Source organism: Streptomyces sp. NPDC006450 (assembly GCF_040612195.1).
In the GTDB taxonomy this organism is placed as follows: domain Bacteria; phylum Actinomycetota; class Actinomycetes; order Streptomycetales; family Streptomycetaceae; genus Streptomyces.
In genome coordinates, this window is the sequence record NZ_JBEXPT010000045.1 from 1 (window position 1) to 46399 (window position 46399).

Annotated in this window: 39 protein-coding genes and 1 tRNA gene; 14 read left to right on the top strand and 26 right to left on the bottom strand. The window is 71.3% G+C overall.

What is annotated here, in order from left to right; all coding sequences use genetic code 11:
- Nucleotides 1-55: 55 nt before the first annotated feature.
- Both ABZY57_RS16195 and ABZY57_RS16200 read right to left on the bottom strand, forming a co-directional pair.
- Nucleotides 56-2263: an MMPL family transporter gene (locus tag ABZY57_RS16195; RefSeq protein ID WP_356512303.1), complete on the bottom strand. Its 2208-nt coding sequence runs from the start codon at nucleotides 2261-2263 to the stop codon at nucleotides 56-58.
- A 144-nt stretch (nucleotides 2264-2407) separates the two neighbouring features.
- Nucleotides 2408-2998, bottom strand: coding sequence for a TetR/AcrR family transcriptional regulator (locus ABZY57_RS16200; RefSeq protein WP_356512305.1), 591 nt, complete (start codon nucleotides 2996-2998; stop codon nucleotides 2408-2410).
- A 209-nt stretch (nucleotides 2999-3207) separates the two neighbouring features.
- On the opposite strand from ABZY57_RS16200, the gene ABZY57_RS16205 reads away from it, so the two are divergent.
- A complete protein-coding gene (locus tag ABZY57_RS16205; RefSeq protein WP_356512307.1) occupies nucleotides 3208-6504 on the top strand; it encodes a S41 family peptidase in 3297 nt (1098 codons plus the stop codon).
- Nucleotides 6505-6618: 114 nt separating this feature from the next.
- Here the strand turns inward: ABZY57_RS16205 and ABZY57_RS16210 are convergent, their stop codons facing one another.
- The 4 genes from ABZY57_RS16210 to ABZY57_RS16225 form a co-directional block, all read right to left on the bottom strand.
- Nucleotides 6619-6762: a hypothetical protein gene (locus ABZY57_RS16210; protein WP_356512309.1), complete on the bottom strand. Its 144-nt coding sequence runs from the start codon at nucleotides 6760-6762 to the stop codon at nucleotides 6619-6621.
- Nucleotides 6763-6840: 78 nt separating this feature from the next.
- A complete protein-coding gene (locus ABZY57_RS16215; RefSeq protein ID WP_356512311.1) occupies nucleotides 6841-7725 on the bottom strand; it encodes an SDR family oxidoreductase in 885 nt (294 codons plus the stop codon).
- Nucleotides 7722-8693, bottom strand: coding sequence for an alpha/beta hydrolase (locus ABZY57_RS16220; protein WP_356512313.1), 972 nt, complete (start codon nucleotides 8691-8693; stop codon nucleotides 7722-7724). Before ABZY57_RS16220 ends, ABZY57_RS16215 begins: the two co-directional genes overlap by 4 nt.
- Nucleotides 8690-10240, bottom strand: a complete 1551-nt coding sequence (locus ABZY57_RS16225) for an NAD(P)/FAD-dependent oxidoreductase (protein WP_356512375.1) — start codon at nucleotides 10238-10240, stop codon at nucleotides 8690-8692. Before ABZY57_RS16225 ends, ABZY57_RS16220 begins: the two co-directional genes overlap by 4 nt.
- A gap of 220 nt (nucleotides 10241-10460) precedes the next feature.
- Between ABZY57_RS16225 and ABZY57_RS16230 the strand changes: the two genes are divergently transcribed.
- The gene (locus tag ABZY57_RS16230; protein ID WP_356512315.1) at nucleotides 10461-11162 is read left to right on the top strand and encodes a MerR family transcriptional regulator; all 702 of its coding nucleotides are present in this window, start codon (nucleotides 10461-10463) and stop codon (nucleotides 11160-11162) included.
- On the opposite strand, the gene ABZY57_RS16235 is transcribed toward ABZY57_RS16230, so the two are convergent.
- Nucleotides 11144-11947, bottom strand: a complete 804-nt coding sequence (locus ABZY57_RS16235; protein ID WP_356512317.1) for an exodeoxyribonuclease III — start codon at nucleotides 11945-11947, stop codon at nucleotides 11144-11146. The genes ABZY57_RS16230 and ABZY57_RS16235 overlap by 19 nt on opposite strands.
- Nucleotides 11948-11985: 38 nt before the next feature.
- On the opposite strand from ABZY57_RS16235, the gene ABZY57_RS16240 reads away from it, so the two are divergent.
- Nucleotides 11986-12486, top strand: coding sequence for a GNAT family N-acetyltransferase (locus tag ABZY57_RS16240; RefSeq protein ID WP_356512319.1), 501 nt, complete (start codon nucleotides 11986-11988; stop codon nucleotides 12484-12486).
- 142 nt (nucleotides 12487-12628) lie between these two features.
- On the opposite strand, the gene ABZY57_RS16245 is transcribed toward ABZY57_RS16240, so the two are convergent.
- The 7 genes from ABZY57_RS16245 to galU all read right to left on the bottom strand — a co-directional run bounded on the left by ABZY57_RS16245 (nucleotide 12629) and on the right by galU (nucleotide 18073).
- Nucleotides 12629-12702 (bottom strand) — tRNA-Ala (locus tag ABZY57_RS16245).
- Between the two features lie 78 nt (nucleotides 12703-12780).
- A complete protein-coding gene (gene glpR / locus ABZY57_RS16250; protein WP_356512321.1) occupies nucleotides 12781-13815 on the bottom strand; it encodes a gephyrin-like molybdotransferase receptor GlpR in 1035 nt (344 codons plus the stop codon).
- Nucleotides 13816-13972: 157 nt separating this feature from the next.
- A complete protein-coding gene (locus ABZY57_RS16255; protein ID WP_356512323.1) occupies nucleotides 13973-14593 on the bottom strand; it encodes a GNAT family protein in 621 nt (206 codons plus the stop codon).
- A gap of 17 nt (nucleotides 14594-14610) precedes the next feature.
- Nucleotides 14611-15135 carry a MogA/MoaB family molybdenum cofactor biosynthesis protein gene (locus tag ABZY57_RS16260; RefSeq protein ID WP_356512377.1) on the bottom strand — a complete coding sequence of 175 codons (525 nt, stop codon included), beginning with the start codon at nucleotides 15133-15135 and terminating at the stop codon, nucleotides 14611-14613.
- Nucleotides 15136-15197: 62 nt separating this feature from the next.
- Nucleotides 15198-15734: a cyclic pyranopterin monophosphate synthase MoaC gene (gene moaC, locus ABZY57_RS16265; protein WP_356512325.1), complete on the bottom strand. Its 537-nt coding sequence runs from the start codon at nucleotides 15732-15734 to the stop codon at nucleotides 15198-15200.
- Nucleotides 15735-15807: 73 nt separating this feature from the next.
- A complete protein-coding gene (glp, locus tag ABZY57_RS16270; protein ID WP_356512327.1) occupies nucleotides 15808-17166 on the bottom strand; it encodes a gephyrin-like molybdotransferase Glp in 1359 nt (452 codons plus the stop codon).
- Between the two features lie 4 nt (nucleotides 17167-17170).
- Entirely contained in the window at nucleotides 17171-18073 is a 903-nt protein-coding gene (galU, locus tag ABZY57_RS16275; RefSeq protein WP_356512329.1) for a UTP--glucose-1-phosphate uridylyltransferase GalU, read from the bottom strand.
- A 92-nt stretch (nucleotides 18074-18165) separates the two neighbouring features.
- Between galU and ABZY57_RS16280 the strand changes: the two genes are divergently transcribed.
- Nucleotides 18166-18777, top strand: a complete 612-nt coding sequence (locus ABZY57_RS16280) for a 5-formyltetrahydrofolate cyclo-ligase (protein ID WP_356512331.1) — start codon at nucleotides 18166-18168, stop codon at nucleotides 18775-18777.
- A 9-nt stretch (nucleotides 18778-18786) separates the two neighbouring features.
- On the opposite strand, the gene ABZY57_RS16285 is transcribed toward ABZY57_RS16280, so the two are convergent.
- The gene (locus ABZY57_RS16285) at nucleotides 18787-21630 is read right to left on the bottom strand and encodes a penicillin acylase family protein (RefSeq protein ID WP_356512333.1); all 2844 of its coding nucleotides are present in this window, start codon (nucleotides 21628-21630) and stop codon (nucleotides 18787-18789) included.
- Nucleotides 21631-22001: 371 nt separating this feature from the next.
- Between ABZY57_RS16285 and ABZY57_RS16290 the strand changes: the two genes are divergently transcribed.
- The 8 genes from ABZY57_RS16290 to mscL all read left to right on the top strand — a co-directional run bounded on the left by ABZY57_RS16290 (nucleotide 22002) and on the right by mscL (nucleotide 29346).
- Entirely contained in the window at nucleotides 22002-23540 is a 1539-nt protein-coding gene (locus ABZY57_RS16290) for a potassium/proton antiporter (RefSeq protein ID WP_356512335.1), read from the top strand.
- Nucleotides 23541-23904: 364 nt separating this feature from the next.
- Complete coding sequence (locus ABZY57_RS16295; RefSeq protein ID WP_356512337.1) at nucleotides 23905-25245, top strand: MFS transporter; 1341 nt, start codon at nucleotides 23905-23907, stop codon at nucleotides 25243-25245.
- A 67-nt stretch (nucleotides 25246-25312) separates the two neighbouring features.
- A complete protein-coding gene (locus ABZY57_RS16300; RefSeq protein WP_356512339.1) occupies nucleotides 25313-25633 on the top strand; it encodes an FmdB family zinc ribbon protein in 321 nt (106 codons plus the stop codon).
- Between the two features lie 98 nt (nucleotides 25634-25731).
- Entirely contained in the window at nucleotides 25732-26565 is an 834-nt protein-coding gene (locus ABZY57_RS16305; protein WP_356512340.1) for an S-methyl-5'-thioadenosine phosphorylase, read from the top strand.
- 106 nt (nucleotides 26566-26671) lie between these two features.
- Entirely contained in the window at nucleotides 26672-27229 is a 558-nt protein-coding gene (locus ABZY57_RS16310) for a carboxymuconolactone decarboxylase family protein (RefSeq protein ID WP_356512342.1), read from the top strand.
- Between the two features lie 16 nt (nucleotides 27230-27245).
- Nucleotides 27246-27989 carry an orotidine-5'-phosphate decarboxylase gene (gene pyrF, locus ABZY57_RS16315; protein ID WP_356512343.1) on the top strand — a complete coding sequence of 248 codons (744 nt, stop codon included), beginning with the start codon at nucleotides 27246-27248 and terminating at the stop codon, nucleotides 27987-27989.
- A gap of 139 nt (nucleotides 27990-28128) precedes the next feature.
- Entirely contained in the window at nucleotides 28129-28722 is a 594-nt protein-coding gene (locus ABZY57_RS16320) for a hypothetical protein (protein WP_356512345.1), read from the top strand.
- 123 nt (nucleotides 28723-28845) lie between these two features.
- Nucleotides 28846-29346: a large conductance mechanosensitive channel protein MscL gene (mscL, locus tag ABZY57_RS16325; RefSeq protein ID WP_356512347.1), complete on the top strand. Its 501-nt coding sequence runs from the start codon at nucleotides 28846-28848 to the stop codon at nucleotides 29344-29346.
- Nucleotides 29347-29359: 13 nt separating this feature from the next.
- On the opposite strand, the gene ABZY57_RS16330 is transcribed toward mscL, so the two are convergent.
- The 11 genes from ABZY57_RS16330 to nirB all read right to left on the bottom strand — a co-directional run bounded on the left by ABZY57_RS16330 (nucleotide 29360) and on the right by nirB (nucleotide 44159).
- Nucleotides 29360-29578, bottom strand: a complete 219-nt coding sequence (locus ABZY57_RS16330; protein WP_356512349.1) for a hypothetical protein — start codon at nucleotides 29576-29578, stop codon at nucleotides 29360-29362.
- A gap of 37 nt (nucleotides 29579-29615) precedes the next feature.
- Complete coding sequence (locus ABZY57_RS16335; protein WP_356512351.1) at nucleotides 29616-31043, bottom strand: NarK family nitrate/nitrite MFS transporter; 1428 nt, start codon at nucleotides 31041-31043, stop codon at nucleotides 29616-29618.
- A 2-nt stretch (nucleotides 31044-31045) separates the two neighbouring features.
- The gene (locus ABZY57_RS16340; protein ID WP_356512353.1) at nucleotides 31046-31414 is read right to left on the bottom strand and encodes a DUF6755 family protein; all 369 of its coding nucleotides are present in this window, start codon (nucleotides 31412-31414) and stop codon (nucleotides 31046-31048) included.
- The gene (locus tag ABZY57_RS16345; RefSeq protein ID WP_356512355.1) at nucleotides 31411-32094 is read right to left on the bottom strand and encodes a Rieske (2Fe-2S) protein; all 684 of its coding nucleotides are present in this window, start codon (nucleotides 32092-32094) and stop codon (nucleotides 31411-31413) included. Before ABZY57_RS16345 ends, ABZY57_RS16340 begins: the two co-directional genes overlap by 4 nt.
- A complete protein-coding gene (locus ABZY57_RS16350; protein WP_356512357.1) occupies nucleotides 32091-32690 on the bottom strand; it encodes a 4Fe-4S dicluster domain-containing protein in 600 nt (199 codons plus the stop codon). The genes ABZY57_RS16345 and ABZY57_RS16350 overlap by 4 nt, the downstream gene beginning before the upstream one ends.
- Before the next feature lie 6 nt (nucleotides 32691-32696).
- Entirely contained in the window at nucleotides 32697-35027 is a 2331-nt protein-coding gene (locus tag ABZY57_RS16355; RefSeq protein ID WP_356512359.1) for a molybdopterin oxidoreductase family protein, read from the bottom strand.
- Entirely contained in the window at nucleotides 35024-36118 is a 1095-nt protein-coding gene (locus ABZY57_RS16360) for an MFS transporter (RefSeq protein WP_356512361.1), read from the bottom strand. Before ABZY57_RS16360 ends, ABZY57_RS16355 begins: the two co-directional genes overlap by 4 nt.
- Nucleotides 36119-36210: 92 nt before the next feature.
- Nucleotides 36211-37038, bottom strand: a complete 828-nt coding sequence (gene pflA / locus ABZY57_RS16365; protein WP_356512363.1) for a pyruvate formate-lyase-activating protein — start codon at nucleotides 37036-37038, stop codon at nucleotides 36211-36213.
- Between the two features lie 109 nt (nucleotides 37039-37147).
- A complete protein-coding gene (gene pflB / locus ABZY57_RS16370) occupies nucleotides 37148-39418 on the bottom strand; it encodes a formate C-acetyltransferase (RefSeq protein WP_356512365.1) in 2271 nt (756 codons plus the stop codon).
- Nucleotides 39419-39796: 378 nt separating this feature from the next.
- Nucleotides 39797-41218 (bottom strand): NarK family nitrate/nitrite MFS transporter, encoded by a 1422-nt coding sequence (locus tag ABZY57_RS16375; protein ID WP_356512367.1) that lies wholly within the window; start codon nucleotides 41216-41218, stop codon nucleotides 39797-39799.
- A gap of 163 nt (nucleotides 41219-41381) precedes the next feature.
- Nucleotides 41382-44159: a nitrite reductase large subunit NirB gene (gene nirB, locus ABZY57_RS16380; RefSeq protein WP_356512369.1), complete on the bottom strand. Its 2778-nt coding sequence runs from the start codon at nucleotides 44157-44159 to the stop codon at nucleotides 41382-41384.
- 266 nt (nucleotides 44160-44425) lie between these two features.
- On the opposite strand from nirB, the gene ABZY57_RS16385 reads away from it, so the two are divergent.
- Both ABZY57_RS16385 and ABZY57_RS16390 read left to right on the top strand, forming a co-directional pair.
- Nucleotides 44426-45148, top strand: a complete 723-nt coding sequence (locus ABZY57_RS16385; RefSeq protein WP_356512371.1) for a CbiX/SirB N-terminal domain-containing protein — start codon at nucleotides 44426-44428, stop codon at nucleotides 45146-45148.
- 28 nt (nucleotides 45149-45176) lie between these two features.
- Entirely contained in the window at nucleotides 45177-46364 is a 1188-nt protein-coding gene (locus ABZY57_RS16390; RefSeq protein WP_356512373.1) for a low temperature requirement protein A, read from the top strand.
- The last annotated feature ends 35 nt before the right edge of the window (nucleotides 46365-46399 follow it).

The window sequence follows — 46399 nt, forward strand, 5'->3', positions numbered from 1 at the left end:
GGCCCCGCACCGAAAGGTGCGGGGCCGTTGCGCGTGCGTCACCGCCGATGGCGGGTCAGACGTTGGCCAGCTCGCGGTCCTTGTCGGGACCGGAGCCGTCCGAGGACTCCCCGAGGTGCTTGCGCAGGCTCTCGCCCTCCACGTCCACGTTCGGCAGGAGCCGGTCGAGCCACTTCGGCAGCCACCAGGCCTTGTGGCCGAGCAGGGCGAGGACGGCCGGGACGATGGTCATGCGGACGACGAAGGCGTCGAAGAAGACGGCGATGGCCAGGCCGAAGCCGATCATCTTCACCATCTGGTCGCTGGCGCCCATGAAGCCGGAGAACACCGCGATCATGATGACCGCCGCGGCCACGACCACCCGGGCGCTGTACTGGAACCCGGTGACGACGGCCTGGCCCGGCCGCTCCCCGTGGACGTACGCCTCACGCATGCGGGTGACCAGGAAGACCTCGTAGTCCATGGCCAGACCGAAGACCACGCCGACCATGAAGATCGGCATCATCGACATGATCGGGCCGGTCTGTTCCACCCCGAAGAGGGAGCCGAGCCAGCCCCACTGGAAGACCGCCACGACGGCGCCGAGTGCGGCGACCACCGAGAGCAGGAAGCCGAGGGCCGCCTTGAGCGGGACCAGGATCGAGCGGAAGACGAGCATCAGCAGCAGGAAGGCGAGGCCGACGACGAGTGCCAGGTAGGGCAGCAGCGCGTCGTTCATCTTCTGCGAGAAGTCGATGTTCATCGCGGTCGCGCCGGTGACGAACACCTTGCCGCTTTCGCTGCCGTCGCGAATCTCGTGGACCAGGTCCTCGGTCTGCACCGAGGACGGGCGGTCCTTCGGGACGACCGTGATGACGGCGGCGTCCTTGGCCTCGTTCTGGGTGGCCGGCATGACCGCGGCCACGCCGTCCAGGCCCTTGATCCGCTCGACCGTCCGGTCGGCGAGCGCCTTGTCCCCGTCCACGACCACCATCAGCGGGCCGTTGAAGCCGGGGCCGAAGCCCTCGGAGAGCATGTCGTACGCCTGGCGCTGGGTGGTGGACACCGGCTGGGCGCCGTCGTCCGGCAGGCCCATCTCCAGCTTGCTCGCCGGGATCGCGATGATGCCGAGGCCGATCACACCCGCGAGCAGCACCATGACGGGGCGGCGCAGGATGAAGCGGGCCCAGCGGGTGCCGCCGTTGGGCTTGGGCACGGCGCCTTCGGCGACCGGCTTGCCCTTGCCGAGGAAGCGGGACTTCGTACCGGCGGGCAGCACCTTCTTGCCCGCGAATCCGAGCATGGCCGGGACCAGCGTCAGGGCGACGAGGACGGCCAGGACCACGGTGCCTGCGGCGGCGAAGCCCATCTTGCTGAGCATCGGGATGTTGACGACGGCCAGGCCCACGAGGGCGATGACCACGGTCAGACCGGCGAACACCACGGCGGAACCCGCGGTTCCGACGGCACGGCCGGCGGCCTCGTCGCGCTCACGGCCCTCGGCGAGCTCCGCGCGGTAGCGGGAGACGATGAAGAGGGCGTAGTCGATGCCGACCGCGAGGCCGATCATCATCGCGAGGGTGGAGGTGGTGGTGCCGAGGTCCAGCACGTTGGCCAGCGCGGTGATGGAGGAGATGCCGATGCCCACGCCGATGAGGGCGGTCAGCAGCGGCAGGCCCGCGGCGATGAGCGAGCCGAAGGTGATGACGAGGACGATCGCGGCGATCGCGATGCCGATGATCTCGCCGGAGCCCGTCTCGGGAGCTGCCTGCAGGGCGTCGCCGCCGATCTGGACGTTCAGGCCGTCGGCCTTGGCGGCCGTGGTGGACTCCGTGAGGGCCTCACGGGTGGCGTCCGTCAGCTCCATGCCGCTGACCTTGTACTTGACGCTCACGTAGGCGGTGGAGCCGTCCTGGCTCACGGCCTGGGCCTCGTACGGGCTGGTGACCGAGGAGATCTGGTCCTTGCCCGGACCGTCCTTCAGCTCGCTGACGATCTTCTCGACCCGGGGCTTGACCGCCGCGGAGTCGACCTTCTCGCCGGCCGGGGCCTTGATCACGATGCGGGCGGTGGCGCCGTCGGCGGCCATCCCCGGGAAGCGCTGGTCCAGCAGGTCGAAGGCCTTCTGGGCCTCCGTGCCGGGTATGGAGAACGAGCCTGAGGTGGGTGTGGAGGCGGTTGCCGCGCCGAAGCCGGCGACGAACAGCAGCGCCACCCAGACGAGGGCGACGAATCGGCGGCGCCGGAAGGCGCCCCTGCCGAGGCGGTAAAGGAAGGTGGCCACGTCGGTGGTTCTCCCGTTCGGGTCGTGGGATGGATCAGGGCATGGAATGCCGTTCCGACGACGAGAGCGGCGTGTCAGGAGAGGCAGGGATCGAGCGCGGGGACAGCGCGGGCGGGCGGCTGCCGGGTGAGCAGCCGGGCAGGATCAGACGCCGAGGGCGGGGAAGACCACGGCGTCGATGAAGTCACCGAGGAAGGTCCGGTCGACGGACCGGTCCTCGATGAGCGGGAGGGCGATGAACGCCCCGATGAGCATGTGCGGCACGAAGGCCAGGGCCGGACAGTCCGGGGCGATCTCGCCCCGGTCCACCGCTCTTTGCAGCATCAGCTGCAGGCCGTTGATCTCCGGATCGACCAGCAGGTCCCGCAGCGCCTTGTGGAGCTCGGGGCTCTCGTGCACCGCGTGGGTCAGTCCCCGCATCAGTGCGGTGTCCTTCGCCATCTGGGCGTCGTCGGAGTTCTCGATCATGACACCGAAGTCCCCGCGGATGCTGCCCGTGTCGATCTCCCGGAGGGAGACCGGCTGAGTGCAGCGCAGTGCCTTCGCGACCAGCTCGGGCTTGCTCCCCCACTGGCGGTAGAGGGTGGCCTTGCTGGACTTCGTACGGGCGGCGACCGCATCCATGGTCAGCGCCTCGTAGCCGACCTCGCGCAGGAGGTCGAGGACCGCCCCGTGGAGTTCGGCTTCCCGCTCGGGGGTGATCCGGCTGCGGCGCGACATGACCTCTTCGACCATCTCGGCGTCTCCTCCCGACCTTTCCCATCCGAACGAAACCGTTTCGTACGGATAGACCATACCCCGCCCCCAAGCGAAACGAAACCGTTCCGTTTCGCTTGGGGAGTGGTGTCCGTCACGCCCCGGCCGACGCCCGCCGCGCCCGCGGGATGCCCCATGGATCACCTGTACGAGTTGCCAGCCCCCCTCTGCGCGGAAAGCATTGGGGGGTGAGTCACGACGCGGCGTACCTCCGGTTCCCCCATCTCCACGACGATCTGCTGTGCTTCGCCACCGAGGACGACCTCTGGGTGGCGCCCCTGGTCCCGCCCGGAGAGCCCGCCGGCCGGGCCTGGCGGATCACCGTCGACCGGACCCGGGTGGGCCATCCCCGGTTCTCCCCCGACGGCAAGCACATCGCCTTCACCACCTGGCGCAGCCTGGACCCCGAGATCCACCTCGCCCCCGTCGCGGGTGGCCCGGCGCGCCGCCTCAGCTACTGGGGCGCCACCGACACCCGGGTCTGCGGCTGGACCCCGCCCGACAAGGACGGCCGCAGCGACATCCTGGCCGTCTCCTCACACGGTCAGCCCTTCTCCTACTTCGCCTGGGCGTACACCCTCCCCACAGACGGCAGCCCCGGCGGCCGGCTCCCCTGGGGGCCCGTCTCCGACATCGCCGTCCACGACGAGGACCCCGACGGGGACGAGCCGGGCGAACGGCGCACGCTGCTCCTGACCGGCAAGCCCCCGCACGAGCCCGCCGCCTGGAAGCGCTACCGCGGCGGCGCCACCGGCCGGCTGTGGCTGCACGGCAAGCGGCTGCTGGAGGGCATCGAAGGCCACCTGGACTCGCCGATGTTCGTGGCCGGCCGGATCGCCTTCCTCTCCGACCACGAGGGCATCGGCAACCTCTACTCCTGCCTGCCCGACGGCACGGACCTGCGCCGGCACACCGACCACGAGGAGTTCTACGCCCGGCACGCCTCCAGCGACGGCTCCCGGATCGTCTACCAGTGCGCCGGCGACCTGTGGATCGTCGAGTCGCTCGCCCCGGAGGCCTCCCCGCGCAAGCTGGAGGTCCGCCTCGGCGGACCCCGCGCGGGCCGCCGTACCTACCAGGTCCCGGCCGCCAGCCACGTCGACTCCCTCTCCGTCGACGCCACCGGGCGGGCCAGCGCCGTCGTCGTGCGCGGCAGCCTGTACTGGCTCACGCACCGCGACGGGCCCGCCCGCACCATCGCCGACACCCCGGGCGTCCGGGTCCGCCTGCCCGAGATGCTCGGCAGCGGCGGGCAGGTGGCGTACGTGACCGACGCGGAGGGCGAGGACGCGATCGAGATCGCCTACCTCCCCCGCGCCTCGGGCGACCGCGAGCCGCGCCGGCTCGCCTCGGGCGCGCTGGGCCGCGTACTGGAGCTGCTCTCCGATCCGGACGGGGAGCGGCTCGCGATCGCCTCCAACGACGGGCGGCTGCTCCTGATCGACGCCACGGAGGAGTCCAACGGGGAGGCCAGCGAGCTGATCCGGTCCGACAACGGGCCCGTCACCGACCTCGCCTTCTCCCCCGACGGCTGCTGGCTGACCTGGTCGCACCCGGGCATCGGCCGCTCGCTGCGCCAGATCAAGATGGCCCGGATCTCCGGGCCCGGCGCGCCCACGATCGTGGACGTCACCAACGGCCGCTTCGAGGACGAGAATCCGGTCTTCACCCGGGACGGGCGCTACCTCGCCTTCCTGTCCTGGCGCGGTTTCGACCCGGTCTACGACGTCCACACCGGCGACCTGTCCTTCCCCCTGGGCTGCCGCCCGTACCTGGTGCCGCTGTCCTCGGCGACCCCCTCTCCCTTCGCCTTCTCCCCCGACGGGCGCCCGGCGGCGGGCGGCCTCGACCCCGTCGAGGGGGACTCGGAGTCCGGCGACGGCGCGGTCACCGTGGAGGTGGAGGGTCTGGAGAGCCGGGTGACGCCCTTCCCGGTATCGGCCTCCAAGTACTCGGCCCTCTACCCGGTGCACGGCGGCGGGCTGGTGTGGCTGCGCTGGCCCATCTCGGGCGCGCTCGGCGAGACCTTCGCCAACCCGGCCGACGTCAGCGGCAAGCCGACGCTGGAGTACTTCGACCTGACCAAGGCCCGCAAGACGGAACTGGGCTCCGGGCTGGACTGGTTCGCGGTCAGCGGCGACGGCACCCGGCTCGTGCTCAACGAGGACGGCGATCTGCGCGCGGTCCCGGCGACCGAGTCGGGGGACAGCGACTCCACCGTCTATCTGGACCTGCGGCGCATCCTGCACGAGGTGGACCCGGCCGCCGAGTGGCGCCAGGCCTACGAGGAGGCGGGCCGGCTCATCCGCGCCTACTTCTGGGAACCGAAGATGTGCGGGATCGACTGGGACGGGGTGCTGCGCCAGTACCGCTTCCTCGTCGAACGGGTCGCCTCCCCCGACGAGTTCGCCGACCTGATGCGCGAGGTCCTCGGCGAGCTCGGCACCTCGCACGCGTACGTGTCCCCGGCCCGCCGCAACGAAGGGCCCCCGCACTACCAGCGGGCCATCGGCCTGCTCGGCGCCAACCTCTTCCCCCGTGACGGGGCCTGGGTCGTCGGCCGCATCCTGCCCGGCGAGTCCTCCGACTCCAAGGCCCGCTCCCCGCTCGCGGGCACCGGCATCCGCGAGGGCGCGGTGCTCACCCACGTGGACGGCCGCCCGGTGGACCCGGTCACCGGCCCGTACCCGCTGCTGTCGGCGGCGGGCGGCACCACCGTGGAGCTCACCTTCGAGCCCGCCGAGGGACAGGGCCGCGCGCGCCGGGTCGCTGTCGTCCCGCTGATCGACGAACGGCCGCTGCGCTACCAGGACTGGGTGGCCAAACGCCGTGCGGTGGTCCGGGAGATCAGCGACGGAAAGTGCGGCTACCTGCACATCCCCGACATGGGCGGCTCGGGCTGGGCCCAGTTCAACCGCGACCTGCGCGCCGAGATGTCCAAGCCGGCCCTGCTCGTGGACGTACGCGGCAACGCCGGCGGGCACATCAGCGAGCTGGTCGTGGAGAAGCTGACCCGCTCGATCCTCGGCTGGGACCTGACCCGCAACGCGCAGCCCGTCTCCTACGCCTCCAACGCACCCCGGGGGCCGATCGTGGCCCTGGCCGACGAGGCGACCTCCTCCGACGGGGACATGATCACGGCCGCCTTCAAGCTGCTGGGTCTCGGCCCGGTCGTCGGCCAGCGCACCTGGGGCGGGGTGGTCGGCATGACCGGCCGGCACACCCTCGGCGACGGCACGGTGATCACGGTGCCGATGAACGCGGCCTGGTTCCCCGAGTACGGCTGGTCCGTGGAGAACCAGGGCGTGGAGCCCGACCTGCCGATCCTGCGCACCCCGCTCGACTGGGCGGAGGGGCGGCACGCGCAGCTCGACGACGCCGTCCACCTGGCACTGGAGTTGCTGGAACAGGACCCGGCCGCGGTCCCGCCCGGCTACACGGACGTACCGGACCGGCGCCGGCCGAAGCTCCCGCCGCGGGGGTGAGCGGGCGGGGCCGGCCGGCCCGCCCGCCCCCGGCGTGCGAAAGGGGTGCGCCCCGGAAACGGCGGGTCGCACCCCTCGGCGCGTGGTTCAGGTACCGCTACGTGCTACGCGGCGCTACTCCTCGAAGGTGTCGCGGGCCTTGTCCTCGGCCTGGTCGACGGCCTGCGAGGCGCGCTCGGACTCGTCCTGCTGGCCGGAGGCCTTCGCCTTCTCGGCGAGTTCCCTGGCCTTGTCCTGGAACTGGTCCCTGATACCCATGTGTCCTCACTCCTGGAGCGGTGTTCGGTAAGGGGAACCCGACCAGTCTCACTCAGGTGGACATTCCTCGCATTCCGGTCAGCTTCTCGGGCTGCGCTCCTGCTCGTCCGCGGCCCCGCCGGCCCCCACAAGTCCCTTGGAAACACTGGCCAGTCGCGGTTCGAACCTCTTCATCTCGCGCTGACCGACGGTCGAGATGATCCCGGGCAGGTACCCGCGGAACCCCTGCATGCCCCGGAGCCACCACTGCGCGTACACGTGCGCGGAGCGGCGCTCGATGCCCGCCACGATCCGGTCGACGGCCGGCCCGAGCGGGTACGTCCGGTTCGACGGCCACGGCAGCCGCTGGCGCAGTTCGCGCATGACCTCGTCCTGGTCGGCGCCGCGCACCATGTCGGTGTCGGTCCAGGAGAGGTAGCCGACGCCCACCTTGACCCCCTTGTAGCCGACTTCGGCGCTCAGGCAGTGTGCGAAGGCCTCGACCCCGGACTTGGAGGCGCAGTAGGCGGTCATCATCGGCGCCGGGGTGATCGCCGCGAGGGAGGCGATCTGCAGGAAGTAGCCGCGGCTCTCCATGAGCACGGGCAGGAAGGCGCGGGCGGTGACGGCGCCGCCGATGAGGTTGACCTCGATGACCCGGCGCCAGGCGTCGGGGTCGGAGTCCACGAAGGGACCGCCGGAGGCGACGCCCGCGTTGGCGACGACGATGTCCACCTTGCCGAAGCGCTGCTTGACCTCCTGCGCGACCCGGGCCATGGCCTCGTGGTCGGTGACGTCGGCGTACCAGTGGTCGCTGTCGGTGTGCAGCCGCTCGGAGACCTCCTTGAGGGCCTCGGGCTCCAGGCCCACGAGGGCCACCTTCGCGCCGCGGGCGGACAGTTTGCGTGCGAGCAGTTCACCGACCCCGCGCGCGGCCCCCGTGACGACGGCGACCTGACCTTCCAGACTCCTGCGAGCGCTCACGGGGTCTTCTCCTTCGCGGGGTGACTGACATCTGATCGGGCGGCATCGGAGCGGGCGGCATCGGAGCGGCTGACGTACGCCTCGGCGAGCTCGCGCAGGGCGGCGGTGACCGCCTCCGGGGCCTCGATCGGGCTCATGTGCCCCACCCCGGTCAGTTCCGTGAGGCCCACGCAGTTCGGCAGCGCGGCCGCCAGCCCCCGGGCGTGCACGATCGGTGTCAGCCGGTCGCTCTTGCCGCCGAGGACGGCGGTGGGCACGGTGAGCGCGGCCAGCTGCGCGTCCAGGTCCAGGGCGGCCAGCACACCGGACCACGCGTGCCGCACCGGGGTGGGGCAGGCGTGCACGATCCGCGCGCAGGCCTCGACCTTGTCGGGCGCGGAGCCGGGGCCCATCGTGGCGTACTTCAGCACCTTGCGGGCGACGGGCGTGACGGGCCCGAGCGGGGCCCGGGATCCGAGGACCGCCCCGGTGACACGGGTCCTCACGCGGCCGGCCCGCCAGGGCAGGACCTGCGCCTCCTCGACCAGCCGGCCGCTGCCGGTGCTGCACAGCAGCGCGGCCGCGGCGTGTTCGGCGAACTCCGGCCGGGCGGCGGCGGCCATGACCGTCATCCCGCCCATGGAGTGCCCCGCGATGACGGCCTTCTCGCCGGGGGCGAGGGTGGCCCCCAGGACGGCGACGAGGTCGTCGGCGAGGGCGGCGGTGCCGTAGCCGGAGCCGACGGGGCTGCGGCCGTGGCCCCGCTGGTCGTAGGCGATGACCCGGTGCCCGCTGGACAGGGCCCGTATCTGCGCGGCCCAGAAGGCGGTGGAACAGGTCCAGCCGTGCGCGAGCACGACGGCCGGGGCTCCGTCCTCGCCGTGCACCTCGACGTGCAGGCGCGAACCGTCGGCGGAGGTGGCGACCAGCTCCCGGCGGGCGGCCGGCGGGGCGTAGGGCCCTGCGGTCACGTGCGTCAGGCGGCTCACGAGGCCTCCTCCTGCACCGCTTCGGTCCCGCCGGCCGCCGGGACCCGTTCGCGCTCCCGCTCCCGTTGGCGTACGACCTCGTACTCGCCCAGGTCCACGCCCAGCGTCTCCTTGCGGAACTCCCCGGTGGTGCCCGGCCAGACCGTGGTGTTGCGGCCCTGCGCGTCCAGGTACCAGCTGGTGCATCCGCCGGTGTTCCACACGGTCCGCTCCATCCGCGCCTGCACCTGCCGGTTCCAGGCGTTGACCGCGGACGGCCGGGCGGCGAGGGCGACCCGCCCTCCCGCACCCCTTCCACCGAGGACGGCGAGCTGGCGCATGTAGTCCGCCATGTAGTTCAGCTGCGATTCGATCATCAGGATCATCGAGCTGTTCCCGAGCCCGGTGTTCGGCCCGATGATCGTCATCCAGTTGGGGAAGCCGGCCGCGGTGGCCCCGCGCAGCGACTGCATCCCGTCCTTCCAGACCTCCGCGAGGGTCTTGCCGTCCACGCCCACCACCCGGTCGGCGATCGGCATGTCCGTGACGTGGAAGCCGGTGCCGAAGACGATCGCGTCGACCTCGGTCTCGGTCCCGTCGGCCGCGACCAGCACCGAGCCCCGGATCTCCTTGAGCCCGGAGGCCACGAGGTCCACGTTCGGCCGGGCGAGCGCCGGGTAGTACTCGCTCGACAGCAGGATCCGCTTGCAGCCGATGCGGTACGAGGGCGTCAGCTTGGCCCGCAGCTCCGGGTCCTTGATCGAGCGCCCCATGTTCGCCTTGGCGAGCGATTCGATCAGCCCGAGCTGATGGGGCCGCTTGGTGAAGGCGCTGACCTGGAGTTCCCGTATCCCCCACAGCAGCCCGCGGCGGGCCGCCCGGGTGAAGGGGAGCTGGCGGTGCAGCCAGCGCTCCACCGAGGTGATCGCCCGGTCGGTGCGCGGCATCACCCACGGCGGGGTGCGCTGGAAGAGGGTGAGGCGCTCCACCTCGGGCGCGATGGCGGGCACGATCTGGATCGCGGAGGCGCCCGTACCGATCATGGCGACGCGCTTGCCGCGCAGGTCGTAGTCGTGGTCCCAGCGGGCGGAGTGGAAGACCTTGCCCGGGAAGCCGGCCAGCCCGGGCACCTCCGGCATCTTCGGGTCCGACAGCGGTCCGGTGGCGGAGACGACCACGTCGGCGGTGAGGTCGCCGCCCGAGGTCTCGATCTCCCAGCGCATCCCGTCCGCGTCCCACCGCGCCATCCTCACCTCGTGGTTCAGGCGGATGTGGCGGCGCAGCCCGAAGGTGTCGGCGACGTGCTCCAGGTACTCCCGGATCGCGGGCTGGCCTGAGAAGGTGCGGGGCCAGTCGGGATTGGGGGCGAAGGAGAACGAATACAGATGGGAGGGCACGTCGCAGGCGCACCCGGGGTAGTTGTTGTCCCGCCAGGTGCCGCCGACGGAGTCCGCGCGCTCCAGGACGACGAAGTCCGTGATCCCCTCGCGCCGCAGCCGCACCGCGGCGCCCAGCCCGCCGAACCCGGACCCGATCACCGCCACGCGTACGTGCTCGCGCCCGTCCATGCCACCGCCCATGCCAGCCACCTTCGGATGCCGATGCCAACGCCCAGTCAGATGCTGCCAGCAATCACTGGCACAATCGGGAGAGTAGAGCAGCTCCGTACTCATGGGTAGGGGTCGCGCCGGGAAAGTTACCGGGAGTACGCCCTAGGCTGCGCACGTGCCGCACAATGCGACGCAGGACGCGGCGCCACCCACCCGAGCCACAGAAGCAGGGACCACAGTGCGCGAATACCGCACGGAAGAGCTGGCCGAGGCCGCCGGCATACCCGTACGCACCCTGCGCTTCTACCGTGAGCGCAAGCTCCTGCCGCCACCCCGCCGCGAGGGCCGCATCGCCTGGTACGACGACCAGCACCTGGCCCGGCTGCGCACCATCGCCGCCCTGCTGGAGCGCGGCCACACCCTGGGCGGGATAGCCGAGCTGACCGTCGCCTTCGAGAACGGCCGCGACGTCGGCCAGCTGGGTGAGCTGCTCGGCATCGGCTGGTCCGAGGAGACCCCGGTCCGCCTGACGCCCGAGGCCCTCGCCGACTACTTCGAGGGCGAGGTCACCCCGGAGAACCTGGCGGCCTCGCTCGACCTCGGCTACCTCGCCGCCGACGGCGAGGAGATCGTCCACGTCAGCCGCCGGCTCCTGGACGTCTCCTCCGCCCTGGTCCGCGAAGGCGTACCGCTCTCGGCCGTCCTGGAGGCGGGCCGCCGGGTCCGCGAGCACGCGGACGCGATGGCGGCCCTGTTCACGGAGCTCATCTCCACGCACGTCTCCGAGGAAGCGGTCCCGCGCCTGCGCCCGCTGGCCAAGAGCGTGGTCGAGGCCGAACTCACGATGGCCATGGACCGCCTCCGCCCGCCGGCCGCGGGTCAGGCGCCCGGCCCGACCCCTGAGGCCCGGCAGAGGACCCCTCAGGCGCCGAGCTCGTAGACCACGGTCACGGGCGCGTGGTCGGACCACCGCTCGGGGTGCGCCTCGGCCCGCTCCACGAACGCCTTGACGGCCCGTGCGGCCAGCCCCGGCGTCGCCACCTGCAGGTCGATCCGCCAGCCTGCGTCGTTGTCGAAGGCCCGCCCACGGTAGGACCACCAGGAGTACGGCCCCTCGGTGTCCGGGTGCAGGCTCCGCACCACGTCCACGTACCCGGCGGTGCCGTAGACCTGCCCGAGCCACTCGCGCTCCTCGGGCAGGAAGCCGGCGTTCTTCCGGTTGGTCTTCCAGTTCTTCAGGTCGGCTTCCTGGTGACAGATGTTCCAGTCACCGCAGACGACGACCTCCCGGCCGTCCGCGGCGGCCCGCACCTTGAGCTCCTGCAGGTAGGTGAGGAACTCGCCCATGAACCGGTACTTCTCGTCCTGCTTCGCGGTCCCGGCCTCTCCCGAGGGCAGGTAGAGGCTGGCGACGGTCACGCCCGGCAGGTCGATCTCCAGGTACCGCCCGCTGTCGTCGAACTCCTCGCTCCCGAATCCGACCCGCACCCGCTCCGGCTCCCGCCGCGAGTAGAGCGCGACCCCGGCCCGCCCCTTGGCGGCGGCCGGCGCGAACACGGTGTGCCACCCCTCGGGCGCCCGTACCTCGTCCGGAATCTGCGCCTCCTCGGCCCGCACTTCCTGCAGGCAGATGACGTCGGCGTCGGACCCGGCGAGCCACGGGGAGAACCCCTTCTTGGCGGCAGCGCGGATCCCATTCACATTCACGGAGGTCACAGAGAACATCCCTGCACGATAGCCGGAGCGTTCCGTAGGCTGTTCGGATGTCTCAGGAGATCCAGCTCCGCGCCGTGTCGTACGACCACCCGGACGCGGTCAAGCTCAACGACCAAGTGCAGATCGAATACCAGGAGCGCTACGACGGCGAGGGCGATGTCACCTTCCTCGACCCGGCGATGTTCGCCCCGCCGAAGGGCCTCTACCTCCTCGCCTACGACGCTTCGGGCACGCCGGTCGCCAGCGGCGGCTGGCGCAGCCACGAGGCGAACGACGAGGGCTACGAAGAGGGCGACGCCGAGCTGAAGCGCATGTACGTGGTCCCCGAGGCCCGCGGCCTGGGCCTGGCCCGCCGCATCCTCGCCGCCCTCGAAGCGGACGCCCGCGCGGCCGGCCGCCTGCGCATGGCCCTGGAGACGGGCGACCAGCAGCCGGAGGCCATAGCCCTCTACCTCTCCGAGGGCTACACGATGACGGACGCCAAGTTCGGCCACTACCGCTTCTACGACTCCAGCCGCTGCATGACGAAGCAGCTGAACCCGGCGTAACCGGGCCCGAGTCGGGCGCGGCCGGACCCGGCCCGCGCCCGGCCTCGACCCGGTCCGACGCAGAACGCAAAAGATCCCGCCCGGTCTTGCGACCGGACGGGATCTCATGACGTTCCGGGAGCTACCCGTGAACTGTCGTTTGTGGACCTGTGGGGATTTGAACCCCAGACCCCCTCGATGCGAACGAGGTGCGCTACCAGACTGCGCCACAGGCCCTTGCGACGTGTGAAACATTAGCATCCCCTCGCGGGTGCTCCAAAACCGGTATCGGGGAGCGTCCGCGCAGGTCATCGATCACTCGTTCGCGGCGCGCGGCCGCTCGTCGCCCTCGTACTGGTCGAAGAGGGGCGTACGGGCCGCGTCGCGCGGGCGGGTCCGCGGCGACGGGGTCGAGGGGGCCGACGGCTGGGCACGCAGGCGGGGTTCGGTCGGCTCCGCCGTGCTGGACCGGGCGGCGCTCCAGGGATCCGGGGTCGCCGGGCCGGTGGCGCGCGGGGCGACCGGGGCCGTCACGTACGTCGGCAGCGGCACCGGGACGGGCTCCCAGCTGTCACCGCGGGCGGGTCCGCGCTCGCGTTCGCGCTGCTGGTCCACCCACTCCGCGTGGTCGGTCTGCTCGACCAGGGCGCGCCGGCCGGCCTCCTGCGGGGAGACGGGTGGCGCGGGGTCCGGGTCGGAGCCGGCCGCGGCCGTGCCTTCGGAGTGCTCGGGGTGCCGGCGCCGGGGGCGGTTCTCGCGCAGGTGGCGGGCGGCCGCCTCGGCGCGCCGCCGGTCCATGGTGAACTCGTAGCGGCGCCGCTCCTGGACCCGCAGGTGCACGATGTAGGTGCTCAGCAGCAGGGCGGGCACAGCCGGCGCCCACAGGTACTGGAGCCCGCCGACGGCGGCGGCGACCGCGCCGAGGGTGAAGATCAGGAAGAGCAGCGCGGTGGTGCGCCGGCGGCGGGCCAGGACGACCAGGCGCTGCTCGCGGCGGGCCCGCTCCACGCGGTCGGCCCGCTCGGAGGCGGCCGATCTCGGCTCGGACCGGGTCGGCGGGGGCACGACGACGGCCCGGGCGTCGGCGGCGTCCACGGGTTTCACCGTTTCCGTCGCGGCGTCCGGGTCCGCGGGGGGCTGGGGCTGCGCCTCCTCGTCACCGCGCTCACGCAGTCCCTTGGCGTAACGGCGCTCCATTCCCGCCCGGCCGGAAAGCAGCCGGATGGCGGTGGAGAAGCGTTCCGTCGGACGGGCTTCGTTCAGCTCGTCCTGCCTCCGGAGCCACATGGGCACCAAGTAGGCGGCCCAGGCCCCGACAATGACTGCGTAGATGAGGCCGCTGCTGCTCACACCCCACACCGTAGAGGGGCGCGGCCGGGCGGATCCGCCAATTGGGACGGCGTGTCGCACGATCTCGCTGATATCACGGACTTTTTTTGTGATTCTTCGGATCAGGTTATGGGCGAATCGGTCATTGAGCGAAGGAATTCGAACAGATATCGGATTTCTATTGTTCGGAGGACTGCGCGGGGCCGTGCGGATGACGTTCACGGTGCCAGCGGCGCAGCAGTCCCTCGCGCACTTCCTCCGCCGTCAGCGCGTAGACCAGGTGATCGCGCCAGGCCCCGTCGATGTGCAGGTACCGCGGGCGCAGGCCCTCCTCGCGGAATCCGAGCTTCTCCACCACCCGTCGGCTCGGACCGTTCTCCGGCCGGATGCACACCTCGATCCGGTGCAGCCCGACCTTGGTGAAGCAGTGGTCCACCGCCAGCGCGACCGCCGTCGGCATCACACCGCGGCCCGCCACGTCCCGGTCCACCCAGTACCCGACGTGGCCCGCGCACATCGAGCCCCAGGTGATCCCGGCGACCGTCAGCTGGCCCACCAGGCGGCCCTGGTACTCGATGACGAACGGCAGCATGCGCCCCGCGTTCGCCTCCGCCCGCAGGTGGCGCACCATCTGGCGGTACGTCGGCCGCTGGATCACCGGGCCCCAGGGCGCGGGCGGCGGGATCGTCGCCTCCCACGGCCGGAGCCAGTCGCGGTTGCGGCGGTTGACCTCGCGCCAGGCGGTCTGGTCCCGCAGCTTTATCGGCCGGAGCGTGACATCGCCGTCCGACAGCACCACCGGCCAGGAGGGGCCGTTCAGCTCGTGCTCCCAGGCGGTCTGACCTCGGGACGAGGGTGGTCGCCGCCACGGATCTGGTCGACGGCGTGCAGCAGGACGCGGGACAGGACCGCGACCCCGTCGCGGACCCCGCCCGTGGAACCGGGCAGGTTCACGATCAGGGTGTGCCCGGCCACGCCCGCCAGGCCCCGGGACAGGGCCGCGGTGGGCACCTTCGCCAGGGACTCGGCCCGGATGGCCTGCGGGATGCCCGGGATCTCGTAGTCCAGGACCCGGGCGGTGGCGTCGGGGGTCCGGTCGGTCGGCGAGATGCCGGTGCCGCCGGTGGTCAGGATGACGTCGTACCCGGCGGCCACGCCCTCGCGCAGGGCCGCCTCCACGGGGTCCCCGTCCGGGACCACGCGCGGGCCGTCCACCGCGAAGCCGAGCGCGCGCAGACCCTCGGCGAGGACCGGGCCGCCCTTGTCCGCGTACACGCCCTGCGAGGCCCGGTTCGAGGCCGTGACCACCAGTGCGCGCAGCGCGGGGGCCTGAGGCGTCACCGGAGCCGGCTCGGGGGCGGGGGCGTGGCTGTGGCTGTGGACCTCGCCGCCGCGCGGGGCGTTCACGAGCGCGCCCAGTCGCCGGACTTGCCGCCCGTCTTCTCCTCGACCCGCACGTCGGTGATGACCGCACCCTTGTCGACGGCCTTGACCATGTCGATGACGGTGAGGCCGGCGACCGCGACGGCGGTCAGCGCCTCCATCTCGACGCCCGTCCGGTCGGTGGTCTTGACGGTGGCGAGGATCTCGACGGCTTCGTCGGTGACCTTCAGGTCCACCTTCACCCCGGAGACGGCCAGCGGGTGGCACAGCGGGATCAGGTCGGGGGTCTTCTTCGCCCCCATGATCCCGGCGATCCGCGCGGTGGCGAGGGCATCGCCCTTGGGCACGCCCTCGCCCCGCAGCAGTTCGATCACCCGGGGGGAGACGAGCACGCGCCCGCTGGCCCGCGCCGTCCGGGTGGTGACGTCCTTCGCCGAGACGTCGACCATCCGGGCCGCGCCGGCCTCGTCGATGTGCGTCAGCCTGGTGCCGGCGGCGCCGCCGGCGCTGCTCTGCTCAGGGGGTACGGGGGTCGCCCCCCGGGAATGTGCTGCCATATCTGCGTGCCGCTCCCGTCCGGGCCCCGCAAGGGCCTGTGTGGTGCAACACGCTACCCGCATCGGCCGTGCCTCAGCCGAGCAGGACCACTTCCAGCTCGGCCCCGGGCTCCACCGAGGTGACGTCCTCCGGTACGACCATCAGCGAGTCGGCGTGCGCCAGCGCGGCGATCAGGTGCGAGCCGGATCCGCCGACCGGGCTGACCGTGCCGGCCTCCGCGTCGTACTTGCCGCGCAGGAACTGGCGGCGGCCGGCCGGAGAGCCGAGTGCCTTGTCCGCCTCGAGCACGGCGCGCACGCTCGGCCGGCTGACCTCGGAAGCGGGCAGGCCCATGAGGGCGCGGATCGCGGGGCGCACGAACAGCTCGAAGGAGACGTAGGAGGAGACCGGGTTGCCGGGCAGGGCCAGCAGCGGGGTGTGGTCGGGCCCGATGGTGCCGAAGCCCTGGGGCTTGCCGGGCTGCATGGCGAGCTTGCGGAAGTCGATGCCCGCGCCGTCCACGTCGTCGTCGCCGGTGGAGACGGCGGTGAGGGCTTCCTTGACGACGTCGTACGCGCCGACGCTGACCCCGCCCGTGGTGACCAGCAGGTCGGCCCGGATGAGCTGGTCCTCGATGGTGGAGCGCAGGGTGTCCGCGTCGTCGGCGACGGCTCCGACCCGGTAGGCGATGGCCCCGGCGTCCCGCGCGGCGGCGGCCAGGGCGAAGCTGTTGGAGTCGTAGATCGTGCCGGGCGTCAGGGCCTCGCCGGGCTGGACCAGTTCGCTGCCGGTGGACAGGACGACCACCCGCGGGCGCGGACGCACCCGCACGGTGCCCCGTCCGATGGCGGCCAGCAGGGCGATCTGCGGCGGACCGAGGACCGTGCCCGCGGCGAGCGCGAGGTCCCCGGCCTGTACGTCGCTGCCGCGCGAGCGGACGTGCGCCCGCGCCTCGGCGGGGCGGTGGACCCGTACCTCACCGGCGGCGCCCTCGGGCGACTCGCTGGCGGGAGTCATCCCGGAAGCGGCGCCGCCGCCCGTGCCGCCGTCGGTCCACTCGACCGGTACGACGGCTTCCGCGCCGGGGGGCAGGGGGGCGCCGGTCATGATGCGGGCGGCCTGGCCGGGGCCCACGGTCGGCAGCTCGCCGTCGCCGGCCGCCACGTCCCCGATGACCGTCAGCACCGCGGGGAACTCCTCGCTGGCGCCCTGGACGTCCGCCGTCCGGACGGCGTACCCGTCCATCGAGCTGTTGTCGAAGGGCGGCAGGGCGACGGGCACGGTGACGTCCTCGACGAGGACACAGCCCTGGGCGTCCAGGAGCTGGAGCTCGATGGGCTCCAGCGGCCGGACCGTGCCGAGGACGTCCGCCAGGTGCTCGTCCACCGACCAGAGGCGCTGGGGTCCGGCGCCGTCCGGTCGAGGATGCTGCGGTGCTTCGGGCTTGCTCAAGGTCCTACATCTCCTCCGTGACGTAATGGCGAAGCCAGGTGCGGAACTCCGGGCCCAGGTCCTCACGCTCGCACGCGAGTCGGACGATGGCCCGCAGGTAGTCCCCGCGGTCCCCGGTGTCGTAGCGGCGGCCCCGGAAGACCACGCCGTGCACCGGGCCTCCGACGGTCTCGTCGGCGGCCAGCTTCTGCAGGGCGTCGGTCAGCTGGATCTCACCGCCGCGGCCCGGCTCGGTCTCACGCAGTATGCCGAAGATCGCCGGATCGAGGACGTATCGTCCGATGACCGCGTAATTGCTGGGCGCGTCCGCGGCGTCCGGCTTCTCCACGAGACCGGTGATGCGGACCACGTCCGACTCGCCGGTGTGCTCGACCGCGGCGCAGCCGTAGAGGTGCACCTGGGAGGGGTCGACCTCCATGAGCGCGACGACGGTGCCGCCGGACCTCTGCTGGATCTCCGTCATCCGGCGCAGCAGCGGATCACGGGGGTCGATGAGGTCGTCGCCGAGGAGGACGGCGAAGGGCTCGTCGCCGACGTGCGGCTCGGCGCACAGCACGGCGTGGCCCAGGCCCCGGGGGTCGCCCTGGCGGACGTAGTGCATGGTGGCCAGGTCGCTGGACTCCTGGACCTTCTTGAGCTTGTCGTCGTCGCCCTTGGCGATGAGCGCCGACTCCAGCTCGTAGTTGCGGTCGAAGTGGTCTTCGAGAGCACGCTTGTTACGGCCCGTGATCATGAGAATGTCGTCGAGGCCGGCCGACACGGCCTCCTCGACGACGTACTGGATGGCCGGCTTGTCCACCACAGGGAGCATTTCCTTGGGTGTCGCCTTGGTTGCGGGAAGGAACCGAGTGCCGAGGCCCGCGGCCGGGATGACGGCCTTTTTGATCACGGGGTGCAACTGAGTCATGGGCGGAACGATAGTGCTTCGTCATGAGGCCCGAGTGAGATTCAGATGAACATGATCAGGTATACCCCCATAGAAAGTGATACGAGCCGACCGTGACAGAGAACCGGCCGTCGACGGCCAAGGCGGACCTGCGCCGTGAACTTCTCGCGGCCCGCCGCGCCTTGTCCGCCGAGACACTGCGCACCGCGGCCCGCGCCCTCTCCCGCTCCGCCCTGGAGCTACCCGAACTCAGCTCCGCCCACACCGTGGCCGCCTACGTCTCCATCGGCTCCGAACCCGGCACGCGCGAGCTGCTCGACGCCCTCCGGGCGGCCGGCACCCGGGTGCTGCTGCCCGTCCTGCTGCCCGACAACGACCTCGACTGGGCGGCGTACGAAGGCCCGGAGAGCCTGGCCGAGGCCGCGCACCCGGGGAAGATGCGGCTCCTGGAGCCATCCGGTCCCCGCCTCGGCCCGGACGCGGTGACGGACGCCGACGCCGTGCTGCTGCCCGGACTGGCCGTGGACCGGCGGGGGATGCGGCTCGGGCGGGGCGGAGGCTCGTACGACCGGGTGCTGGAGCGGCTGGAGCGGGCTGGGGCGCATCCCGCGCTGGTCGTGCTGCTCTACGACGACGAGGTGGTCGCGCGGGTCCCGGAGGAACCGCACGACCACCCCGTACGGGCGGTGGCCACCCCGTCGGGGGTGCTCCGCTTCAGCGCGTAGACCCTGCGGTCACGAACCTTCGGGCTGGAGGGTCAGGGTGTCGACCGCGGCCCTGTCCACGGCGTCCTTCCCGAAGGGCCAGTCCAGGAGTTCGCCCTTGGCCCACAGCGTCGTCTGGTCGGTGTAGTGGTCGTGGTACGCGTGCCCCGAGGCGCCCGTGAGGTTGATCCAGCGGGACTTGTCGAAGTCGGCGAGGTTCACGACCATCCGCATCGACGGCACCCAGGTGACCCCGTACCCGCTGGAGGCGTTCCAGCCGGTCGCGTTGACGGTGGCCTCGCCGCCGCCCAGGTTCCAGGGGCCGCGGTTGAGGAGCCACTGGAGGTAGCCGGGGCCCTCGGTGCCGATCGTCTGGTTCTTCAGCATCAGCTGGTGCAGCCGGCCCCAGCTCCAGGTCGACTGGTCCTTGCCGAGCTTGGCGGTCAGCTCCCAGCGGGCGTCCTTCATGGCCCGTGCGAACAGCTGGTCGCGGGTGGTGGTGGCGGCCACGGTGCGGCCGACGGCGGGCGACTGCCACCACGGCGACTTCTCGTCCTTGACCAGGCGGCGGACGACCTCGAACCAGCGGTCCCCGCCGTCCGGCTGGGCCGAGTCGGCGGCGCGTTCACCGCATTCGCGGACCATCTTGGCGAGGTCGTCGGCCGGTCCGGTGGTCTGCTCGGGGACGTTCATGCAACTGCCCTCGACCCGCAGCTCCTTGGGCATCTTGTCGCCGAAGGCCAGCTTGAGGATGTTGCGCCAGACCGCGTTGAAGTACGCGGCGGCCGCCGAGTCGGGCTCCTGGGTGTAGTTCCAGCCCTCCAGCAGCTTCTGGGCGGAGCGGACGTCCGGGTCCGAGACGTTGATCTTGGCCAGCATCGGGGTCAGCAGTGCGGCGATCTCGCTGCTGTTGTCCATCTGCATGGTGCGCATGTCGTCGGTGGAGATCTTCCCGCTGTCCTTGATCTTCGCCTCGATGAGGTCGTTGATCCGCTGGCTGCGGGCGCCGTAGCCCCAGTCGGTGGTCAGCAGGTACGGGTACTTGCCCGCGCCGGTGCCGCTCTCGGTGACGGCCTGGTTTGCGGTCACGATGAAGCCGCGCTCCGGGTTGTAGGCCCACGGCATCTCGTCCTGCGGGACGTAGCCGGCGTTGCCGTCCTTGCCGCCCTTCCAGGCGTACTTGGAGTCCCAGCCGGGGGCCGGCATCTTGCCGTCCGCGCCGCCGCCCCGGATCGGGATGCGGCCGGGGGCCTGGTAGCCGATGTTGCCGCCGGCGCCCTTGTTGTCCGCGTAGATCAGATTCTGCGAGGGGACCTCGAAGTCACGGGCCGCGGTGCGGAAGTCCTGGAAGTTCTTGGCCCGGTTGATCGAGAAGACGGCGTCCATCGACTTGCCGGGGTCCAGCGCGGTCCACCGCAGGGCTACGCCGTAGCCGTTGCCGCGGTCGGGGGCGGCGCTGCTCACGGGGGCGCGGGCGCCGACCGTGGTGATCTCGTCGCTGCGGTCGGAGATCAGCGGGCCGTTGCCGGTGGACCGGACGGTGATCTTCTTCTCGCCGCCGCCGGCGATCTTGATGACCTCTTCGCGGGTGGTGAAGGGGAGCACCTTGTTGTCGTAGACGTAGCCCTCGGGCTTGACCTGCTCCAGGTAGAGGTCGGTGACGTCGGCGCCCAGGTTGGTCATGCCCCAGGCGATGTCGGCGTTGTGGCCGATGATCACGCCCGGCATGCCGGAGAAGGTGTAGCCGGCCACGTCGTACTTGCACGCGGCCGAGGCCGCCCGGCAGTGCAGGCCCATCTGGTACCAGACGGAGGGAAGCTGCGGGGAGAGGTGCGGGTCGTTCGCGAGCAGCGGCTTGCCGGTGGTCGTGTAGCGGCCCGAGACGACCCAGGAGTTCGATCCGATGCCGCTGCCGGCGGGGCCGAGGATCGCGGGGATCTCGTCGAGGGTGTCGGCCAGCGCACCGAGCGAGGTGCGCAGGCCCACAGTGGCGCCCTGGGCGGTGGCGTTGCCGGCCAGCCCGGTCTCGCCGACGGTCTGCGTCGAAACCTGGGAGCCGGTGGTGCCTCCCTGGCCGCCCGTGCTCATGGGGCTGCCGGAGCCGGGACCGGCCGCGGGGGTGTACTTCCCGCCCTTGACGCTGCCGCCCTCGACGATCGGACGGTTCCGGTCGAAGGGGTACGGCGGGTAGAGCTCGTCGATCTGCGCCTGCGAGAGCTTGCCCGTCATCAGCGCGCGGTCGATCTCGTCCTGCATGTTGCCGCGCAGGTCCCAGGCCATCGCCTTGAGCCAGGCCACCGAGTCGACCGGGGTCCACTGCTCGGGCGCGTAGGCGTCGCTGAGCTTGAGGGCGGCGTGCTCGACGGAGAGGTCCTTGCCGGACTTCCCCTTCAGGTACGCGTTGACCCCGTCGGCGTAGGCCTGCAGGTACTTCTTCGTTTCCGGCGACAGCTTGGTGTCGTACTCCTGCTGCGCGACCCGGCGCCAGCCGAGCGTGCGCAGGAAGGCGTCCGTCTCGACCTGGCCGGCGCCGAACATCTCGGAGAGACGTCCGGCGGTCATGTGGCGGCGTACGTCCATCTCCCAGAACCGGTCCTGCGCGTGCACAAAGCCCTGCGCGCGGAAGAGGTCCTCGTCGGAGTCTGCGTACAGCTGGGGGATTCCGTTGGCGTCGCGCTTGACGTCGACGGCACCGGTCAGGCCGGGCACCTTCAGGGAGCCGGTGGTCTGCGGGAACGAGGCCCGCACGCTGTCCACGCTCCAGTACGCCCCGTACCCGAGGCCAGCGAAGAGCGCCAGCACCAGGACGAGCACGATCAGACGGGCGCGTCGTCCCTTCTTCTTGACGGAAGGGGCGGTTTCGTTGGCGGGCATCGCTGTCCTTAGAGGGGCAGGGTGGTCCTGGGAGTGCTGGGAGCAACCATAGGCGCAGGACCGCCCGCGGTGATCCGCCAGGGGTCGGGCTCGTGATCCGCCGGGGCCGGCTCGAGGTCCGCCGGGGTCGGGCTCGTGGTCCGCCTCGGGCCGACGAGTCGTGACGACGGGTCATGAGGACAGGGCCCCGCAGGCGTTTCACAATGTGGCTAATGAGTAAAGGGCGCGCCAAAGATTAGGTAAGGTAACGAAGTACTTGCCGTCCGTGCCCGCGCCGGAACGATCCGTCAGCCCGACGTCAGCCGTTCCGCCGTCGCCTGGCACATCGAGGAAAGGGCCGCCCGCTGACTGTCCACACGCTCAATGAGCTCATGCTGGTCTGCTCGCTCGTGCTGCTCGTCGCCGTTGCGGCGGTACGCGTCTCTTCGCGCAGCGGACTCCCCAGCCTGCTCATTTACCTCGGCATAGGCGTCGCGATAGGCCAGGACGGCATCGGCAACGTCGTGTTCGACAACGCCGAGCTCACCCAGGTGATCGGCTATGCCGCGCTCGTGGTGATCCTCGCCGAGGGTGGTCTGGGCACGAAGTGGAAAGAGATCAAGCCGGCCCTGCCGGCCGCGATCGTGCTGTCCCTGGTCGGCGTCGCCGTCAGCGTGGGCGTGACCGCGGCGGGCGCGCACTACCTGGTCGGACTCGAATGGCGCCAGGCCCTGCTGATCGGCGCGGTCGTCTCCTCGACCGACGCGGCGGCCGTCTTCTCGGTCCTGCGCAAGGTCCCGCTCCCCTCCCGGGTGACGGGTGTGCTGGAGGCGGAGTCCGGTTTCAACGACGCTCCCGTCGTCATCCTGGTCGTGGCCTTCGCGACCGTCGGGCCGGTGGACCAGTGGTACGTCCTCATAGGAAAGATCGCGCTGGAGCTGGCGATCGGCGTCGCCATCGGCCTGACGGTGGGCTTCCTCGGCTCGTACGGGCTGCGGCACGTGGCACTGCCCGCCTCGGGCCTCTACCCGATCGCGGTGATGGCGATCGCGATCACCGCGTACGCGGCCGGCGCGATGGCGCACGGCTCCGGCTTCCTCGCGGTGTACCTGGCGGCGATGGTGCTCGGGAACGCGAAGCTCCCCCACTGGCCCGCCACCCGGGGATTCGCGGACGGTCTCGGCTGGATCGCCCAGATCGGCATGTTCGTACTGCTGGGCCTGCTGGTCACCCCGCACGAGCTGGTCCACGACTTCTGGCCGGCGGTGATCATCGGGCTGGTGCTGACGATGGTGGCCCGGCCGCTGGAGGTCTTCGTCTCGCTGCTGCCCTTCCGGCTGCCCTGGCAGGAACAGGCGCTCATGTCCTGGGCGGGCCTGCGCGGCGCCGTGCCCATCATCCTGGCGACCATCCCCATGGTGTCCGGGATCGAGGGCAGCGAGCGGGTGTTCAACATCGTCTTCGTCCTGGTCGTCGTCTACACCCTGGTCCAGGGCCCGACCCTGCCCTGGCTCGCGCGCAAGCTGAAGCTCGGCAAGAGCGACGAGACGGCCTCCGACCTGGGGATCGAGTCGGCTCCGCTGGAGAAGCTGCGCGGACACCTGCTGTCCTTCGCGATCCCGCCCGCCTCGCGGATGCACGGCGTCGAGGTGAGCGAGCTGCGGCTGCCGCCGGGGGCTTCCGTCACGCTCGTCGTACGGGACGCGCGCAGCTTCGTCCCCGCGCCGTCGACCGTGCTGCGGCGCGGGGACGAGCTGCTGGTGGTGGCCACGGATCCGGTACGGGACGCGGCTGAGGCCCGGCTGCGGGCGGTGACCCGGGGCGGCAAGCTGGCGGGCTGGCTGGGGACCGGCGGGAACGGGGACGCGGGCGGGGGCGCAGGCGGGGGCAGGAAGGCCAAAGGCTCCGGCAAGCGCTCCGGGAAGGGTTAGAGCGGCGCTCTAATTCATCAATTTCGCCGCTTTCTGTCCGCATTCAGCCCTGTTTGCATGGGACCTGAAGGCGAAGTTCCAGTTAATCGCAGGTGAAGATACGCCCTGTAGCCAGAATCACAGGGCGCATCGGGCGCTTTCCCTGTACGATAAAGGAACAACACATCGAACCAACTCTGCCTGACGCAGAGCTGGCGCGACCGCAAAGCGGCCGTGGCACCCTCCCGCAGTGGGCGCCCAGGTATCACTCGGTTCGGCGCAAGAGGACAGCTCTCGGGGCTCCCACATGTACGGGTGCGACCGCCCACAAGGCGCGCATCGTCCGCAGACGGGGAGTTCTACCAGGCAGCGGAAAGGCCAGGCCGTGACATCCGCGGTCACGACCGACAAGTCCGCCACGTCCACCCGACCCGGCTACGGGCAGCTCCTGCGCACGCCCGGCGCCCTCGGTTTCGTTCTTCCGGGATTCGCCGCGCGACTCCCCTTCGGCATGCTGACGATCAGCATCCTGCTGCTGGTCCAGCACACCACCGGTTCCTACGGCAGCGCCGGCATCGTCGCCGCCTTCACCGGTATCTCCATGGCCGTGTTCGCCCCGGTCATGGGCAAGCTCATCGACCGCCGCGGCCAGAGCGCCGTCCTGGTCCCGGTGGCCCTGCTGCACGCCACCGCCGTCAGCTCCCTGGTGGCGTTCGCGCTGCTGGGCGCGCCCGTGTGGGCGCTCGCACTGGCGGCCGTCCCCGCCGGTGCATCCGTCCCGCAGGTCGGACCCATGGTCCGGTCCCGCTGGGCGGCCAAGCTCGAGGGCTCCCCGCTGCTGCCCACGGCCGCCGCGTTCGAGTCCGTCACCGACGAGTTCACCTTCGTCGTGGGCCCGGTGCTCGCCACCGCGCTGTGCACCGGCATCAACCCGGCGGCCGGTCTGATCACCGAGGCCGCGCTGACCCTGATCGGCGGCCTGCTCTTCGCCGCCCAGCGCGCAACGCAGCCGGGGCTCGTCGCCCGCCCGGCGCACGGTGAGAAGCACGCTCCGGCCCTGTCGTTCCACGGCCTGCGCGTCCTGATCGTCGCCTTCATCGGCATCGGCGCCGTCTTCGGCGGCATGCAGGTCTCGCTCGCCGCCTTCTCCGAGGAGATCGGCAACCCGGGCGCCAACGGTCTGCTCTACGGCGTCTTCGCCGCGGGCAACATGATCGCCGGCATCGCCTGCGGCGCGATCGCCTGGAAGATCGGCCCGCGCCGCCGCCTGATCCTCGGGTACATCGGCCTCACCGCGGCCGCCTCGGTCCTGTGGGCCGCGAACTCGATGATCCTGCTCGGCGCGCTCGGCCTGGTCGTCGGTCTGTGCATCGCCCCCGCGCTGATCACCGGCTACACCATGATCGAGCAGCTGGTCCCGGCCGCCTCGCGCACCGAGGCCTTCACCTGGCTCACCGGAGGCGTCGCCTTCGGGCAGGCCGGCGCCGTGACCCTGGCCGGCCGCCTGACGGACGCGCACGGGTCCTCGTACGGGTTCCTCGTGCCGATGGTGGCCACCGCGCTCGCGCTGACCATCCTGCTGGCGCTGCGTGCGAAGCTGGCACCGAAGGCCCCGAGCCGGATCATCAACTCGTCCAAGCCGGCCTCCTCGGCCACCTCCGCGGCATCCGCCGCGGGTGTGAACGAGCGTGGTCTGGGTCACCGCGTGCCGGTGACGGTGGACTGATCCGCCGGAATACGTCACCATGGAGCGTCGTTAGCACTCATTGAGTCAGAGTGCCAGGAGGAAATTCGTGCCGACCTACCAGTACCAGTGCACCGAGTGCGGTGAGGGCCTTGAGGCCGTGCAGAAGTTCACCGATGACGCACTGACCGTGTGCCCGAGCTGCGACGGACGCCTGAAGAAGGTGTTCTCCGCGGTCGGCATCGTCTTCAAGGGATCCGGTTTCTACCGGAACGACAGCCGTGGCGCTTCGTCGAGCAGCACCCCTGCCTCGAAGCCCGCGTCGACGTCGGCCGCCACCCCGGCCGGTTCCTCGGCGGCTTCGTCCTCGACGACGTCGTCGTCCTCGACCTCGGCCTCCTCGTCGTCGTCGAGCTCGTCGGCCGCCTGACGCGCTCCAAGGCTCCATCAGCTTCACACGCTCGGTCCGAGGCCCTGCCGTCCCCACGGGACAGCGGGGCCTTCGGCATGCCCCGTTAGGGTGGCCGCATGGCGAATGCAGAGATCGGTGTCATCGGCGGATCGGGCTTCTACTCCTTCCTGGAGGACGTCTCCGAGATCCAGGTGGAGACGCCTTACGGACCCCCCAGCGACTCCCTCCACCTCGGCGAGCTCGCCGGGCGGACCGTGGCCTTCCTGCCGCGGCACGGCCGCAGCCACACCGTCCCCCCGCACAAGATCAACTACCGGGCCAACCTGTGGGCGCTGCGTTCCGTGGGCGTCCGCCAGGTGCTGGGCCCCTGCGCGGTCGGCGGCCTGCGCCCCGAGTACGGCCCGGGCACCCTGCTCGTCCCCGACCAGCTGGTCGACCGTACGAAGGCCCGCGCGCAGACCTACTTCGACGGGGAGCCGCTCCCGGACGGCTCGGTTCCCAACGTCGTGCACACCACCTTCGCCGACCCGTACTGCCCGGTGGGCCGCTCGGTGGCCCTGGCGGCGGCGCGCGGGCGGGAGTGGGAGCCGGTGGACGGCGGCACCATGGTCGTCATCGAGGGGCCGCGCTTCTCCACCCGCGCCGAGTCCCGCTGGCACGCCGCGGCCGGCTGGTCGGTGGTCGGCATGACGGGCCACCCCGAGGCGGTCCTCGCGCGCGAGCTGGGGCTCTGCTACACCTCGATGGCGCTGGTCACGGACCTGGACGCGGGCGCGGAGACGGGCGAAGGGGTCTCCCACGCAGAGGTCCTCAAGGTCTTCGGCGAGAACGTCGGCCGCCTGCGCGAGGTCCTCTTCGACGCGGTGGCCGCCCTGCCCCCCACGGAATCCCGCGCCTGCCTGTGCACCCATGCCCACGACGGCTGGGACCTGGGCATCGAGCTGCCGTAGGAAAGACCTCCGGGGCGGTGTCACGTTTCGCGGTGCCCGCCGGTCTCAGTAGGTGAAGGCCGGGCGAAGGGCGCCCGGCCGGACCCCGCCCCAGGAGGCACCCGCCATGGCACGCATCTCGCTCACCCCGCCCCGCACCCTCCTCAACCGCTTCGGCGCCTGGTACTCGCGCCGCGCCTACGGCCAGGTCCTCGAACCGGGCCTGGCCTACGGGCACAACGCGCGCGTGCTGTTCACCTACGTACGCCTCGAACAGCGGGCGGCGAAGTGGAACGCTCTCGACGGCGGCCTGAAGCACCTCGCGGTGATGGCCGCCGCCGCCCGCATGAACTGCTCGTGGTGCATGGACTTCGGGTACTGGGAGGGCCGGGCGAAGGGGATCTCCCCGGAGAAGGCCGGGAAGGTGCCGGTGTGGCGCGAGGCCCGGGAGGCGTTCACGGAGCTGGAACTGCTCGTCATGGAGTACGCCGAGGCCATGACCGAGACCGAGCCGGCCGTCACGGACGAACTCGCCGCCGCGCTGATCGGGCGCCTCGGCGAGGCCGCCTTCGTCGAGCTCACCGCCATGGTCGCGCTGGAGAACATGCGCTCGCGCGTCAACAGCGCCTTCGGCCTGACCAGCCAGGGCTTCAAGGAGTCCTGCGAGATCCCCGCCGGGCGCTGACCCGGATCATGGGGCCATGGACAGCAGACAAGTGATCGTCGCCCTCGATTTCGACGACCGGCGGGCCGCCGAGGCACTCGTCCGGCGGCTCGGCGGCGCGTGCGGTGCGTACAAGGTCGGCCTGGAGCTCCTCACGGCCGCCGGACCGGACCTCGTGCGCGAGCTCGTCGGACAGGGCCACGAGGTGTTCCTGGACCTGAAGCTCTTCGAGATACCGCACTCGGTGGCGGGCGCGGTCCGTGCGGCCGGTGCGCTGGGCGCGTCGATGGTGACCGTGCACTCCATGGGCGGCACGGGGATCATGGCGGCGGCGGTCGAGGCGGCGCGGGATTTCCCGGGGCTCCGGGTGCTCGCGCTGACGGTGGTCACGAGCATGACCGGGAGCGACCTCGCCGACATCGGCATCGCCGCGGGCCCCGACGAGCAGGTGCTGCGGCTGGCCCGGCTGGCGGCGGAGGCCGGATGCGACGGGGTCATCGCATCGCCCCTGGAAGCCGGTCGGCTACGGGCCCTGCTGGGGCCGGAGCACCTGATCGTCACGCCGGGCGTGACGCTGCCGGACGGGGCGCTGCCGGGTGGGACGCTGCCGGACGGGCCGCGGGGTGGGGCGCTGCGCGGCGGGGAGGCGGGCGGGCACGCCCGGGCGGGCACACCGTGGGCCGCCTTCGCGGCCGGGGCCTCGCACGTCGTGGTGGGGCGGTCGGTGACGCGGGCCACGGATCCGGTGGCGGCGCTGCGGCGGATCACAGCGGGAGGCTGACTCCTGCGGGTGACAGGGATATCCACAAGCTGGGGATGGTCCACAGGCCGGAGCGGGACTCGGCGGGGCGGTGGATCGTGAGGGGTGTCCGGGCGTCGGGTCCGGGCATCGGATCTCACTCCGTCAGGTGGTGGCCGTCATGACCGCGAAGTCCCGCGTCCCTTCCCTCTCCCTCCCGCCGTCCCCGTCCCCGTACTCCTCCCCGTCCCACGTCCACATCCCCGCGCGACCGTCCGCCCTTCCCCGTTCCCCTTCCGCTCCGTGTCCCCCCGCGCGCCCCGTTCCGCTCTTCGCGCCGCTCCGCGTGGGGCGGGCCGGGGACCGGCTGCGCAGGGCGGTGCGGCGCCGGCGGCGCGGAGCCGCGGCCGGGCTGGCCGTCGTGGCGGCCGTGCTGGCGGTGGGCGGCACCGAGGCGCGGGCCTCGCGGGGCTCCGGACCGCCCGCGGCGCAGCCTCCTGCGGCGGCGGTGCGGCTGGTGTCGGCGCCGGTGCGCATCGCGGACGCCGCGACGGTGCGGCTGCTGCGGCCCGGGGACCGGGTGGACGTGGTCGCCGCGGAGCGCGGCGGGCCGCCCCGGGTGGTGGCGGCGGGGGCCCGGGTCGCCGGAGTACCCGCTCCGGAACAGGGCGCCGGGGACGGCGGAGCGCTGGTGGTGCTGTCCGTCCCCCGGGACACCGCGCGGGCTCTCGTGGGGGCGGGGACCGTGTCCCGACTGGCGGTGACCTTGTGTTGAATCGTACGAACGTGCGGGCAAGTCACCGTGGGGTGAGGGTCGATTGGACAGCCCGGACCCAAACTGCCGTAGCTTTCGGAACCGTTGGCTCCATGTTCGGCAGATACGAAGAAAGGCTCAGTGGTGAGCGAGAACAAGAAGGAGAGCATCCTGGCGGGCTTCAAGGCCTTCCTGATGCGCGGCAACGTGGTCGACCTGGCGGTGGCCGTGGTCATCGGTGCCGCGTTCACGAACATCGTGAACTCCGTCGTGAAGGGCCTCATCAGCCCGGTGATCGGCCTCGTCGGCACGCAGAGTCTGGACGCTTACAAGAGCTGCATCAAGGCCCCCTGCGCGATCGGCGCGGACGGCAAGCCGACGGGCGTGGAGCTCCTCTGGGGCTCGGTGCTCAACGCCGCGCTGACCTTCCTGATCACCGCCGCGGTCGTCTACTTCCTGATGGTGCTGCCGATGGCGAAGTACCTCGCCAGGATCGAGCAGCGCCGCAAGGCGAGGGAAGGCGTCCAGGAGACCATGGAGATCACCGAACTGGTGGTCCTCAAGGAGATCCGCGACGAGCTGATCGCCCAGCGCGGCACGGGTGGCGGGAACGTCCACGCCGACGCCGTGAGCCCGCGGCTCTAGGAGGGCCCTGCGGTCAGACGTGGTGCGGAGGCTTCTCGTCGAGGAAGCGGGCCAGGTCGGCCGCGCTTCCGCCGGCGGGCGGCCGCTCGCCCCAGCCCCCGTCGGTGTCGTCCGAGGACTGCTGGTCCAGCGGGTCCGCGAAGTCCAGCCGCGGCTTCGGCTTCGGCTCGGCCGCGGACTGCGGCCCTGCTGACTTCGGGGCGTGCGGGTCGGTGGCGGGGGCGTCGCTCATGCCTCCAGGGTACGGCCGCCCCCGCCACCGGCCCCGCTCAGCTGGGTGCTTCGGCGCCCTTGCGGGCGTAGAACCACCAGCACACCACCAGGCACGTGGCATAGAAGCCGATGAAGATCCACAGTGCGTGGGTGACGGCCATGGCCGCGAACATCGCCGGGATGAAGAAGAATCCGTAGGCCGCGATGGCCGAGGAGAAGCCGGTGACGGCTCCCGACTCCATCTCCGACTGCTTCATCGCCACGGCCTGCGCCTCGGGGCCCTTGCCCTCGGCCTGCTTCATGTGGAGGTCCCGGAAGATCACCGGGATCTGCCGGAAGGTCGAGCCGTTGCCCAGGCCGGAGAAGGCGAAGGCCGCCAGGAAGCCGATGTAGAAGGGCCAGAAGTCGCCCTCCTGGCCACCGGACGGCAGCGCGAAGATCACCACGACGAGGGCCGCCGCCATGCCGATGAAGGACAGGATGGTGACCCTGGCTCCGCCGATCTTGTCCGAGAGCCAGCCGCCGCCCCAGCGCGTGAGGGCCCCGATGAACGGGCCGATCCAGGCGTAGGTGGTGGCCTGGTAGCCCTGCCCCTCGAAGTTGTTCTTGATCAGCAGCGGCAGGGCGGCCGCGAAGCCGATGAAGGAGCCGAAGGTGCCGACGTAGAGCCAGGTCATCAGCCAGTTGTGCTTGCGCTTGAAGATGACCTTCTGCTGGCTGAAGGGGGCCGCGGCCACCTTGAGGTCGTTCATCAGGAACCAGGCGGCGAGCGCCATGATGACCAGCAACGGCACCCACAGGAAGGCGCCGTTCTGCAGCCAGACGTCGGTGTTCTTCTTCGTGTCCTGCTGGGGTCCGCCCGCCGGGGCGCCCAGGACGGCCGCGGTGACCACCAGCGGGGCGACCAGCTGGACCACGCTCACGCCGAGGTTGCCGAGGCCGCCGTTGAGGCCGTTGGCACTGCCCTTCTCCCGCTTGGGGAAGAAGAAGCCGATGTTCGCCATCGAGGAGGCGAAGTTCGCACCGCCGATGCCGCAGACGGCCGCGATCAGCACCAGCTCCCAGTAGGGGGAGCCGGTGTCCTGGAGGGCGAAGCCCAGCCACAGCATCGGTACGACCAGGATGATCGTGCTGAAGGCGGTGAACTTCCGCTCGCCGAACATCGGCCCGATGAAGGTGTAGAGGATGCGGAACGTGCCGCCGGTGATACCGGGGATGGCGGTCAGCCAGAACAGCTGCGACTTCGAGAACGCGAACCCGACGTCGTTCAGCCTGACCACGGTCACCGACCAGACCTGCCAGACCACGAAGCCGAGCATCAGGGCCGGGATCGAGACCCAGAGGTTGCGCTGGGCGACCCGCTGGCCCTTGGACTGCCAGAAGCCGTCGTCCTCGGGCCGCCAGTCGGCGATGGTGGCCCCGGGCTTGTAGCTCTCGGCGCGGTGGCTGCGGGGCGCCGACGAAGTCGGCGTGGGCATCGACATGGTCATCGGTCCTTCGGGTCGAGGAGCCACAGTCCGATCACGACGAGGAAGGACAGGATCAGGAATCCCGCTCCCCACCAGGCCGTGCCGGTATTTCCCTTCATCCACTCGTTGACGGTCACGGTGAGCGCCCAGAGCTGGCCGATCACGACCGTGAGGGCCAGGGTGAGGCGGGCGTTGAGCCGTGAGGAGCGCTCGGGCTCCTGATCGGTGCCGGCTCCCGGGCCCGGGCCCGTGTTCCGGATCCGGGGGTCCCCGTACCCGCTGGTGGAGCGGATCTGCGGGTACCGCTCGCGCACCGGGCGGTTGAGCCGGGGCTGGGCACTGCCCGGGCGGTACTCCGGGCGGGGCGGCAGCGGTGTCTCGCTCATGTGGGCCTCTTCTCGGTGGTGCCCGCCCGGGCCGAACCGGGGCAGCCCAGGCGGGCGGCCTCCTCCGGGTGGGAGTCCCCGAACTGCCGGCAGAGCGCGTCCTTGGCCGGTTCTCCCGACCGGGCGGTGGCGACGGCCCAGACACTGCCGTCGGCCCGCTCGGTCAGGTAGACCCTCGGCAGCGGGCGCGGCGGCGGACCGGCCGTCACCTCGCCGGTGCGAGCGTCGAAGACACCCTCGTGGCAGGGGCAGTACAGCTCCCCGTCCGGGCCCCGGTCCCCGCGCCACAGCACGCCGCAGGCCAGGTGGGTACAGACGGCGGAGTAGCCCACGAGGGAGCCGTCGCCGAGGCGCACGGCCAGGGCGCGGTCGTCCTCGCCGGGGAAGCGGAAGGCCACGGACTGGCCGGGGGGCAGCAGGTCGGTGACCTTCTTCGGGTCGGGCAGGCCCTCGTTGTCCCCGTGCCGGTGCAGGATGCCGGCGGCGACGCCGACACCGCCGATGGCCAGGCCGCCGGAGACGGTGGCGACGATCCGCAGGTAGTCGCGCCGGGTGGTGAGGGAGTCGGCACTGATCCGGTCGCGCAGCTGCTCGACCGCGGCGTCGGCGGCCGCTCCGTCGGCCGCGTGGCCGTCGCCCTGGTGGCCTGGGTGCGGAGGCGGCTGTTCGGTGACGCTCATCGCACGTCCCTTCCGTTGATCTCGACGACGGGCAGGCCGCCGGGGACCGGCCACTGGACCTTGTCGGCGGGGACGACCATGGCCACGCCGGTCTGGACGACGACGTCGCCGAAGACGAAGGAGTCGGCGACCTGGACGCCGGGGCGCTCCGCCTGGAGCTCTTCGAGGGTTCCGTAGAAGAGGGCACCGGTCGGGCAGACCGTCGCGCACATGGGGGCGAGGCCGTAGGCGGTGCGGTCGTAGCAGAGGTTGCACTTCATCTGCAGCTTCGCCTGGAGGTCGATCTTCGGGATGCCGAAGGGGCAGGCGTTGACGCAGTTGGAGCAGCCGATGCAGCGGGTGGTGTCGGCCTGCTGGACGACTCCGTCGGCGGTCACCAGGATCGCGTCGGCGGGGCAGACCTCGGCGCAGGGGGCGACCGGGTCCTCGCAGTGCATGCAGACGCTGGGAAGGGAGGCGACGGACGTGCCGGGCTCGGTGTAGTCCAGGTGGATCATCGATTTGCCGCGGTGCGAATCGCACTCGCGGCAGGCCGAGACGCACGCCTGGCAGCCGATGCAGCGACCCGGGTCGATGAAGATCGTGCGGCCCATCATGGCGGGTCAGCTCCTCTCCGCCGTGCCACGGCCCTGCGGGGACGTGGGGGGCAGGGGGTCGGTGCGGGAGGCCTGCGCCTCCGGATAGGCCTCACGGCCCGGCGGGGTCGGCGGGGCCGGCACCTCGTCGACCCGCTCGGCGGCCTCGATCCGGGCGGCGCAGACCTTGTACTCGGGGATCTTCGAGCGGGGGTCCAGGGCGTCGATGGTCAGGGCGTTCGCGGCCGTCGGGACGGGCCAGTGGTACGGGATGAAGACGGTGTCGGGCCGGATGGCCTCGGTGACCAGGGCCGGGAACACCTCGCTGCCGCGGCGGGTGACCACCCGTACCGGGTCGCCGTTGTGGAAGCCGAGCGAGGGGTGGACCTCCACCCAGGGACGGGGGGTCTGCTCGACGAGGGCGCCCAGGCGGCGGGTCTGGTTGCCGGAGAGGAAGTGCGCGACGGTGCGGCCGGTGGTGAGGGAGAGCGGGTACTCCTCGGTGTAGGCGTCCATGGGCGGATGCCACTCCACGACCTGCATGTGGATCTTGCCGTCGGCGTGGTAGGTCCGGCCGTCCTCGAACAGCCGGGGGGTGCCCGGGTGCTCGGTGGACGGGCAGGGCCAGGCGATCCCGCCGGTCTCGTCGAGGCGGTCGTAGGTGATGCCGTAGTAGTCGTTGACCGTGCCCGCGGAGGCGACGCGCAGCTCCTCGAACACCTCACGGGAACCGGGGAAGTCGAAGTGCTTCCCGGCGCCGAGCCGTCTGGCGAGCTCACAGATGACCCAGGTGTCGGTGCGCACCCCGGCGGGGGGTTCCTGGGCCTTGTTGTGCTTGACCACGCGGGCCTCGGCGTTGGCCATCACGCCCTCGTCCTCGGCCCAGGTGGTGACGGGGAAGACCACGTGGGCGTTGGCCGCGGTCTCGGAGAGGAAGAAGTCGAACTGGGCGTGGAACTCGGCGGTGTCGTAGCCGTCCTTGACCACCGCGTAGTTGGGGAGCGAGACGAAGGGGTTGTTGCAGATGCCGATGAGGCCGCGGATCTCCCTGCGCTGCATCTGCCAGACCATCTCCATCATGGAGGTGCCGGCGCCGGGGAGTTCGGACTCCTCGATGCCCCAGATCTGGCAGATCTGCCTGCGGTGCTCGGGGTTGGTGATGGAGCGGCCGCCGGGCAGCAGGTCGGACTTCTGGCCGTGCTCGCGGCCGCCCTGGCCGTTGCCCTGTCCTGTGATGGTGCCGTAGCCGGCGCCGGGCTTGCCGATGTGTCCGGTGGCCACGCACAGGTTGATGACGGACAGGCAGTTCTCGACGCCCTGGGAGTGGTGCTCGATGCCCCGGGCGTGCCAGGCCATGGCCTTGTCCGCGCCGGCGAAGACGCGTGCCACCTGGACGATCTGCGAGGCCGGGACCCCGCAGATCTCCGCGGAACGGGACGGCGGGTACTCGGCGACGGTCTTCTTGACCTCTTCCCAGCCGGTGGTGTTCGCGGCGATGTAGGCCTCGTCGGTGAGGCCCTCGGCGATGACCACGTTCAGCACGGCGTTGAAGAAGGCCGAGTCGGTGCCGGGCTTGAGTGCGACGTGGATGTCGGCGGTGCGGGCGATGGCCGTCTCGCGCGGGTCGATCACGATCAGCGAGGCCCCGCGGTCCCGTGCGCCCCACAGGTACTGGGTCATCACGGGGAAGCACTCCCCCACGTTCGACCCGGCGATGAGCAGGCAGTCGCTGAGGAGGATGTCGGAGAAGGGGTTGCCGGCCCGGTCGATGCCGAAGGCGAGCTTGTTGGCTCCGGCGGCGCTGACCATGCACAGGCGGCCGTTGTAGTCGACGTGCTTGGTCTTCAGCGCGACCCGGGCGAACTTGCCGACCAGGTAGGTCTTCTCGGAGAACAGGCTGGCGCCGCCGAGGAGCCCGAAGGCGTCGTTGCCGTGGGCCTCCTGGATGCGCCGGATCTCGGAGACGGTGAAGTCCAGCGCCTCGTCCCAGGAGCACTCCTTGAACTCCTCGTCCCGGGAGCGCCGCATCAGCGGGGCGGTCAGCCGGTCGGGGTGGTTGACCTGCTGGTAGGCGTTGATGCCCTTGGGGCAGAGCCGCATCCGGTTGATGTCGTGGTTGCGGGGCTCCACGCCGAAGACCTTGCCGCCCTTGTCCACGCGCAGGTACATCCCGCACTGCACGCCGCAGAAGCAGCAGTGGGTGGGGACCAGGGTCTCGCCGTTCTGGTCGGCGTGCCACTGGTCGGCGGGGATGCCTCCGGCGTCGCGGAAGTTGCGGGTGCCGGGCGGTGCGATGGAGGGGTCGATGGAGAGGTGCACGGGCCGGGACGCGGCCTTGGCGGGGTCGGTCGCGGTCACTTGAAGCCCTTCTTGACGTGGGTCAGGTAGGCGTTGCCGCGCAGGACCCGCTTGCAGCGCGGGCAGTATTCGACGAAGGCGTTGAAGTCGAGATCGAGGTCCTGCATGGTGCCGCGCAGGTTCTCCACGTACGGGGTGGTGTCGATGGGCTCCGCGCAGCGCTTGCAGAGGAAGACCTGTTCGTCCTGGCGGGCCGTGTACTTGAAGAGCTGCATGCCGACGGCGGCCGGGCGCTGGACGATGTGGAAGAACTTCCCGAACGGGATGTAGATGAGGGTGAACACCACCGACACCATGTGCAGGATCGCGAGGAACTCGTATCCGCCGCCGTGCAGGAAGATCGAGGAGAAGGTCAGCAGCAGGCCGGTCACGGAGATGACGATCAGGCAGATCAGCGGCAGCAGGTCGTAGGCGAAGCGCTGGCCGGTCATGGCCCCGCGGTCCTTCATCCGCCGGTACAGGAAGTACGAGGCGCCGGGGATGACGAGGACGGCGGCGATGTCCAGGCCGTGGAACATCAGCCAGCCCAGGACGCTGAGGGCGTCGAAGCCGAGGACCTTGAAGCCCCAGACCCGCATGTCGTAGCCGGGGCCCGCGCCGCTGTCCGCGGTGAAGGTGAACCAGCCCCAGGTCAGCGGGAAGGTGATCGCCGCGGCGAGGAGGCAGCCCCAGAACATCAGCTGGTGGGCGATCCAGCGGGGGCGCGAGCGGGCGCCGAGGAACTTCTGGAAGCCGAGGTACGTGGCGATCATCTTCGGCACGGCGGTGGGCGCCTTGCGGAAGTTGTCGGCTGAGAAGAAGCTGCCGAAGCCCTTCTTGAAGAGGCGGCGCGCGCCGGGGGCCGAGACCCACACGGTGTACCGGTAGGCCACGCCGAAGGCCAGGAAGACGGTGGCGACGGCGTAGGGCAGCAGGGCCGAGTCGAAGTCCCGCAGCAGCCGGCTGCCGAGCACGATCGCGAGGATGAGCAGGAGCGAGACGACGGTGCCGGCCAGGGTGGCCCGTGCGGTGACGGACCGCCCGGCTGGCGGCGGGGTCTCGGGCGCCGGCGGGGGCGGCGCGGCGTCAAGGACATCTGAGGGCTCGGACACAGCACCACGCTAGGTGGTCTGTACTGATTCAGCCCGTTATGTGGAGCTTACAGGTCCGCCATTCGAGTGATGGCCTCGACGAGCCCGTCCGCTCAGACCGCGTTCAGCCCCTGCGCGGCGAAGATCGCCTTCGCCGCGGCGACCTGCGCGGCGGTCGGCGAGGGGGTGTCGTGGAGGGTGAACTTCATGTCGAGCGCCTCCCACTTGCTCTCGCCGAGCTTGTGGAAGGGCAGGACGTCGACCCGCGAGATGTTGCCGAGGGAGCCCGCGAAGGCGGCGACGTCCTCGATGTTCTCCGTCCGGTCGGTCAGCCCCGGCACCAGTACGAAGCGCAGGTGCACCTCCTTGCCGAGATCCGCGAGGCGGCGGGCGAAGTCCAGGGTCGGCTCCAGCGGGCGGCCGGTCACCTTCTTGTAGGTCTCGCGGTCCCAGGACTTGATGTCGAGCAGGACCAGGTCCACGTCGCGCAACAGCGCGTCGGTGGCGCGGGCCCCGAGGAAGCCGGAGGTGTCCAGGGCGGTGTGCAGTCCGAGGTCGTTCTTCATCCGGTGCAGCAGTTCGCCCGCGAAGACGGGCTGCAGCAGCGGCTCGCCGCCCGAAATGGTGGCGCCGCCCCCGGAGGCGGAGATGAACTTGGTGTACTTGCGGGCCTCGGCGATGACGTCGTCGGCCGAGGTGCGCCTGCCGTTGCGCATCCGCATGGTGTCGGGGTTGTGGCAGTACAGGCAGGTCAGCGGGCAGCCGGACAGGAAGGTCACGAACCGGGTCCCGGGGCCGTCGACCCCGGTGGACAGGTCCCAGGAGTGCACCGTGCCCTCGCTCGGCCGCTGCGTCGCGGCGGCGGCGGGCGTCCGGGCGGCGCTCACGCTGATCGCGTTGGCGTGGCCGACGGGAAGGCTCGTACCGAAGAGGACGGTCATGGCAGGTGCTCCAGCTTCCAGATTCCGGGGACTGGTCTGGTGACGCGCGGTCCCGGGGCCGGGCGGGGGCCGGCCCCGGGCCGCGCGTGCTCGTGGGTCTCTCGGAGGATCAGAGAGAGCCGTGGAAGGTGCGGTTCAGCACGTCGAGCTGCTGAGCGCGCGTGAGGCGGACGAAGTTCACCGCGTATCCGCTGACGCGGATGGTGAGCTGCGGGTAGTTCTCCGGGTGCTCCATGGCGTCCATGAGCGTGTCGCGGTTGAGCACGTTCACGTTCATGTGGAAGCCGTCGACCGCCATGTAGCCGTCGAGGACGCCCGCCAGGTTCTTGATCCGCTCCCCGGGGGTGCGGCCCAGGCCGTCGGGGGTGACGGTGTTGGTCAGTGAGATGCCGTCCTCGGCGTCCCCGTACGGGAGCTTCGCGACGGACAGCGCGGAGGTGACGTAGCCGTGGGTGTCGCGGCCGTTCATCGGGTTGGCGCCCGGGGAGAACGGCTCGCCGGCGCGGCGTCCGTCCGGCGTGTTGCCGGTCTTCTTGCCGTAGACCACGTTCGAGGTGATGGTCAGCACCGACTGGGTGTGCTCGGCCTCGCGGTACGTCGGGTGCTTGCGGATCTTCTTCATGAACTCCTCGACCAGCCAGACGGCGATCGAGTCGACACGGTCGTCGTTGTTGCCGTAGGCCGGGTAGTCGCCCTCGACGGTGTAGTCGGTGGCGAGGCCGGTCTCGTCGCGCACGGCGGTGACCTTGGCGTACTTGATGGCGGCCAGCGAGTCGGCGGCGACCGAGAGGCCGGCGATGCCGCAGGCCATGGTGCGGCGCACGTCGCGGTCGTGGAGCGCCATCTCGATGCGCTCGTAGGCGTACTTGTCGTGCATGTAGTGGATGACGTTCAGGGCGTGGACGTAGGTGTCGGCGAGCCACTCCATCTGCTCGTCGAACTTGGCCATGACCTCCTCGTAGTCCAGCACCTCGGAGGTGAGGGCGCCGGTGGAGGGGCCGACCTGGGCTCCGGACTTCTCGTCGCGGCCGCCGTTGATCGCGTAGAGCAGGGTCTTGGCGAGGTTCACGCGGGCGCCGAAGAACTGCATCTGCTTGCCGACCGGCATCGCCGAGACGCAGCAGGCGATGGCGGTGTCGTCGCCGAAGCGCGGGCGCATCAGCTCGTCGGACTCGTACTGCACCGAGGATGTGTCGATCGAGACCCGGGCGCAGAACTCCTTGAAGCCCTGCGGCAGCCGGGGGGACCAGAAGACGGTCATGTTCGGCTCGGGGGCCGGGCCGAGGTTGTAGAGGGTGTGGAGGTAGCGGAACGAGGTCCTGGTGACCAGCGGACGGCCGTCCTCGCCCATGCCGGCGATCGACTCGGTGACCCAGGTGGGGTCGCCGGAGAAGAGCTCGTCGTACTCCGGGGTGCGCAGGAAGCGGACGATGCGGAGCTTGATGATGAAGTCGTCGACCAGCTCCTGGGCCTGCTCCTCGGTGAGGATGCCGGCCTCGATGTCGCGCTGGAGGTAGACGTCGATGAAGGTGGAGGTGCGGCCCAGCGACATGGCCGCGCCGTTCTGCTCCTTCACGGCGGCCAGGTACGCGAAGTACAGCCACTGGATGGCCTCGCGGCCGGTGGTGGCCGGGCCGGAGATGTCGTAACCGTAGGAGGCGGCCATCGCCTTGAGCTCGGCGAGGGCGCGGATCTGCTCGGAGAGCTCCTCGCGCAGGCGGATCGTCTCCTCCAGCGAGCGGTTGCCCGCGGGGAGGGAGTTGATCTCCTCCTTCTCCTCCTTCTTGACGGCGATGAGGCGGTCCACGCCGTAGAGCGACACGCGGCGGTAGTCGCCGATGATGCGGCCGCGGCCGTACGCGTCCGGCAGGCCGGTCACGATGCCGGCCTTGCGGGCGGCGCGGATGTCGGGGGTGTAGGCGTCGAAGACACCGGCGTTGTGGGTCTTGCGGTACTCCGTGAAGACCTTCTCCAGGTCCTCGGAGACCGGGTAGCCGTACGTCTCCAGGGCGCCGGCGACCATGCGCCAGCCGCCGTAGGGCATGATCGCGCGCTTGAGCGGGGCGTCGGTCTGGAGGCCGACGATCAGGTCCTTGTCGCGGTCGATGTAGCCGGGGGCGTGCGCGGTGATCGTCGACGGGATGTCGTGGGCTACGTCGTAGACGCCCTTCTCGCGCTCCTCCGGGAACTTGTCCGTGATCGACTTCCACACGGCGGTGGTGCGCTCGGTGGGACCGGCGAGGAAGCTGTCGTCACCCTCGTACGGCGTGTAGTTCTGCTGGATGAAGTCGCGGACGTCGATGGCGTCGCGCCACAGACCGCCCTTGAAGCCGTTCCAGGCCTCGCCGTTCTTCGTGGTTTCCGCAGGGGTGGCAGTCATCGCCCGCACCTTCCGAGTCGCCTCATTGCTTGCCTCCATTGCACGCCTTTTGATCGATCATTTGGCGCCGCGTTGGTCCCGAGCTGGGGCCCGAAGGTCCTTTGATCCCCAGCAGCCAGGGTCCCCCATCGGGGCTGACCTGGCATTTTGGGCAGGTCAAAAGTCCATCGTGCGCTTGTGAAAACTTTCACAAGATTCTGGGAAAGGCAGCAAGGAGGTCGTTGCAGCCGTCCCCGTCGCCGAACGGCAGGAACTGCGTGGGCCGCGCCGTTACGCGGCGCCCGAAAGCCCGGGTGGGGTGCGGGGCGCCGCTCGCGCGGCACCCGCACCCCACCCGGGCCGGCCATCGGAGGCCAGGCAAGACCCGAAAGGGACGGCCTAGCTGGGGGCCTCCGCGCCCTTGCGGGCGTAGAACCACCAGGCCACGACGACGCAGCTGGCGTAGAAGCCGACGAAGCCCCACATCGCGCTGGTCACGGCGAAGTTGGCGAACATCGCCGGGATGAAGAAGAAGCCGTAGGCGGCGATGGCCGCGGTGAAGCCGGTCACCGCGCCCGACTCGATCTCGGCCTGCTTCAGGCCCTTCGCGTACGCGGGAGTGCCCTCCGTCAGGCCCGCGAGGTGCTGCCCGCGGAAGATGACCGGGATCTGGCGGAAGGTCGAGCCGTTGCCGATGCCCGAGAAGAAGAACGCCGACAGGAAGCAGAAGAAGAAGCCGTAGAAGGAGCCGGTGTCGGAGCCCGCCGGCAGGAAGGTGATCACGCCGATGATCGACGCGCCCATGCCCACGAAGGACAGGATCGTCACGCGTGCGCCGCCGAGCTTGTCGGCGATCCAGCCGCCGGCCCAGCGGGCCAGCGCGCCGAGCGCCGGGCCCATCCAGGCGTAGGTGGCCACGGAGTACGCCGGGAAGGTCGTCTTGATGAGCAGCGGCAGGGCGGCCGCGAAACCGATGAAGGAGCCGAAGGTGCCGACGTAGAGCCAGGTCATCAGCCAGTTGTGCTTGCGCTTGAAGATGATCTTCTGCTGGCTGAAGGGCGTGGAGGCCACCTTCAGGTCGTTCTGGCCGAACCAGGCGACGGCCGCGAGGACGATCAGGACCGGCACCCAGACGAACGCGGCGTTCTGCAGGTAGATCTCCGAGCCGTCCGCCTTGCGCTGGCCCGAGCCGATCGCCAGGACCGAGGTGGTGATCAGGATCGGGGTGAGCAGCTGGACCACGGAGACGCCCAGGTTGCCCAGGCCGCCGTTGATGCCGGTCGCGTTGCCCTTCTCCTGCTTCGGGTAGAAGAAGCCGATGTTGGCCAGGGAGGAGGAGAAGTTGGCGCCGCCGATGCCGCAGAGGGCGGCGATGGCGACCAGCGTGGTGTAGGAGGTGGTGGGGTCCTGCACCGCGAAGCCCAGCCACAGCAGCGGCACGATCAGGATGACGGTGGAGAGCGCGGTGAAGCGGCGCTGGCCGATCATCGGGCCGATGAAGGTGTAGAGGATGCGGGCGGTGCCGCCCGTGATGCCGGGGACGGCCGTCAGCCAGAACAGCTGGGACTGCGAGAAGCCGAAGCCGACGTCCTTGAGGTTGGTCGCCGTGATGCTCCAGACCTGCCAGACCACGAAGGCCACCAGCAGGGCCGGCACCGCGATCCACAGGTTGCGGGTGGCGACCTTCCTGCCGGTGGTCTGCCAGAAGGACGGGTCCTGCGGCGTCCACTCCGTGATCGTGCGACCGGGCCGGTACTGCGCCGGATCGGGAGCCTGCACTCGGGCGGTCGCCGCGCGCGCGTCCTGCATGGCGGAACTCATGGCATGTCCTGAATGTTCGGAGGGGTTGAGGAAGAGGAAGCTGAAAGCCCTGACTTTCTTAGGGTCCGCCTACCAGGGCGCCCGCCGTCAGGGGAGAACGTCGTGTGGGCGACAGGACAAGGTCCCCTCGCCCACAGTGCGTTGGTACGGCCGCCGCAGGGCCTTAGGGCCGGAGGTCCACCAGCGGCAGGGACACCTCGGGGTCGTCGAGGCAGACGCCGGTCCGCAGGTCGAAGACCTGCTTGTGCATCGGCGAGGCCACGACGGGCACCCCGCCGCGCGAGCCCATGATGCCGTTGGCGATGACGTCGGCTCCCGAGAAGGGGTCCCGGTTGCCGACCGCGTAGACCTCGCCCGCACGGTCCTTGAACACCGCGGCCTCGGTGCCGTCCGCCAGCACCGCCGTCCGCCCGCGGCCCGGCTCCAGGGACTGCGCGGCTCCCTGGGCCGCACCGAAGTCGACGCTCCCGAAGCGCTCCAGCGCCGCCGGGTCCTCCAGGACCGCGGACCACTCGTCCTCGTACGCCGACACGTGGCGCTCCATCTGCGCCTCCAGCTCCGCGCAGATGCCGAGCGAGTCCTCGATCAGGACGGCCTTCAGGTGGTCGATGCCCGCGCCGCTGCCGCCGAGCCGCTCCACCCAGGCCGCCGTCCGCTCCAGGCGCTCGCCGGTGCGGACGTAGTACATGAGGAACCGGTCGATCAGCGCGAAGAGTTCCGCGGTGTTCAGGTCCGGGGCCAGCAGGTCGGCGTGGCGGGGGGTCGCGCCGCCGTTGCCGCCGGCGTACAGGTTCCAGCCGTTGGCGGTGGCGATGACGCCGACGTCCTTGCCCCGGGCCTCCGCGCACTCGCGCAGGCAGCCGGAGACGCCGCCCTTGAACTTGTGCGGGGTGCGCAGACCCCGGTAGCGCAGCTCCAGGTCGATCGCGAGCTGGATGGAATCGCCCTGGCCGAAACGGCAGAAGCGTGCTCCGACGCAGGACTTCACCGCGCGCAGGGACTTCCCGTACGCCTGCCCGGACTCGAATCCGGCGCCGCCCAGGCGTCGCCAGATGTCGGGCAGCTGCTCCTTGCGGACACCGAAGAGGCCGATGCGCTGCGCTCCGGTGATCTTCGTGTAGAGGCCGTAGTCCCTGGCCACCTCGCCCAGCGCGATGACCTGCTCGGGCGTGATCTCGCCGCCGGCGACGCGCGGGACGACCGAGTAGGTGCCGTCCTTCTGGAGGTTGGCGAGGAAGAGGTCGTTGGAGTCCTGCAGGGCCGCCTGCTCGCCCGCAAGGATGTGTCCGATGCCGAGGTCGGGCGCGAGGGTGCCCAGGACGTTCGCGACGACCGGCTTGCAGACGGCACAGCCCTCGCCGCCTTCGCCGTAGGACTCCAGCAGCTCGCTGAAGCTGCGGATGCGCTCGGTGCGGATCTTCTCGTAGATCTCCGCCCGGGTCAGGGTGAAGTGCTCGCACAGCCCGCGGGGCTTCTCGATGCCCGCCGCGGCCAGTTCGGCGTCCAGAACCGCTTGCAGCGTGCCGACGCAGCCGCCGCAGCCCGTGCCGGCCTTGGTGCACTTCTTGATGCCGCCGATGTCGGTCAGGAACTCCGCGACGACCGCCTCGCGCACCCTCCCCTTGGTGATGTTGTGGCAGCTGCACACCACCGCGTCGTCGGGCAGCGCGTCCGCGCCGGGCGGCGCCACGCCCTCGCCCGACGGCAGGATGAAGGCCTCCGGCGGAGCCGGGAGTTGCCGGCCCGCGTGCGGCTTCAGCGAGCCGTACGCCTCCGCGTCGCCGACCAGGATCCCGCCGAGCAGCGCCCCGTCGGGGCCCAGCAGCAGCTTCTTGTAGACGCCTTCGCGGGCGTCGGAGAAGACCACCGAGACCGCTCCGTCACGGCCCTCGGGGGCGAAGGGGTCCCCGAAGGAGGCCACGTCGGCGCCCATCAGCTTGAGCTTGGTGGAGGTGTCGGCCCCGGTGAAGGTCAGCTCGCCGGCGCCCGCGAGGGCCTCCGCGACGGTCTCGGCCATCTGGTAGCCGGGCGCGACCAGCCCGTACACCTTGCCGTCGACCGTCTGGGCGCACTCGCCGATCGCGTAGACGTACGGGTCGCTGGTGCGGCAGTGGCCGTCCACGACGACCCCGCCGCGGTCGCCCACGGCCAGGCCGCACTCGCGGGCGAGGCGGTCGCGCGGCCGTACGCCGGCCGAGAAGACGACGACGTCGGAGCCGATCTCCTCGCCGCTGGTCAGCCGGAGGGCCTGGGCCCGCCCGTCGGGGTGGATCTGCACGCCGGCCGCGCCGACGCCCGTGTGCACGGCGACGCCCATGGACTCGATGGTGGCCCGCAGGGCGGCCGCGCCGCCGTCGTCCACCTGCAGCGGCATCAGCCGGGGCGCGAACTCCACGACGTGCGTGGCCAGTCCGAGCGTGCGCAGCGCGCCCGCCGCCTCCAGGCCGAGGAGGCCGCCGCCGATGACGACACCGGTGCGTACCCCCGCGCCCGCGGCGTACGCGGTGAGGGCCTCGACGTCGTCGAGCGTCCGGTAGGTGAAGCAGCCCTCGGCGTCGGCGCCGTCGATCGGCGGCACGAAGGGGTAGGAGCCGGTCGCCAGCACGAGCGCGTCGTAGCGGATCACGTCGCCGGAGCGGGCGGTGACCGTGCGGGCCGTGGTGTCGATGAGTTCCGCGGGGTCTCCGAGGCGCAGGTCGATGCCGTACTCCTCCAGGAAGCCGGGCGCGACCAGGGACAGCTCCTCGCCGGTGGAGCCGGTGAAGGCCGCCGACAGGTGGACGCGGTCGTAGGCCGGGCGCTCCTCCTCCGCGAGGACGGTGACCTGCCAGCCGCCGCGCCCGGGGCGGGTCGGGGCGGCGAGCGCGTCGCGCTCGGCGAGCGCCTCCAGCAGGCGGTGTCCCACCATGCCGTGGCCGATGACAACGAGCGTCTGCCCCATGGATCTCACTCCGTGTCCCTGTGCCGCGCGGTCCCGGGGCGGCCAGGGCGGCCGGGCCAGGACGTCCTGCGTGCATGCGTTCCGACCCTTCGACGGTAGGTCCGCGCCACCGCCCCGAACGCCCGAAAAGGACCCCTGGGGCCGGGGAAACGTCCCCTTCCGCACAGGACCTCCGGCCTGTCGCGCGGGCCCTTGGCCAGGCTCCCGGGCGGCCGCGCCGCGCCTAGCGTGGGAGGAGGACCCCGGCCGGATCAGGGAGGCAGACCATGCTCGTCATCGCCGTCCACGGCAGCGCGGCCCCGGAGGCCGCCGCGACTTTTCGCCGGCTCGTCGCGTCCGTCGAGGCCATCAGCGGGGTGCGCGCGCTGGTCGGCCACCTCGACGTCCAGCGCCCCTCGCTCGCCGAGGTCGTACGGGAGCACCCGCACGCCGTGGTGGTCCCGCTGCTGCTCGGCGACGGTTTCCACCGCCGCGTCGACGTACCCGCCGTCCTGGAGGGCACCGGCTGCGTGCTCACCGAGGGCCTCGGCGGCGAGCACGAGGTCGCCCGCGCCCTGCACGGCCGGCTGCGCGAGGCCGAGCGGCGCCGGGGGCCGTACGCCCGGGCCGACGCGGTGGTGGTGGCCGGCGCCGGCTCCTCGCGCCCCGGCGGCAACGCCGGTACGGAGGCCTGCGCGGCCCAGCTGGCCGCCCTGCTGGAGTACGACGGCGGAGCCGCCCCCGTCCCCGCGGTCCCCGCCTACCTCACCTCCGCCGGGCCGACCGTCCACGAGGCCCTGGCCTGCCTCCAGGCCGCCGGGTACCGCCGGATCGCGGTGGCGGCGCACCTGCTGGCCCCGGGCCGCTTCACGCGCGCCCTGAACGCCTCGGCCGCCTGGACGGTCTCGGAGCCGCTGGCCGACCACCCGCGGCTGGCCCGCCTCGTCCTCGGGCGGTACGAGTCCGCCCGGGGCACACGGTCCCTGAGGGCCGCGCGCCTCGCCTGCTGAGACCCGTAGGGCTGCTGTCCTGGGCGGTATGGCTCTGGCTTACGTACCCATGACCGCCCGCAGCCGGGACGAGGACCACCGCGCCTCGACCCCGCTGGAGCTGTTCTTCGACCTGTGCTTCGTCGTCGCCATCGCGCAGGCGGGCGCCCAGCTCGTGCACGCGCTCGCCGAGGGCCATCCCGGCACCGGCGTGATCAGCTACGCCTTCGTCTTCTTCGGCGTGTGGTGGGCGTGGATGAACTTCACGTGGTTCGCCTCCGCCTACGACTGCGACGACGTGCCGTACCGGATCGCGACGTTCGTCCAGATCTGCGGCGTGCTCGTCTACGCGGCGGGCGTGAGCCGGGCCTTCGACCAGAACGACTGGACGGTGGCCGTCATCGGCTACCTGATCATGCGCGTCGCGCTCACCGCCCAGTGGCTGCGCGCCGCCTCCGGCGAGAGCGGCGAGGCCCGCGCGGCGGCCCTGAAGTACGCGGCCGGGCTGGTGCTCTGCCAGGCCGGCTGGGTGGCGCTGCTGTTCGCCCCGGACGGGTCCAAGCGCTGGCTGTTCCTGGTCCTGGTCGCCGCGGAGCTGCTGGTTCCGGTGGTGGCCGAGCGCGGCCACCAGACACCGTGGCACGCCCACCACATCGTGGAGCGCTACGGCCTGTTCACGATCATCGTGCTCGGCGAGACGATCGCGGCCAGCACCGTGGCCGTGAAGTCCGCGCTCGACGAGCACGAGGCCCTGGGCGAGCTGCTGCCGATCGCGGCCGGCGGGCTCCTCATCGTCTTCGCCGCTTGGTGGATCTACTTCGCGGTGCCGATGCACGAACGCCTGAACTCCAACCGGGAGGCGATCCCGTGGGGGTACGGCCATCTGTTGATCTTCGCCTCGGGTGCGGCGATCGGCGCGGGCATCGAGGTCGCCGTCGAGCACGCGGTCGGCAAGGCGCACATCTCGCAGCTCGCCGCGAACGCCGCCGTCACGGTCCCGACCGCGCTCTTCCTGCTGATGGTCTGGCTGCTGCACTCCCGCCACTTCAAGCGGGGCCTCGCCCAGCAGCTGACCCTGCCCCTCTCCGCCCTCGCGGTGCTGGCCTGCTCCTGGACGGGCACGTACGCCGTCCCGTACGCGGGCCTGGTCGCGGCGGCAACGGTGGCGATCGGCCTGACCCTGGCCGCCCGCGCCGACCAGCCGCCACCGGCCCGATCCGGCCCCGCAGGCGCTTGAGGCGACCACTGAGCCCCGCCGGCGTCTGAGGCGCG

Bases quoted from the DNA above. Each gene is read 5' to 3' on its own strand.
- ABZY57_RS16200 (WP_356512305.1), bottom strand. From the start codon at position 2,998: ATGGTCGAAGAGGTCATGTCGCGCCGCAGCCGGATCACCCCCGAGCGG.
- ABZY57_RS16210 (WP_356512309.1), bottom strand. From the start codon at position 6,762: ATGGGTATCAGGGACCAGTTCCAGGACAAGGCCAGGGAACTCGCCGAG.
- ABZY57_RS16225 (WP_356512375.1), bottom strand. From the start codon at position 10,240: ATGGACGGGCGCGAGCACGTACGCGTGGCGGTGATCGGGTCCGGGTTC.
- ABZY57_RS16235 (WP_356512317.1), bottom strand. From the start codon at position 11,947: ATGTTCTCTGTGACCTCCGTGAATGTGAATGGGATCCGCGCTGCCGCC.
- ABZY57_RS16240 (WP_356512319.1), top strand. From the start codon at position 11,986: ATGTCTCAGGAGATCCAGCTCCGCGCCGTGTCGTACGACCACCCGGAC.
- moaC (WP_356512325.1), bottom strand. From the start codon at position 15,734: ATGGCAGCACATTCCCGGGGGGCGACCCCCGTACCCCCTGAGCAGAGC.
- galU (WP_356512329.1), bottom strand. From the start codon at position 18,073: ATGACTCAGTTGCACCCCGTGATCAAAAAGGCCGTCATCCCGGCCGCG.
- ABZY57_RS16285 (WP_356512333.1), bottom strand. From the start codon at position 21,630: ATGCCCGCCAACGAAACCGCCCCTTCCGTCAAGAAGAAGGGACGACGC.
- ABZY57_RS16290 (WP_356512335.1), top strand. From the start codon at position 22,002: ATGCTGGTCTGCTCGCTCGTGCTGCTCGTCGCCGTTGCGGCGGTACGC.
- ABZY57_RS16305 (WP_356512340.1), top strand. From the start codon at position 25,732: ATGGCGAATGCAGAGATCGGTGTCATCGGCGGATCGGGCTTCTACTCC.
- ABZY57_RS16310 (WP_356512342.1), top strand. From the start codon at position 26,672: ATGGCACGCATCTCGCTCACCCCGCCCCGCACCCTCCTCAACCGCTTC.
- pyrF (WP_356512343.1), top strand. From the start codon at position 27,246: ATGGACAGCAGACAAGTGATCGTCGCCCTCGATTTCGACGACCGGCGG.
- ABZY57_RS16320 (WP_356512345.1), top strand. From the start codon at position 28,129: ATGACCGCGAAGTCCCGCGTCCCTTCCCTCTCCCTCCCGCCGTCCCCG.
- ABZY57_RS16330 (WP_356512349.1), bottom strand. From the start codon at position 29,578: ATGAGCGACGCCCCCGCCACCGACCCGCACGCCCCGAAGTCAGCAGGG.
- ABZY57_RS16335 (WP_356512351.1), bottom strand. From the start codon at position 31,043: ATGTCGATGCCCACGCCGACTTCGTCGGCGCCCCGCAGCCACCGCGCC.
- ABZY57_RS16340 (WP_356512353.1), bottom strand. From the start codon at position 31,414: ATGAGCGAGACACCGCTGCCGCCCCGCCCGGAGTACCGCCCGGGCAGT.
- ABZY57_RS16345 (WP_356512355.1), bottom strand. From the start codon at position 32,094: ATGAGCGTCACCGAACAGCCGCCTCCGCACCCAGGCCACCAGGGCGAC.
- ABZY57_RS16350 (WP_356512357.1), bottom strand. From the start codon at position 32,690: ATGATGGGCCGCACGATCTTCATCGACCCGGGTCGCTGCATCGGCTGC.
- pflA (WP_356512363.1), bottom strand. From the start codon at position 37,038: ATGACCGTCCTCTTCGGTACGAGCCTTCCCGTCGGCCACGCCAACGCG.
- pflB (WP_356512365.1), bottom strand. From the start codon at position 39,418: ATGACTGCCACCCCTGCGGAAACCACGAAGAACGGCGAGGCCTGGAAC.
- ABZY57_RS16375 (WP_356512367.1), bottom strand. From the start codon at position 41,218: ATGAGTTCCGCCATGCAGGACGCGCGCGCGGCGACCGCCCGAGTGCAG.
- nirB (WP_356512369.1), bottom strand. From the start codon at position 44,159: ATGGGGCAGACGCTCGTTGTCATCGGCCACGGCATGGTGGGACACCGC.
- ABZY57_RS16385 (WP_356512371.1), top strand. From the start codon at position 44,426: ATGCTCGTCATCGCCGTCCACGGCAGCGCGGCCCCGGAGGCCGCCGCG.
- ABZY57_RS16390 (WP_356512373.1), top strand. From the start codon at position 45,177: ATGGCTCTGGCTTACGTACCCATGACCGCCCGCAGCCGGGACGAGGAC.